Origin of the sequence: Leifsonia sp. Root4 (assembly GCF_001425085.1) — a bacterium.
Lineage (GTDB): Bacteria > Actinomycetota > Actinomycetes > Actinomycetales > Microbacteriaceae > Microterricola.
The window spans coordinates 224,579-281,984 of sequence record NZ_LMDN01000004.1; the positions used below are offsets into that span (position 1 = coordinate 224,579).

General features: G+C 69.2%; 45 protein-coding genes and 1 pseudogene (2 of these 46 cut by a window edge). 23 read left to right on the forward strand and 23 right to left on the reverse strand.

The annotated features are described in order from the left end of the window. Together ASC66_RS14380 and ASC66_RS14385 are read right to left on the reverse strand one after the other, a co-directional pair. Window positions 1–599, reverse strand: the 5' portion of a protein-coding gene (locus ASC66_RS14380; RefSeq protein WP_055840951.1) for an ABC transporter substrate-binding protein. It extends 721 nt beyond the left edge of the window; the window shows 599 of its 1,320 coding nt (coding positions 1–599); the start codon lies at window positions 597–599; the stop codon falls past the left edge of the window. 95 nt (window positions 600–694) lie between these two features. Next, a complete protein-coding gene (locus ASC66_RS14385) occupies window positions 695–1,708 on the reverse strand; it encodes a LacI family DNA-binding transcriptional regulator (protein WP_082492356.1) in 1,014 nt (337 codons plus the stop codon). Window positions 1,709–2,000: 292 nt separating this feature from the next. Between ASC66_RS14385 and ASC66_RS14390 the strand changes: the two genes are divergently transcribed. Continuing rightward, window positions 2,001–2,987, forward strand: a complete 987-nt coding sequence (locus ASC66_RS14390) for a serine hydrolase domain-containing protein (RefSeq protein WP_055840956.1) — start codon at window positions 2,001–2,003, stop codon at window positions 2,985–2,987. Between the two features lie 670 nt (window positions 2,988–3,657). Here the strand turns inward: ASC66_RS14390 and ASC66_RS14395 are convergent. From ASC66_RS14395 to ASC66_RS14405, 3 genes are all read right to left on the reverse strand, one after another. Continuing rightward, entirely contained in the window at window positions 3,658–4,569 is a 912-nt protein-coding gene (locus tag ASC66_RS14395) for an aldose epimerase family protein (RefSeq protein ID WP_055840959.1), read from the reverse strand. Between the two features lie 6 nt (window positions 4,570–4,575). Then, on the reverse strand, window positions 4,576–6,729 hold the full coding sequence (locus ASC66_RS14400) for an alpha-galactosidase (RefSeq protein ID WP_055840962.1): 2,154 nt from the start codon (window positions 6,727–6,729) through the stop codon (window positions 4,576–4,578). A 180-nt stretch (window positions 6,730–6,909) separates the two neighbouring features. Further along, window positions 6,910–9,849: a DUF5107 domain-containing protein gene (locus ASC66_RS14405; protein ID WP_055840965.1), complete on the reverse strand. Its 2,940-nt coding sequence runs from the start codon at window positions 9,847–9,849 to the stop codon at window positions 6,910–6,912. A 101-nt stretch (window positions 9,850–9,950) separates the two neighbouring features. Here ASC66_RS14405 and ASC66_RS14410 point away from each other — a divergent pair, with 101 nt between their 5' ends. Both ASC66_RS14410 and ASC66_RS14415 read left to right on the forward strand, forming a co-directional pair. Further along, window positions 9,951–10,814 carry an AraC family transcriptional regulator gene (locus tag ASC66_RS14410; RefSeq protein WP_055840969.1) on the forward strand — a complete coding sequence of 288 codons (864 nt, stop codon included), beginning with the start codon at window positions 9,951–9,953 and terminating at the stop codon, window positions 10,812–10,814. A 137-nt stretch (window positions 10,815–10,951) separates the two neighbouring features. Next, a complete protein-coding gene (locus ASC66_RS14415; protein ID WP_055840971.1) occupies window positions 10,952–11,965 on the forward strand; it encodes an NYN domain-containing protein in 1,014 nt (337 codons plus the stop codon). Window positions 11,966–12,241: 276 nt separating this feature from the next. Here ASC66_RS14415 and ASC66_RS14420 read toward each other — a convergent pair whose 3' ends face one another. Continuing rightward, window positions 12,242–13,252: an aldo/keto reductase gene (locus ASC66_RS14420; protein WP_055840976.1), complete on the reverse strand. Its 1,011-nt coding sequence runs from the start codon at window positions 13,250–13,252 to the stop codon at window positions 12,242–12,244. 202 nt (window positions 13,253–13,454) lie between these two features. Between ASC66_RS14420 and ASC66_RS14425 the strand changes: the two genes are divergently transcribed. The 3 genes and pseudogenes from ASC66_RS14425 to ASC66_RS14435 all read left to right on the forward strand — a co-directional run bounded on the left by ASC66_RS14425 (window position 13,455) and on the right by ASC66_RS14435 (window position 16,312). Then, the gene (locus ASC66_RS14425; RefSeq protein ID WP_055840979.1) at window positions 13,455–14,183 is read left to right on the forward strand and encodes a FadR/GntR family transcriptional regulator; all 729 of its coding nucleotides are present in this window, start codon (window positions 13,455–13,457) and stop codon (window positions 14,181–14,183) included. Further along, a pseudogene (locus ASC66_RS14430) lies at window positions 14,177–15,418 on the forward strand (alpha-hydroxy acid oxidase); the annotation flags it as partial. The gene ASC66_RS14425 and the pseudogene ASC66_RS14430, both read left to right, overlap by 7 nt. Window positions 15,419–15,901: 483 nt before the next feature. Continuing rightward, entirely contained in the window at window positions 15,902–16,312 is a 411-nt protein-coding gene (locus ASC66_RS14435; RefSeq protein WP_235496937.1) for a DUF2510 domain-containing protein, read from the forward strand. An 83-nt stretch (window positions 16,313–16,395) separates the two neighbouring features. Here ASC66_RS14435 and ASC66_RS14440 read toward each other — a convergent pair whose 3' ends face one another. Beyond that, complete coding sequence (locus ASC66_RS14440; protein WP_055840984.1) at window positions 16,396–17,694, reverse strand: CoA transferase; 1,299 nt, start codon at window positions 17,692–17,694, stop codon at window positions 16,396–16,398. 150 nt (window positions 17,695–17,844) lie between these two features. Then, window positions 17,845–20,097 (reverse strand): glycoside hydrolase family 3 C-terminal domain-containing protein, encoded by a 2,253-nt coding sequence (locus tag ASC66_RS14445; protein ID WP_055840986.1) that lies wholly within the window; start codon window positions 20,095–20,097, stop codon window positions 17,845–17,847. A gap of 81 nt (window positions 20,098–20,178) precedes the next feature. Between ASC66_RS14445 and ASC66_RS14450 the strand changes: the two genes are divergently transcribed. Together ASC66_RS14450 and ASC66_RS14455 are read left to right on the forward strand one after the other, a co-directional pair. Then, complete coding sequence (locus ASC66_RS14450) at window positions 20,179–20,781, forward strand: TetR/AcrR family transcriptional regulator (RefSeq protein WP_055840989.1); 603 nt, start codon at window positions 20,179–20,181, stop codon at window positions 20,779–20,781. After that, entirely contained in the window at window positions 20,778–22,010 is a 1,233-nt protein-coding gene (locus ASC66_RS14455) for an ROK family protein (RefSeq protein ID WP_082492357.1), read from the forward strand. Before ASC66_RS14450 ends, ASC66_RS14455 begins: the two co-directional genes overlap by 4 nt. A 44-nt stretch (window positions 22,011–22,054) precedes the next feature. Here the strand turns inward: ASC66_RS14455 and ASC66_RS14460 are convergent, their stop codons facing one another. Continuing rightward, window positions 22,055–22,765 carry a phosphatase PAP2 family protein gene (locus tag ASC66_RS14460; RefSeq protein WP_162243516.1) on the reverse strand — a complete coding sequence of 237 codons (711 nt, stop codon included), beginning with the start codon at window positions 22,763–22,765 and terminating at the stop codon, window positions 22,055–22,057. A 218-nt stretch (window positions 22,766–22,983) separates the two neighbouring features. Here ASC66_RS14460 and ASC66_RS14465 point away from each other — a divergent pair, with 218 nt between their 5' ends. The 4 genes from ASC66_RS14465 (at window position 22,984) to ASC66_RS14480 (ending at window position 28,217) form a co-directional block, all read left to right on the forward strand. Then, window positions 22,984–24,273 (forward strand): MFS transporter, encoded by a 1,290-nt coding sequence (locus ASC66_RS14465; protein ID WP_055840999.1) that lies wholly within the window; start codon window positions 22,984–22,986, stop codon window positions 24,271–24,273. Window positions 24,274–24,283: 10 nt separating this feature from the next. Next, the gene (locus ASC66_RS14470; RefSeq protein WP_235496938.1) at window positions 24,284–25,840 is read left to right on the forward strand and encodes a carboxylesterase/lipase family protein; all 1,557 of its coding nucleotides are present in this window, start codon (window positions 24,284–24,286) and stop codon (window positions 25,838–25,840) included. A gap of 114 nt (window positions 25,841–25,954) precedes the next feature. After that, window positions 25,955–27,478: a carboxylesterase/lipase family protein gene (locus ASC66_RS14475; protein WP_055841002.1), complete on the forward strand. Its 1,524-nt coding sequence runs from the start codon at window positions 25,955–25,957 to the stop codon at window positions 27,476–27,478. A gap of 127 nt (window positions 27,479–27,605) precedes the next feature. Then, window positions 27,606–28,217, forward strand: a complete 612-nt coding sequence (locus ASC66_RS14480) for a phosphoribosylanthranilate isomerase (RefSeq protein WP_055841004.1) — start codon at window positions 27,606–27,608, stop codon at window positions 28,215–28,217. Between the two features lie 99 nt (window positions 28,218–28,316). On the opposite strand, the gene ASC66_RS14485 is transcribed toward ASC66_RS14480, so the two are convergent. The 3 genes from ASC66_RS14485 to ddaH all read right to left on the reverse strand — a co-directional run bounded on the left by ASC66_RS14485 (window position 28,317) and on the right by ddaH (window position 31,986). Next, complete coding sequence (locus ASC66_RS14485) at window positions 28,317–29,816, reverse strand: peptide MFS transporter (protein WP_055841008.1); 1,500 nt, start codon at window positions 29,814–29,816, stop codon at window positions 28,317–28,319. 152 nt (window positions 29,817–29,968) lie between these two features. After that, a complete protein-coding gene (gene rocD / locus ASC66_RS14490) occupies window positions 29,969–31,204 on the reverse strand; it encodes an ornithine--oxo-acid transaminase (RefSeq protein ID WP_055841011.1) in 1,236 nt (411 codons plus the stop codon). Continuing rightward, window positions 31,201–31,986, reverse strand: coding sequence for a dimethylargininase (gene ddaH, locus ASC66_RS14495; protein ID WP_082492408.1), 786 nt, complete (start codon window positions 31,984–31,986; stop codon window positions 31,201–31,203). Before ddaH ends, rocD begins: the two co-directional genes overlap by 4 nt. Before the next feature lie 342 nt (window positions 31,987–32,328). Here ddaH and ASC66_RS14500 point away from each other — a divergent pair, with 342 nt between their 5' ends. Then, the gene (locus ASC66_RS14500; protein ID WP_055841017.1) at window positions 32,329–32,766 is read left to right on the forward strand and encodes an Lrp/AsnC family transcriptional regulator; all 438 of its coding nucleotides are present in this window, start codon (window positions 32,329–32,331) and stop codon (window positions 32,764–32,766) included. Between the two features lie 7 nt (window positions 32,767–32,773). Next, entirely contained in the window at window positions 32,774–33,136 is a 363-nt protein-coding gene (locus ASC66_RS14505) for a GntR family transcriptional regulator (protein WP_055841020.1), read from the forward strand. A gap of 167 nt (window positions 33,137–33,303) precedes the next feature. Here the strand turns inward: ASC66_RS14505 and ASC66_RS14510 are convergent, their stop codons facing one another. Next, window positions 33,304–37,029, reverse strand: coding sequence for a proline dehydrogenase family protein (locus ASC66_RS14510; RefSeq protein WP_082492409.1), 3,726 nt, complete (start codon window positions 37,027–37,029; stop codon window positions 33,304–33,306). Between the two features lie 181 nt (window positions 37,030–37,210). On the opposite strand from ASC66_RS14510, the gene ASC66_RS14515 reads away from it, so the two are divergent. Next, window positions 37,211–38,176: a LysR substrate-binding domain-containing protein gene (locus ASC66_RS14515; RefSeq protein ID WP_055841022.1), complete on the forward strand. Its 966-nt coding sequence runs from the start codon at window positions 37,211–37,213 to the stop codon at window positions 38,174–38,176. Window positions 38,177–38,257: 81 nt separating this feature from the next. Here ASC66_RS14515 and ASC66_RS14520 read toward each other — a convergent pair whose 3' ends face one another. Beyond that, a complete protein-coding gene (locus ASC66_RS14520; RefSeq protein WP_055841026.1) occupies window positions 38,258–38,662 on the reverse strand; it encodes a phage holin family protein in 405 nt (134 codons plus the stop codon). A 79-nt stretch (window positions 38,663–38,741) separates the two neighbouring features. Further along, window positions 38,742–40,268 (reverse strand): SLC13 family permease, encoded by a 1,527-nt coding sequence (locus ASC66_RS14525; protein ID WP_353612531.1) that lies wholly within the window; start codon window positions 40,266–40,268, stop codon window positions 38,742–38,744. A 161-nt stretch (window positions 40,269–40,429) separates the two neighbouring features. Here ASC66_RS14525 and ASC66_RS14530 point away from each other — a divergent pair, with 161 nt between their 5' ends. Both ASC66_RS14530 and ASC66_RS14535 read left to right on the forward strand, forming a co-directional pair. Further along, entirely contained in the window at window positions 40,430–40,852 is a 423-nt protein-coding gene (locus tag ASC66_RS14530; protein WP_082492410.1) for an META domain-containing protein, read from the forward strand. 144 nt (window positions 40,853–40,996) lie between these two features. Continuing rightward, window positions 40,997–42,622, forward strand: coding sequence for a phytoene desaturase family protein (locus tag ASC66_RS14535; RefSeq protein WP_055841031.1), 1,626 nt, complete (start codon window positions 40,997–40,999; stop codon window positions 42,620–42,622). Window positions 42,623–42,867: 245 nt separating this feature from the next. Here ASC66_RS14535 and ASC66_RS14540 read toward each other — a convergent pair whose 3' ends face one another. Beyond that, entirely contained in the window at window positions 42,868–44,421 is a 1,554-nt protein-coding gene (locus ASC66_RS14540) for a leucyl aminopeptidase (RefSeq protein ID WP_055841035.1), read from the reverse strand. A gap of 253 nt (window positions 44,422–44,674) precedes the next feature. Here ASC66_RS14540 and ASC66_RS14545 point away from each other — a divergent pair, with 253 nt between their 5' ends. From ASC66_RS14545 to ASC66_RS14565, 5 genes are all read left to right on the forward strand, one after another. After that, on the forward strand, window positions 44,675–45,181 hold the full coding sequence (locus tag ASC66_RS14545) for an SRPBCC domain-containing protein (RefSeq protein ID WP_157509816.1): 507 nt from the start codon (window positions 44,675–44,677) through the stop codon (window positions 45,179–45,181). A gap of 127 nt (window positions 45,182–45,308) precedes the next feature. Further along, window positions 45,309–46,502, forward strand: coding sequence for an AI-2E family transporter (locus ASC66_RS14550; RefSeq protein WP_055841041.1), 1,194 nt, complete (start codon window positions 45,309–45,311; stop codon window positions 46,500–46,502). Window positions 46,503–46,784: 282 nt separating this feature from the next. Next, window positions 46,785–48,101 carry an MFS transporter gene (locus tag ASC66_RS14555; RefSeq protein ID WP_055841044.1) on the forward strand — a complete coding sequence of 439 codons (1,317 nt, stop codon included), beginning with the start codon at window positions 46,785–46,787 and terminating at the stop codon, window positions 48,099–48,101. A 93-nt stretch (window positions 48,102–48,194) separates the two neighbouring features. Then, window positions 48,195–49,151, forward strand: coding sequence for a nucleoside hydrolase (locus ASC66_RS14560; protein ID WP_055841047.1), 957 nt, complete (start codon window positions 48,195–48,197; stop codon window positions 49,149–49,151). A gap of 114 nt (window positions 49,152–49,265) precedes the next feature. Further along, window positions 49,266–49,685, forward strand: coding sequence for a cytidine/deoxycytidylate deaminase family protein (locus ASC66_RS14565; protein ID WP_055841050.1), 420 nt, complete (start codon window positions 49,266–49,268; stop codon window positions 49,683–49,685). Between the two features lie 107 nt (window positions 49,686–49,792). Here the strand turns inward: ASC66_RS14565 and ASC66_RS14570 are convergent, their stop codons facing one another. After that, window positions 49,793–52,051 carry a heavy metal translocating P-type ATPase gene (locus ASC66_RS14570; RefSeq protein WP_055841053.1) on the reverse strand — a complete coding sequence of 753 codons (2,259 nt, stop codon included), beginning with the start codon at window positions 52,049–52,051 and terminating at the stop codon, window positions 49,793–49,795. Between the two features lie 111 nt (window positions 52,052–52,162). Here ASC66_RS14570 and ASC66_RS18625 point away from each other — a divergent pair, with 111 nt between their 5' ends. Beyond that, complete coding sequence (locus ASC66_RS18625; RefSeq protein WP_353612534.1) at window positions 52,163–52,531, forward strand: FCD domain-containing protein; 369 nt, start codon at window positions 52,163–52,165, stop codon at window positions 52,529–52,531. On the opposite strand, the gene ASC66_RS14575 is transcribed toward ASC66_RS18625, so the two are convergent. The 6 genes from ASC66_RS14575 to ASC66_RS14600 all read right to left on the reverse strand — a co-directional run. Continuing rightward, window positions 52,473–53,459, reverse strand: coding sequence for a nucleoside hydrolase (locus ASC66_RS14575; RefSeq protein ID WP_082492360.1), 987 nt, complete (start codon window positions 53,457–53,459; stop codon window positions 52,473–52,475). The genes ASC66_RS18625 and ASC66_RS14575 overlap by 59 nt on opposite strands. 104 nt (window positions 53,460–53,563) lie before the next feature. Beyond that, window positions 53,564–54,241: a substrate-binding domain-containing protein gene (locus tag ASC66_RS14580; RefSeq protein ID WP_055841058.1), complete on the reverse strand. Its 678-nt coding sequence runs from the start codon at window positions 54,239–54,241 to the stop codon at window positions 53,564–53,566. Next, complete coding sequence (locus tag ASC66_RS14585; protein ID WP_055841061.1) at window positions 54,238–54,885, reverse strand: class II aldolase/adducin family protein; 648 nt, start codon at window positions 54,883–54,885, stop codon at window positions 54,238–54,240. Before ASC66_RS14585 ends, ASC66_RS14580 begins: the two co-directional genes overlap by 4 nt. After that, window positions 54,882–56,132 (reverse strand): 3-oxo-tetronate kinase, encoded by a 1,251-nt coding sequence (gene otnK, locus ASC66_RS14590; protein WP_055841064.1) that lies wholly within the window; start codon window positions 56,130–56,132, stop codon window positions 54,882–54,884. The genes ASC66_RS14585 and otnK overlap by 4 nt, the downstream gene beginning before the upstream one ends. Further along, window positions 56,129–56,797 (reverse strand): hypothetical protein, encoded by a 669-nt coding sequence (locus tag ASC66_RS14595; protein WP_082492411.1) that lies wholly within the window; start codon window positions 56,795–56,797, stop codon window positions 56,129–56,131. Before ASC66_RS14595 ends, otnK begins: the two co-directional genes overlap by 4 nt. Continuing rightward, window positions 56,794–57,406: the 3' portion of a hydroxypyruvate isomerase family protein gene (locus tag ASC66_RS14600; RefSeq protein WP_082492361.1), read on the reverse strand. The gene runs 194 nt beyond the window's last position; only the last 613 of its 807 coding nucleotides appear in the window; its start codon lies off the right edge, out of view; it ends in the stop codon at window positions 56,794–56,796. The genes ASC66_RS14595 and ASC66_RS14600 overlap by 4 nt, the downstream gene beginning before the upstream one ends.

Genomic DNA, 57,406 nt, shown 5'->3' on the forward strand with positions numbered 1-57,406 from the left:
ATCAGCCACGCGGCCTGGTTCGCAGCGAAAGCGGCGATGTAGCGGTCGGGGCCGGAGGCGCGGATGACCTTGGCCGCCTCGTAGTACTCCTCCCATGTGGCGGGGGCCGTCAGGCCGAGTTCAGCGAACACATCCGCGCGGTAGAACTGGCCAATCGGGCCACTCGCCTGCGGAATGCCGTAGACCTTGCCGTCGAAGACGCTGGTCTCCCACTGCCATTCGGTGAAGTCGCCTGCGGCGTCGCCGGCGTACTCGGTGATGTCCTCGAGCGCGTCGTTGAGCAGGAAGGTGCTGAACTCGTCGTAGCCGATCTGTGCGACATCCGCCGGGTTGCCGGCCTTGACCGCGGAGAGCATCTTGGCGTAGCCGCCATCGGGGCCGGCCGCGATCGGCTCCACCGTGACGTGGATGTCGTCGTGGGCCTCGTTGAACGCGTCGACTGCGGTGTCAATGTTCGGCACCCAGGTCTGGAAGGTGAGTTCGACGGGCGCGTCGGCTCCGGCAGTCTCGGAAGACGCGCAGGCCGCGAGCGGCATGATGACCGCCAATGACAGTGCTGCTGCGGTTGCGACGCGTGCACGTCTGGTGCGCTGCGACATGGATGCTCCTTTGCATTGAGGAAAAGTGGTGAATCGTTTCATGAATCGATTCACGCAAGGATAAACACGCTCGGCCCCAGATGTCAAAGCAGGCGTCAAACGGCCAGGCCCCGCGTGGATTCGCGGACGACGAGTCGGGGAAAGAGCTCAACCGAGCGATGCACATGTGCAGCGCCCGCTGCCTGCTCCGTCAGTTCGTCGATGAGCAGCTGCGCCCCGACGTAACCCATGTGCTCAGTCGGCTGATTGATCGAGGAGATCGGGATGATGGATGCCGCGGCGAAGTCGATGTCGTCGTAGCCGAGCACGGCGATATCCTCTGGGATCCGAAGCGCGCGCCCGATGACCTGCAACAGGCCGATCGCGACCACGTCGTTGCCGGCGAAGACGGCATCCGGGCGCTCCTCGGGGGCCATCGCGAGAATCTGCCGGCCGACGTCCTGTCCGATGCCGATCGAGAGCGTGGTGTGGTGCTGCACTCGCAGTTCCGCACCGGGCACGCGCGCGACCGCCTCCCGAGAACCCTCGGCGCGTTCGTGCATCTGTGGGATGGCATCCGGCCCGAGAACGAGGAGGATTCGACGCCGTCCGAGCTCGAGCAGGTGCTCGGCACCGATGCGGCCCCCGGCCCGGTCGTCAACGAAGACGGAGCAGTGCTGCTCTGAACGACGGTCGACAAGCACGACCTGTGTGCCTTGCGCGAGCAAGCGTTCGGTGTTCGGGGCGCTCCGGGCGGGCGTGACGAGTACGCCAGCGACGCGGTGCTCCTCGAAGACTCCCAGATAGCGGGTCTCGCCGGAGACGTCGTCGGCGCTCGTCGCAAAGAGCAGCGCGTACCCCGCCTCGGCAGCCGCGGCGGATGCCCCTGTCGCCAGGGTGGTGAAGAAAGGATTGGCGATGTCGGTGAAGACGAATCCGAGCGCTCGGATCTGGCCCGTCCTGAGGGAGCGCGCCGTGCTGTTGGGGACGTAACCGAGTCGATCAATGACGGCCCGCACCCGGTCGGCGATCTCGCCGTTGACGCTGGGTGACCCGTTCAGAACATTCGAGACCGTCCCCGTTGAGACACCCGACTCGCGGGCGACATCCCGCAGCCTCACCATTGACATTCTGTGCTCCCGTAGCTGGCGCCTGGCGCCTGACCCACCGGGCAGGAGAGCCCGGCGCGGCCGTCCTGCAAAGATACCCGAGTGCGCCGGGCGCCACCGAACTCCGAGTCGTGTGCTGAGGTTGGCACCGAGTCCCGCACGCCTCACCGATCGTGGCGTGCTGTTTCGGCGCTGCGAGCCACGTGCCCCGTTGTGCGGTAGAAACAACTACGGCGTATCGCGGCAACTGGCGCGCGGCGCCGGCGCACAGCGAATCTGCGCATCATCAGCACACCCGTCAGCAGGAGGCCCCATGAGCAGCTACGACCACGCCATCGACTGGGTGCGCCGCGAGACGGACTCCGGCGCCCTGCCCGCTGCGGTGCTCGGCATCGCGACGGCCGACGGGGTGCAGGAACTCGTGGCCTTCGGCGCGAGCGGTGAGCGCGCGGCATCCGTCGGCGACCACTTCCCACTGTTCTCGGTCACGAAGCCGATCGTCGCGATGACCGCGCTCCGGGCCGTCGAACGCGGGCGGCTCGCGCTCACCGACCCGCTCAGTGCGGCCGTCCCCGGCTTCGGTGCCCAGCGGTCAGATACCGTCGAATTGCGCCACCTGCTCAGCCATAGTTCCGGCATCGGTGACCCGTCGCTCGGCTCGCCTCTCGGCCTGCGGGCTGATCTGCTCGCCGACGGCTCCGAGTTCGGGGCCGGCGCCGCCGTGCGTTACTCCTCGCTCGCCTTCGAGGGCATCGCTGCGATGATCGAGCACGCGACAGCAACGCCATGGCAGCACGCGGTCACCGAGCTGGTGACGGATGCCGGCGCGGATGGCTTCACCTTCGATGCCGACTGCGAGCCGCATCCTGTCTTCGGGGCAGCAGACGTCGGGCTCGACTACGCAGCCATGCAGAAGCTGCAACACCCGGGAGCCGGCGCATACGCGCGCGCCGAGGACCTACTGGCGATCGGACGTGCACTGCTGGCCGACGACGGCACGCTGCTGCACCCGGCGAGCGTGGCGGCACTGCAGCGCTCGCGAACCGACGGCCTGCCGGTGTTCTCCCCCGCGCCCGGTCGCCCGGGCGAGGCCTGGGGTCTCGGCTTCAAGCTGCGGCAGAACAGCCCCGGGCTGCTCGCCGGCGACGGCTACGGCCACAGCGGCTGGGCCGGCGCCGAATTCTGGGTGTACCCGGAGCAGGGCGTCTGCTTCACCCTGCTCACGAACGTGATGGAGCCCGCTCGTTTCGGCGTGAACATCGACCGGCTGCACAACGCGGTCGTCGCCGGCACCCGCTGAGACGCCTCGGCCACAGTCGCAGAACGTCGACGGCCTGCAGTTTCGGCTGAGCCGCTCAGGGCTTCGCGTGCGTCGCTGCTCCTTCGTCGCTGCGCCGCTCGCTCGAGCCACCGTGCATTCTCACGTTGGCTCGAGGGAGCAGCCGAGGAACGAGGCCGCCCCCGAAGCCCTGACACGCGCCGACACACCCGCTGGTCGAGTAGGCCGTCCACGGCCGTATCGAGACCGAGGCCCGCGCAAAAACTCGAGCCCGTGAGGCCTCGATACGCTCGTTCCTCGCTACTCGACCAGCAAACCGGCATCGGGTCGCCGCACGTCGGCGGGCTGCCGTTTCGGCTGAGCCGCTCAGGGCTTCGCGTGCGTCGCTGCTCCTTCGTCGCTGCGCCGCTCGCTCGAGCCAGCGTGCAGGCGGCGGTCGCTCGAGACTGCGTGCAGTGTGCCACCGTGCACGGAGCGGCCGTCGTGCGTTCTCACGTTGGCTCGAGGGAGCAGCCGAGGAACGAGGCCGCCCCCGAAGCCCCGACACACCCCGAAACCCCGCTGGTCGAGTAGGCCGTCTACGGCCGTATCGAGACCGAGGCCCGTGCGAAAACCTGCACCAGCATCGGTCACAGTTCCAGAGGTTGCCGTGGACCGGGCTGCCGCCTTTCGCGACGCTACGCGTCGCGCGCTACAGCGCCTGAATGCCCCAGCCGAGCCGCCACGTCTCACCGGGCGCGAGCCAGCGCAGGCCCTCGCCGCTGCGGAGCGCGTTCGGCGGCGCCGTCATCGGCTCGATCGCGATGGCGGTGGTGTGCCCGGCATCCGTCGGGAAGTCGGGCGTGACGTAGATCTGCACGTAGCCGAAGTCGGGGTCGGCCCAGAGCCGCACTCCGCGGCCGTCCGGCGCGGTGAGCTCGGCGTGCAGCCGGCCACCCCGGCGCTCCAGCTCGGTGAAGCAGGCGTGTGACACGATCTCGGCGACGCGCGGGCCGTCACCCAGCGACTCGCTGCGGCCCTGCACGGCCCGCCGCTGGCCCGGGAAGTGCCGCTCGTCCAGCGGCAGGATCGCCCCCGCCGGCAGCGTGAACTGCAGCTCACCGACCGGCCACTCGCCCACCCGGAGATACGGGTGCACACCGAGTGCGACCGGCGCGGGCACGTCGCCGCTGTTCCGGATGCGGTGCGTCGCGGCGATCCCGTCGGGGCGAAGCTCGTAGCGCAGCTCGGTCTGCAGCTCGAAGGGGTAGCCCGCGTGCCCGCTGACGGGGGCGGCGAGCGTGAGCCACGACTCCCCGCGCTCGAGCAGCGAGTAGTCGTGCTCGGCCAACAGCCCGTGGATCGCGTTCCCGGCCGCCGGCTCGGTGGCATCGAGCTCAAGCTGCTGCCCTGCATGCACCCAGCTCGCACCCTCGACCCGGTTCGGCCACGGCACGAGCACGGTCCCGGCCGAGAGCGGCGGCGTCGGGTCGAGGGTCGAGCGGATGAGCTCAAGCCCGTTGACACTGAGCGCGCGCAGGCTGGCGCCCCTGGCGGAGACGACCGCGCGCACGATCGCGCCGTCGCCTCCATCCGGGCCGCCACCGGCGGTCAGCTCGTGCACGGCGGGCTAGGCGTCGACCGCGGTCACGTGGAACAGCACGGAGGTGTCGGGATCGAGCGATGGCGCCTCGACGCCGACGGTGCCGAGAACGCGCCCGGGCAGCGTGACACCGCCGAGGATCCACGGCGGAACCACGGCGCCCTCCGGCAGCGGAGTGCCGGGGAACACCGCGCTCACCCGGTAGCTGCGCTCGGCGTCGAGCCCCGGCAGCGTCACGCGGCCGGGCGGCCAGTTCGCCGGCCGCTCGGTGACGCTGAAGGCATAGAGCGCCTCGGCGCCGTCCCTCGCGACGACACCCTGGAGCCGGGTCGCGGCGTTCGGCAGATCGGCGTGCACGACGCGGCCGCTGTGCAGCAGGCCGCGGTGCTCGCGGTGGAAGGCGACCCAGCTGCCGAGCACGGCGAGCGTCGCGTCATCCGCCTCGAGCAGGTTCACCTCCAGGCCGAGGTGGCCCCAGAGCGCCTTCTCCGCGCGGTAGTCGAGCGGGTGGATGCGGTGGGTGGTGTGCGATTCGGCCGCGCCGATGTGGGTGCCCTGGTACTCCGGCGGAACCATCAGCCCGGTCCAGCGCTGGATCTCGAGCCGCTCGTGCGGGTCGTTGCAGTCGCTCGGCCAGACGCGGTCGGTGTGCGCGAGCACGCCGAGGTCGATGCGGCCGCCGCCGCTGGCGCACGACTCGATCTCGAGGCCGGGGAAAGCCTCCTTGAGCTCGGCCATGAGGCGGTACGCCTGCAGCGTCTGCACGCGCGCACCGGGCCGGCCGCTCGGGGAGTGCCCGGCATCCAGCAGATAGCGGTTGTGATCCCACTTGATGTACGCGATGTCGAGCGCGCCGACCAGCGCGAACATGCCGTCGCGCACGTGCTCGTAGGCACCCTCGTGGCCGAGGTCGAGCACGTGCTGGTAGCGCGACGGGATGCCGGTACCGTGCCCGGCGTCGAAGACCCACTCCGGGTGGGCACGGGCCAGCTCGGAGTCGAGGTTGATCATCTCGGGCTCGAACCAGAGGCCGAAGTCCATCCCGAGCTCACGCACGCGCTTCGCCAGCGGCTCCAGTCCCTGCGGCCAGACCGCGGGGTCAACCGTCCAGTCGCCGAGCGATGTCCGGTCGTTGCGGCGACCGAGGAACCAGCCGTCGTCGACAACGAAGCGCTCGACGCCGAGAGCGGCGCCACGCTCGGCGAGGGCGCTCAACGTTTCGAAGTCGTGCTGGAAGTAGACGGCCTCCCAGGTGTTCAGGATGACGGGGCGCGGCGTCGATGGGTGCTGCGGCCAGGCCCGGATCGTCTCGTGGAAGCGGCCGGCCAGCTCGTCGAGGCCGTTGCCCCACGAGCCGTAGAGCCACGGGCTCGTGTACCGCTCACCGGCTGCGAGTGTGACCTCGCCGGGCAGGATGATCTCGCCGGCGGAGAGGTGCTGCACGCCGCTCGGCATGCGCTCGGCGGCGAGCACCTGGTTGCCGCTCCAGCCCAGGTGCACGGCCCACACCGCGCCGCTCTGGAAGCCGAAGCCTGCCTCGCCTGCTGCCAGCAGCATGGTGTGCTCGAGGCCGGGCTTGCCGCCGCGGGATTCCCGCAGCCAGGCACCGATGTGGAACGGCCGCCGTTGCGGCACCTTCTCGAGCGACCAGCGGCCGGTGAAGTCGAGCACCTCGGTCGCGGTCACCGGGACGGGGAACGCCAACTCGAGACCGTCGACGCGGTAGCTCTCGCCGCGCTCGTTGACGAGGGTTGCCCGCTGGCGCGCGAGGCCGCTGGCCATCACCTCGATCTCGATCGAGAGGCTGAGGCCGTACTCGGCGTCCACCGCGTCGGAGCGCAGGGCCTGGCCGCCGTCCCGCGCCTCGACACTGGTGGTCGCCGCGCCGAATTTCGGCGCCCAGCGCGTGCCGTCGCTGCTGCCGCTGAGGCCGGGCCGGCCCAGCCAGCCCTCAGCCAGCTGCGGCAGCACCGGGACGGGCTGCGGGTAGCTCACGGCGCTGTCGCCGACGGCCGGCAACGCGGACAGCACGATCGCGTCGAGCTGGGCAGCATCGAGCTCCCCGAGGTCGGCGCCCCAGTGCACGATGCGCGGAAGCCTGCCGGCGTCCACCAGCGCGATGATGCTGGTTCCGCCCGCCCGGAGCTGTACAACCGAGCCGTTCACTGCCGTCACTGCCATCCTGGTGCGTCCTCTACTTTGAGCATCCGCTCATCCTATGGTTCCCGCGACCTCAGCAACCATGTCACTTCTCATGGTCGGGCATGGACGAAACGATTGCTGAACGTGGACGTTTCGCGGATCGGCGCGGCGCCGACCGTGGATACCGTCGCCGCGCCGTCGATTGCGGCCGCCCGCCGCCTACAGATCCTCGATGCGCGTGAAGAGCAGAAGCTCCGGCAGCGAGGTGGCGAAGTAGTCGATCCGGCCGTCTTCGCGCACCGGCTGGGGCACGTCGATGAGCATGCGCACCTCGCCCAGCGAGGCGGGTGGATCACCGAGCGGCAGGCCGAGCGCCGCGCGGGCATCGTCCCAGGCGCCGAGCGCCTGGCCCTCTCCGCCCTCCCACGGCTGGAACGGCCGGGATTCGAGCAACTCAACGGCCTCTGCCGGTCGGCCGAGCTCCGTCAGCAGCCTCGCGTATTCGACGGCGAGGTCGTCGCGCGCGGTTGCGGTGAGCGGGATGCGGCTGAGCCGTTCCTCCGCGGGAACGCCGATGCGCTTCAACAGCTGGTCCGACTCGAACCACAGCCGGGCATCGGCCGGGCGCAGCGCGATGGCGCGCTCGTAGTAGTCGCGGGCGGTCTCGGCGTCACCGAGCAGGTTGTAGCGGGCGATAGCCGCATTGCGCAGCACCGTTGCGTCGGTGCTGCCGAGCTCGAGCGCCCGCTCCCACAGGGCCAGGGCCGGCTCGTGGCGGCGCTGGTGGTAGAGGAACATGCCGAGCAACGACAGCGCCTGCAGATCGTGCGGGTCGCTCGCGATTGCCTCCCGCAGCACGTCGTGCTGGTCGAGCGTGCTGGGGAAGCTGCGGGCGGCGGGCACGGAGCTCGCCTCGGCGCGAGCGGCGGCCGCGGCATCCGGGCGGCCCAGCCGGTCGAGGACGGAGGCCTTCGCGTAGAGCGCGATCGGAGCGGCGTTGCCCGCCGTCGTGCTGGGCAGTTCGGCTGCCAGTGTGAACGCGGCCACGGCGCCGTCGAGCTCGCCGAAGCCGGCCAGATCGAAGCCGATGTCGAGCTGCGTCGCGGCATCCCGGCTCGTCTGCGCATCGTCGAGCGCCGGATCGAGGGTCCTGGCCAGCTGGTCCAGCGGGTCGAGCGCGCGGGTCTCCGCCAGCAGCGCGTCGGCCGCCGTCGTGTCGCCGCTGCGGCGCAGCAGCACCGTCAGCAGGGCGCGCGAGCGCAGGTCGTCGGCGTCGAGTCGCACCGCCGCGGTGGCGTGCTGCAACGCGCGGGCGTCGTTGCCGACGACGGCATCCAGACGCGCCATCTCGAACTCCGAGCTCTGGCGCCACTTCTGGTCCCACGCGGCCTTGGCGAAGGCGCTGTACGCCTCGTCCAGCTGGCCGAGACGGCGCAGAATGCTGCCGAGCCGGTACGAGAGCTCACCGGATTCCGGGTTGAGATTGCGCGAGCGGGCGCGCTCGAGGCCGCGCTGCACGTACTCGAGAGCGGTCTCGTAGTCTGCGGTCTTGTAGCTCTGCGTTGCCATGGCGAGGTTGCTGCGGATGTCGCCGGGGTCGCGGCGCAGCGCCTCGCGCCAGTAGCTCAGCGCGGAGCGGGTGGGGTGGCGGTACTGATCGAGGTGAACGCCCGTGTAGTACAGCTCGTCGATCGAGTCGATCTCCTCCGGCATCGGCGGCTCCGTGGCCAGATCCGGCTCCGGCTGCTGCACGTGCGGCCGCGGGGTCCAGCTGAGCACCCCGACGACGTCGAGGGTGAGCTCCGTGGCATCTACGGCGCCTGGCAGGGCCAGCTCGATGGTGAACGGCGCCTCGGGCGCGAGGTCGAGCGTCCATGCCTCGACCGGCTCAGTGCCGCGCCGCAGCTCGATGCGCTGGCCGGGGCGGATGCCGGTGCTCGCCACACCGAGCTTCACCCGCGTCTCCTGCTCGGAGCTCGCGGTGATGGAGAGGTGCACGGCGGCCTCGAGGTTGGCCTGGTGCACGACGCCGATGCGCTGGATCGGGTACCAGTACTGCGAGAAGGCCTTCGTCTCGCCCGGGGCGATGAAGGTGAAGTCGGGCTGGTTGTCGGTGAACACGCCGGCCATCAGCTCGATGTACGGGCCGTCATCCTCGGTCAGGTGCGCGTCCCAGGTGCGGCCGAACTCCGAATTGCCCCACGTCCACTGCTTCTTGCCCGGCGCGATGTGGCGGTCGGCCCAGTGCACGAACCCGGCCTCGACGTCGTGGTCGTAGCCGCCGAAGAAGTCGTCCTGCGTTCCGGTGACCATGTAACTCGTCGGCACGGGGATGTTCTTGTAGAAGTCGAGGCGGTCGCCGCCGGTGGCCGCGTGCTCGGTGTAGTCGAAGCCGTAGTACGGGCGGTCGGCGGCCGGGAACGCGGTCACGGCGCGACGGGCGTGGTCGGCGACCCACTGCACATCGGTCGGGAAGAAGGACTGGTAGTTGTCGTGCACCCGCGCCGCGACGTTCGCCCACCAGAGGAAGGTCTCGGTCTCGCTCGTGCGGTTGTGCAGCCGGGCGACGAGTTCGATCAGCGCGCTGTCCGGGCGAATCCGGATGCCGTGCATGCCCTTCATCCGGGAGAACGGGTCGTGGTCGGAGCACCAGACGGTGACGGAGCCGTCGTCGCCGTGCTCGATCTCGATGTCCACCGGCAGGTACGTCGCCGGGCGGTGGTGCTGCGGCCAGTTGAACTCGACACCGCCGCTGATCCACGGGCCTGCGAGGCCGACGAGCGCCGGCTTGATCACGTTGTTGCGGTAGAAGAAGTCGTAGTCGGCACTCTTGTCGTAGCCGATGTGGATCCGGCCACCGAGCTCGGGCAGGATCACGAGGCGGAGCCAACGGTTCTCCAGGTGCACGGCATCCCAGGAGCGCAGCGTCGGCTCGGTCTCGATCTTGTCGGTGAACGGGATCGGGTACACCCGCCCGCTCGAGCCCTGGTAGACGCGGTGCTCGAAGAACATCGGGTAGCGATCGGGCTCAGCGGTGTCATAGCTCGTGATGTCGAGGTTCTCGCGCCACGCGATGGCGGCACCCGCCGCCAGTTCACCGGCGAGGGATGCAGGTGCGTCGGGAAGTTGAATGCTGGGAGGAGTCGTCGGGGTGTTCACCTGCTCAACGCTATGGAGCCCACAGCGGCTGTTGAAGTGAGGATTCACCGCAAAACATGGACAAAACACCGAGAACGCCGCCGGAATGAGAGAGTGGAGCCATGGCAAGACCCGATGGTTTCCCCCGGCAGCGCATCGCGATCGTTCCCCGCCCGCTCGTGGCGGAGGCCGACCAGCGCCCGATCACCCGCCGCCTCCAGGTGACGGATGCCGGCTGGTTCCCACATGCGCGCGGGCACGAGCGTTCGCGCCCCGGCGGCGCCGCGGAATCCGTGATCATGCTGTGCGTCGCCGGCTCGGGCTGGGTGGAGTTGGATGGCGCCAGGCACACCGTGCAGGCCCCCGCGATCGTCGCCCTGCCGGCAGGCGCGGCCCACCGCTACGGCGCGAGCGACGACAAACCATGGACGATCTGGTGGTTGCACGTACGCGGCAGCGACGCCGACGAGCTCGTCGCCGCCTGCGTCGACTCCGAACGGTCACCGGTCGCCGTGCTCCGCGAGGTCGACCGCACAACGCAGCTGACCGAACACATCGTGGCAATCCTGGAGAAGGACCCGTCACCGCCGCGACTGGTGCGCGCCGCCGGTCTGGCGTGGAATCTGCTGACGACCCTGGTGTCTGACCTCTCGGTGTCTGACAGCAACGACCCGCTGCAGCGGGCGATGAGTTACCTCGCGCACCGACTCGAGCGCCCCGTGAGCGTTCCGGAGCTCGCCCGCGAGGCCCGGGTCTCCCCCTCCCACCTCGGCGCCCTCTTCCGTGCGGCAACCGGCGGCGGGCCGCTCGCCCACCACATCACACTGCGGATGGCCCGCGCCAGGCAGCTCCTCGACGGCACCGACCTCTCGGTGTCTGAGGTGGCGCGGGAGACCGGCTACTCCGACCCGCTCTATTTCTCGCGGCAATTCCGCCAGGCCCACGGCGAGAGCCCGAGCGCCTACCGCGAGCTGCGCAAGGGCTGACGAGGCTCCCGGGATGGGCCTCGGCCCGCCCCACGGTCGCGCCACGGGCCCTCTCGGCGGCAGAATAGAGGTGGTGCCGCCCGGGCACGCCGAATCCTCGGCCCCCGTGGACGGCGAGCGCCGCCGAGGGGCATCACATGAACTCATCCGCCGAGACCCGGGTCGGGGTCTACATCGACTTCGACAACATCGTGATCTCCCGATACAACCAGCTGCACACCCGCGGCCAGTTCCAGAAGGATCACGCGCGCGATGTCGTGCCAGGCACCGGCGGCACCTCCCCCGAGGTCGCGGCCCGTCTCGATGAGGCCACCGTCGACCTCGGCGCGATCCTCGACTTCGCCTCCTCATTCGGCACGATCGGCGTGAGCCGTGCATACGCCGACTGGTCGGTTCCAATCAACGCGAGCTACCGCCGCCAGCTGATCGACCGCGCCGTCGACCTGGTGCAGCTGTTCCCCGTTGTCGCGTCGATGAAGAACGGCGCCGACATCCGCCTCGCCGTCGATGTCGTCGAAGACCTGTTCAGGCTCTCCGACCTCACCCACGTGGTGATCGTCGCCGGCGACTCCGACTACATCGCGCTGGCCCAGCGCGCCAAGCTGCTCGGCCGCTACGTCGTCGGGATCGGCGTCGCCGGCGGCACGAGCAAGGCACTCGCCGCGGCCTGCGACGAGTTCGCCGACTACGACGCTCTGCCCGGAACGGTGCGGAGCGCCGCCCAGGCCCGCCCCAAGCGCAAGAGCGATGGGGCGGATGTCGCGGCCGTTTCGGCACCCGCCGGGCAGGATGCCGACGCCACAGCTGATGCCGGCGATGACACCGGAGCGGTGGCGAAGCGCGGCAGCAAGCCGAAGTCCGCTCGTCAGGCGAAGGCGGCCCACGAGGCAGCCGGCGATCTGCTCGCCCGCGCGCTCGAACTCGGCGCGGCCAAGTACGACGAGGACTGGCAGGCCAGCGGCAACGTGAAGAACCAGATGCTGCGCATGGACCCGACCTTCCAGGAGCGCGCACTCGGCTTCTCCTCCTTCACCGACTTCGTCAAGTCGATGGAGCCGCGGGTCGAGATCGACGAGACCCACCCGTCGCGTCGGATCCGGCTCCGCCCGATCGGAACGCAGCTGATGTTCTCGGCGCTGCCCGAGTCCTGAGCGCCGGCAGTCCGCGCTGAGCGCACCACCGATGGTTGAGCTTGTCGAAACCCCTGAGCCTGCCTCTCGCAGGTTGAGTCCGTCGAATTCCCCGCTGGTCGAGTAGGCCGTCTACGGCCGTATCGAGACCGAGGCCCGTGCGAAGACTCCTGCCTGTGAGGTTTCGATACGCTCGTTCCTCGCTACTCAACCAGCAAACCGTGCAGGACCCCCCTTATGGTTGGGCCTTTCGAAACCCTGGCGGGATTTCGACAAGCTCAATCAGCGGGAGGCACGTCAGGCGGAGGCCTCCGTCAGCAGTGCGAGCTCCGCTGCGCTCAGCTGCAGCGTGGCCGAGGCGATGAGGGCGGGCAGCTGCTCAACGCTGCGGGCGCTGGCGATCGGCGCCACGACGGTCGGCTGCTGACGGAGCCAGGCCAGCGCGACGCTGGCGACGGATGCCGCGTGCACCGCGGCGATGGAGTCGAGCGCCGCGAGAACCCGGCGGCCGCGCTCATCGAGGTACGCGCGGGCCGCTTCGGCGCGCGGGCTCTCGGGGGCCGCCGCAGCAGCCGCAGCCGACGCGGCGGCGGCCGCCCCGGCATCCGGCGCATCGCGGTACTTGCCGCTCAGGAAACCCTTCGCCAGTGCGAAGTAGGGGAAGACCGCGAGACCCTCGCGCTCTGCGCGCTCGCGCAGACCGTGCTCGAAGCCGCGCTCGACGAGGTTGTAGTGCGGCTGCAGAGCGACGGCCCGGTGCAGCCCGTTCTCTGCCGTCACGCGGAACCACTCGTCGATGCGCTCCGGCGAGTAGTTGGAGAGCGCGATGTAGCGGACCTTGCCTGCGTCGACGAGCTCGGAGAGGGCGCCGACGGTGTCGGCGAGCGGAACACTCTCGTCGTCGAAGTGCGCGTAGTAGAGGTCGATGCGGTCGGTGCCGAGACGGGCGAGCGAGGCATCCGCCGCCGCTCGGATGTTGTCGGGTGCCAGCCCGCTGAATGAGGGGTGCGTGCTCACCTTGCTGGCGATCACGAGGTCATCGCGGTTGCCGCGCGAGGCCGCCCAGCGGCCGATGACGCTCTCGCTCTCGCCGCCGCTGTGCCCCGGCGCCCAGTGCGAGTAGCCGTCGGCGGTGTCGATGAAGTTGCCGCCGCCGGCGACGAAGGCGTCGAGCACCTCGAAGGAGGCGGTCTCGTCGGCCGTCCAGCCGAAGACGTTGCCGCCGAGCGCGAGCGGGAAGATCGAGAGATCGGAATCGCCGACGGGCACCCGGGTGGCCGTGTCGGTCTCGATGGCGGGAACGGTCATGTGCTGTCTCCTCTGCTCGCGGTGGGCGAATGCCCCGGCCCGAAGGCCCTCTAACCCCAACGAGCATGGCTCATGGCTATTCCGCGAACGGCCAGGATGTCGCCGCGTGACAGCATCGCTCGTGTTACACTGTGGTCAGACCACAGTGGTCCGACCACATTGCACCCGCACACGCACCAGCCGACTCGCCGCAGAGGACACCATGCCCGTAGAGCCACGCGCCTGGGAGCTTGTGCTGCGCCACATCGAGCGGGAGCTGCTCGACGGCGGCCTGCAGCCCGGCGACCACCTGCCGCCGGAGCGCACGCTCGCCGCCGATCTCGGCGTCGGCCGCTCCAGCGTGCGCGAGGCCGTTCGCGTGCTCGAGGGCTTCGGGCTCATCCGCACGCAGACGGGCAGCGGCCCGAGCGCCGGGGCGATCATCGTCGCGACCCCGCAGGGCGGCATGTCGGCACTGATGCGCCTGCAGGTAGCGGCCCAGGGCTTCCCGGTCGCCGACATCGTCAAGACCCGTCTGCTGCTCGAGACGCAGATCGCGGCCGGGTTGGCCGAGGCATCCCCCGCACCCTCGCTCGACGCCGCGACCACGCTGCTCGCCGCGATGGACGACGACGCCCTGAATCCGGCCGAGTTCCTCGCCCTCGACGCCCAGTTCCACGTGGCGCTGGCCGAGGCCTCCGGCAACCAGGTGGTGACGGCGATGATGGCCGGGCTGCGCGACGCCGTCGAGAGCTACGCCCTGGCTGGCCTGTCGGCCGTTGCCGATCAGGGGCTCATGCTCGAGCGGCTGCGCGCCGAGCACCACGGCATCGTCGAGGCCATCGCGGCCGGGGATGCCGCGGCCGCCGGCATCCGCATTCACGCCCACATCGCCGGCTACTACGCCGAGACCCACAGCCCATCAACGCTCAAGGAGACACCGACATGGTGAAACGCCAGTTCCCCAACCCGATCGAGCTCGCCGAACTGATGAAGTTCAAGAAGCCGACGATGAACGCCACCGATCGCCGCCTAGAGAAGGCGCTCACGATCGCCGATCTGCGCACCATCGCCCAGCGGCGCACGCCGAAGGCGCCGTTCGACTACACCGAGGGCTCCGCTGAGGGCGAGATCTCGCTGAAGCGCGCCCGTCAGGCATTCGAGGACGTCGAGTTCCACCCGTCGATCCTGCGCAACGTTCCCGTCGTCGACACCACCACCACGGTGCTCGGCGGCCAGAGCAGCATGCCGTTCGGCATCGCGCCGACCGGCTTCACCCGCATGATGCAGACGGAGGGCGAGACGGCGGGCGCCGGCGCTGCCGGAGCGGCCGGCATCCCGTTCACCCTCTCCACGCTCGGCACGACCTCGATCGAGGACGTCAAGGCGGCCAACCCCACCGGGCGCAACTGGTTCCAGCTCTACGTGATGAAGGACCGCGAGGTCTCATACAACCTCGTGCGTCGCGCGGCAGAGGCAGGCTTCGACACCCTGTTCTTCACGGTCGACACCCCCGTCGCCGGTGCCCGCCACCGCGACAAGCGCAACGGCTTCTCGATCCCGCCGCAGCTCACGCCTGGCACCGTCATCAACGCGCTCCCCCGCCCGGCCTGGTGGATCAACTTCCTCACCACCCCGAAGCTCGAATTCGCCTCGCTCTCCTCGACCGGCGGCACCGTCGGCGAGCTGCTGAACGACGCCATGGACCCGACCATCTCCTTCGACGACCTCGCGATCATCCGCTCGATGTGGCCGGGCAAGCTCGTCGTCAAGGGCGTGCAGACCGTGGATGACGCGAAGCTCCTCGCCGATCTCGGCGTCGACGGCGTCGTGCTCTCCAACCACGGCGGCCGCCAGCTCGACCGCGCGCCGATCCCCTTCCACCTGCTGCCGTCCGTCGCCCGCGAGGTCGGCAACGACATGGAGGTGCAGATCGACACCGGCATCATGAACGGTGCCGACATCGTGGCCTCCATCGCCCTCGGCGCCGACTTCACGCTCATCGGCCGCGCCTACCTCTACGGCCTCATGGCCGGTGGACGCCGCGGCGTCGACAAGACGATCTCGATCCTGAGGACCGAGATCGAGCGCACCATGAAGCTGCTCGAGGTCTCCACCCTCGACGAGCTCGGCCCGCAGCACGTGACGCAGCTCGCCCGCCTGGCACCGATTCCGCGTACCGTCGCGGATGCCGCGGCCGCCACGGCCGAATCGAAGCCGCGCACGGTGCGGACGCCGAAGGCAGCACCGGCCGCGAAGACTGCTCCAGCAGCGAAGGCCCCCACGAAGACCGCCCCGGCCAAGGCTGCCACCAAGACAGCTCCGACGTCCGCCCCCGCACAGGCCGTCCCGGCGGTGAAGGCCGTCCCCGCTGCCAAGGCAGCGCCGGCCAAGAAAGCCGCCTCGGCCAAGGCAGCGGCTCCGAAGGCCGCTGCGGCCAAGAAGGCACCCGCGAAGACCGCAGCGGCGAAGACTGCGGCCGCGACCACGAAGACGCCCGCGACCCGCTCAGCGGCATCCGCAGCCCCAGCGGCCTCCGCGGAGTAGCACCCGCTTCGGAGGACACCGCGCGATCGGGAGGATGGAATCAGGGATTCCGTCCTCCCGATCGCGCTAACTCCTCCGCATCAGGCCTAGCTGTCCACGCGAGCTACTGCCATGATCGGTTTCGTGCAGCCTCTCCCTCCGCCATCGGGGCCCGCCGTGGTCGCGGCCGCGCCACCCGGTTGGTACCCAGACCCCGTGGCATCCGACATGCTGCGCTGGTGGGATGGCAGCGCTTGGTCCGACACGGATTTCATGCTCGCGAGGCCCGTCGTCCCGATGACTGTGAGGACTCTGGTCGCGATCAGCCCCGTCGGCCGCATCGGATCGGTGGGCAACGTTGTTTTCAGCGCGCTGCTGATGTTCGGCCTTCTGTCGAGCACAACGGCCAGTCAGGGAGCCTTCGCGCCGATGAGTCTCGTCATCGGAAGCCTGCTCGCGCTCGTCTTCATCACGATCGCCGTGCTCATCCGCGTCTTCACAGTCCCCGAGCGGATCCTCGCGTGGTGGGAGCGTGTCAACAACCCAGCATCGTGAGCAGGTGACGGCTGACCGCAAAGCCGCGGGGATCTCGATACGGCCGCAGGCGGCCTACTCGATCAGCGGGGTGCGGGGTGGCGCTAGAGCCAGGCGGGGGCCGAGCTGCCGAGCGGGACGACCGCTCCCTGCTCGCGCCCCGGCAGCTCGAGGATCGCGCAGGCTCGGCGCAGCTCGCCGTAAGCGCTCGGCACCGTCTCGAGCTCGCCAGTGAGCTCTGCGGCATCCGCTGGCAGCGGCTCGTCGGCATGCTCGGCCACGCCGAGCCCGATCAGAGCCTGCGCCGTGGCCGCGAGCGATGCCCGCATCGTGGCCGGGTTCCCCTCGGCGAGCGCCGCGCAGATCCCGCCGGCGAGCATGTAACCCGTGGCGTGATCGAGTGCCTGCGCCCGCAATGCGCCTGGCTTCAGGGCGCTGCCCTCGACGACCGCGATTCCGGACGCCGCCTGCACCAGTGAGTCGAATCCACGGCGCTCCGCCCACACGCTCCCTGTCGGGTAGGCGCTGAGCGAGGCGATCACGAGCTGCGGATGCCGCGCGCGCAGGCTCGACTCATCGAGCCCGAAGCGGTCGAGACTGCCCGGCCGATAGCCGAGCACCACAACGTCGGCGGCGGCCAACAGTCCCTCCACTGTCTCCAGCCCGTTCCCGGCCCCCAGGTCGAGCGTGATCGAACGTTTGCCCGCCCCCGTGTCGATGTGCTGCATCGCGATCTCGGCCGGCTCGATGGGGTCGACCTTGAGCACATCGGCGCCGAGCAACGCCAGCGCCCGCGTGCACGTCGGACCGGCGATCACCCGCGAGAGGTCGAGCACCCGCGGCGCGCGACCCGCCGCACGACTGACCCCGTCTCCGCCGGACCGCTCCCACTCCAGCAGCGGAGCCGGTGCGATCAGCTCCGCGAACTCCTCGGGCCGGCGCACCCGCACGCAGAGAGCGTCTGCCGCGACGGCACGCTCCTCGGCATCCACCGCAGCAAGCCCGGCCAGCGCAGCCGCGAACTCCTCGCGGCTCGCCGTCTCCGGCAACCCGAAGGCTGCGCACAGCCGACGAGTGTGGTGCGGGTAGTTCGCGTGCGTGCGCACCCAGCCATCGGCCGTGGGGAAGAAGCCGCTGAGCGGGGCCCACGCGGCGGCCGGCTCCCCGTCGATGCTGAGGTAGCTGTAGCTGCTGAAGTTGACGCCGACACGGCGCGGGCTCACGGCAATCCGCGGCATCCCGAGCAGACGAGCGGCCTGGCCGGCGAAGAACGCCACACTGTCGACGGCCAACTCCCCGGCGCGCAGTCGCCCGGTCAGCCCCGTCTCACCCGGGTCCACACCCACTCGTTCGACCCCGCCACCCCCGACGGCGGCCTCCAGACGCTCCAGCACAGTGCCCATGCGGCGAGCATACGCCCGCGTGAGAGCCGCCCCTTCCGCTGCACCCGCAACGCGGCGGGAGGCGATCAGCGCGAAGGGAGGCCCGAATCCGAGATTCTGGCCTCCCTTCGGAGCTCTTGCCTCCCTACAGCTGGTGCGGGAGGCGCTGGGCTAGCGCCCGGCGTTGGCGGCGTCCATCAGCTGCCCGATGCCATCGACGTCGAAGCCGAGGCTGGCGAAGGTCTTCAGGCGGCTGACCGGCAGCGAGCCGATCATCTTGAAGATCTCCTCTGCGCCTGCCCCCGCCGCCGCATCGCCGCCACCGAAGCTGGCCGCGAGACCCTGCATCAGCATCGGTCCGGCGATCGGGTCGGCCATCATCTCGCCGAGCGAGGTGTCAGGGCCGAGCGGCAGCAGCACGGCGTCGCCCTCAACCGTGACGGTGCCCGATTCGCGGATGTCGCGGCTCGACGCGCCGACGGCGACGGTGTACTCGCCGCTCTCGAGGATCCACTTGTCGATGCGGGTGTCCCAGTACGTGAGGTCCTCGCGACGGGCCGTGATGCTCACGGTGCGGCTCTCGCCGGCCGCGAGTGCCACGGAGGCGAATCCCTTGAGCTCCTGCGGCGCACGCTGCACGCTGGAGGCCGCCACACCCGTGTAGAGCTGCACGATCTCGCGACCGTCGCGGCTGCCCGTGTTGGTCACGGTGACCGTCGCGGTGATGCCGGACTCGTCCGCCGAGATTTCGAGGCCGGAGTAGGCGAACGTCGTGTACGAGAGGCCGTGGCCGAACGGGTACTGCACGGCAATCTTGCGGGCGTCGTACCAGCGGTAGCCGACGAACAGCCCCTCGCCGTAACGGACGTGGCCGTTCTCGCCCGGGAACTCGAGGAAGGCGGGGCTGTCTTCCAGGCGTACCGGGAAGGTCTCGGAGAGACGGGCGGAGGGGTTGACGACGCCGTAGAGCACGTCGGCGGTCGCGCCGCCACCGGCCTGGCCGAGCAGCCAACCCTCGAGGATCGCGGGGACGCGGGCCTCGAAGTCACCGAGGCGCACGACGCCACCGTTCGAGAGCACGACGACGGTGCGCGGGTTGACCGCGAGCACTGCGTCGAGCAGCTCCAGCTGCACGGCGGGGAGCTCGATGTGCTCGCGGTCGAAGCCCTCAGACTCCTCCGCGGCCGGGATGCCGAGGAACACCACGGCGACGTCGGCGGCAGCGGCAGCTGCCACGGCCTCGTCACGGAGTGCCGCTGCCTCGGAGTTGTCACCGTCGAGCGTGAAGCCGGCAGCGAAGTTCGACTGCTCTGCGAGCGCGCCGATCTCTTCGAGCGCGGTGTCGAGCTTGGTCGGGTTGATCATCGAGCTGCCAGCGCCCTGGTAGCGGGGTGTGCGGGCGAACTCGCCGATGATCGCGACGGATGCCGCCGGCGCCAGAGGCAGCAGTTCGGACTCGTTCTTCAGCAGCACGATACTGCGGGCGGCGGCCTCGCGGGCGAGGGCGTGGTGGGCGTCGACGTCGTAGCTCGCGTCGGCGTCCGCGCCGGCCTGGGCCTTCAGCGCGAGTTCGACGGTGCGGAGGGCGGCGAGGTCGAGCACGGCCTCGTCGAGCTCGCCCGCACGCACGGCGGCGACGAGCTCGGCGTCTGTGCGACCGTCGCTGGACGGCATCTCGAGGTCGAGACCCGCTGCGACGCCCGCGACGCGCTCGTTGACGGCACCCCAGTCGGAGACGACGACGCCGGTGAAGCCCCACTCGTCGCGCAGAACCGTGTTCAGAAGCCACGGGTTCTCCGAGGTGTAGACGCCGTTGAGCTTGTTGTACGAGCACATGACTGTCCACGGCTGCTCGTCTTCGACGACGCGCTGGAAGCCGCGGAGGTAGATCTCGCGGAGCGGCCGCGGGTCGACGTCGGAGCTGGACCGCATGCGGTCGTGTTCCTGGTTGTTGGCCGCGAAGTGCTTGAGCGAGGTGCCGACGCCCTGGCTCTGCAGGCCGCGGACGAGGGCGGAGCCGAGGATGCCGGAGACGATCGGGTCCTCGGAGAGGTACTCGAAGTTGCGCCCACAGAGCGGGGAGCGCTTGATGTTGATGCCGGGGCCGAGGAGCACGGCGACGCCCTCGGTCTTGGCCTCCTCGCCGAGTGCGACGCCGACACGCTCGAGGAGTTCGGTGTCAAAGCTCGCGCCGAGGCCGACGGCGGGCGGGAAGCAGGTGGCAGGGATGCTATCGGCGAGGCCGAGGTGGTCGGCGCTCTCGCGCTGCAGGCGCACGCCGTGGGGGCCGTCGGTCAGCACGATGCTCGGAACCCCGGCTCGTTCAACCGCCTTGGTGGTCCAGAAGTTGGCGCCGCTGGTGAGCGAGGCCTTTTCTTCCAGCGTGAGTGATGCCACGATTTCTGCGGCTGATTTCTGGGTCATTCCGTGCTCCTCTTCGGTGAGATTGTGAAAACCTTACACCACTCGGTTTTCAATTCCAAGGAAGTTCCGTACGATTCAGCTATGGCACGCAGAGGCTCGTACGCAAAAGGGGTCGCCAAGCGCGAGGAAATTCTGACCGAGGCGCTTCAGGTGATCGCGCAAAACGGCTACAGCCGCGCCTCCGTGCGGGAATTGGCCGACGCGGTCGGGCTGAGCCAGGCCGGCCTGTTGCACTACTTCAGCTCGAAGGAAGAGCTCTTCACCGCCGTACTGCAGAAGCGCGACGAGGTGGATGCCGCCGTCTACCTCGACGGCAACGACCTTGAAGCCCTCTCCGGGCTCGCCGCGGTGATGCGCCACAACACCGAGGTTCCCGGCCTCGCCCAGCTCTACTCGCGCCTCTCGGCCGAGGCGACCGATCCGGCCCACCCCGCCCACGACTTCTTCGTGCAGCGCACGGCGCAGTTCCGCGCGATGTTCGCCGACAATGTGCGCGCCCGCCAGCAACTGGGCACGCTTCCGGCGCACCTCGATCCGGACAAGGTGGCGACGATCATGATCGCCCTCGCCGACGGGCTGCAGACGCAGTGGACGCTCGACCCCAGCATCGACATGGCCGAGCACATCGACTACCTTGCCGGCCTGCTGAGCCTCAGCGCTTCGGGCACCCCGGCGGCGGAATGACACCGCTGCCCCGGGACGGCTCACGGGTGTCCAGCGACATCCGCCGCCACAATCTCGGCCTGCTCACCAGGCAGCTGGCCAGCGCGGGGCCGCAGTCGCGCACCAGGCTCGCCGAGGCGACCGGGCTCACCAAGGGCGCCATCACCGCGCTCACCGCCGCGCTGGTCAAGGCCGGCGTGCTGAAGGAGGGGGCCGAGGGCGCCTCGCCCTCGCGGAGCGGAACGGGCCGCAAGCGCACCCTCTTGCGGTTGGCTGCCGACGATGTGGCCCTCCTGGTGATCCAGCTCGATGCCGACAGCGCGACGGCCCTGCTCACCACCGTGGCCGGCGACGAGCTGTTTCGCATGGAGCGACAGCACGGCAGACCGATGGGGCGACCCGGCCCGATCATCGATGTGCTGGCCGACACACTTCGTCAGGCGCTCGACGAGGCCGCTCGCATCTCTCGCCGCGTGCTCGGCACCGTGGTCGTCGTGTTCGCGCCGGTCAGCGGGGATCCGGCCATCGTGCTGGCCGACACCGACCTCGGCTGGGGGCCCGTCGACCTGCTCGGCGAGCTGCGCGCCCGCGAGCCGCGCCTCGCCGCGGACGCGCGCCTCTGCCCGGACGCGACGCTGGCCGCGCAGGCCGAGCGATCGCTGCTGGACGGGATCGACGACATGCTCTACATCAAGAGCAACTCCGGGATCGGCGGGGCCGCGATCTCCGGCGGTCGCCTCATCGTTGGGCCACGGAGCATGGCCGGCGCATTCGGACACCTCGCCGTCGTCCCCGATGGAGAGCTCTGCCTGTGCGGCCAACACGGGTGCCTGGTCACCGTTGCCGGGCCCGAGGTCGTGTTGCGGGATGCCGGTCTCGATGCGCTCCTGCAGAGCGATGGCCTCTCGGCTGCGCTCGCGGAGTTCGTGCGCCGGATGCGGGCAGGCGACGAGCAGGCCATCGCGGCCTGGGAGCCGGCAGCGCGGTGGGTGGCCAAGACCCTCAGCCTTCTGAGCATCGTCTTCGACCCGGACGTGATCGTGCTGGGCGGCTACTGGGCCGAGCTCGCCGACACCGTCGATCCACTCTTCCAGCGGCTCGGCCCTCCCGTCGCCCTCGCCGCGGGCTGGACGCCGCCGGCGATCCTGGCCGGCACGCTCGGTGCCGACGCCGCCCTCCACGGCGCCGTCTGGCACGCGCGTGACCGACTGCTCGCCGACCCGATGCAGCTGTCGGCCCGCCGCGACTAGCGCGACGGGCCGACAGGCAGAGCTGGGCGGCTGGGCGGCTGGCCTCAGCTCGCCTCGACCGACGTCGGGGCGCGGCCGAACAGCGGCTTGCCATAGTCCTTCTGGAGCAGGGTGGAGAAGGCCCACCACAGCACGAGCGTCGCCGAGGCTCCGCCGACGACGCCGATGACGGCATCCGAGAACCAGTGCGCGTTGATGAAGGTGCGCTGCCAGATCATGCCGAGCACGAGGACCGTTCCGACGATCCACCAACCGAAACGCTTCGAGGCCGGCAGGATCGCGGCGACGGCGACGAGCAGGATGCCGGCACTGACCGCGTGGCCGGAGGGAAGCGAACCGTGGTCGACCTGGAACAGCGGGCCGAACAGGCCGACCGCGATGTCGTCGGCCGGGCGCGGCCGGTCGACGAGGTTCTTGGTGAGCTGCGACACGCCGAAATTGCCGACGAGCTCGGCGGTGAGGAAGAAGACGGCTGAGCGCCAGCGGCGGATGATGAACAACCACGCCGGGATCAGGATCAGGGTCAGTACGGCACCGGGGATCTGACCGAAGTGCTGGAAGAACATCGGGAACGGCCCTTCGGCCGGCTCGACACTGGATGCACCGATCAACCGGCGCCAGGCGTCATCCATGCCCTGAGTGAATGGGCTCGTCGGGTTCGCCGCGACGCTGGCCGCGAAGATCACGAACACGGCGAGCCCCGCCAAACCGATCCAGAGGAGAATCCGCGGCCGCGTGGCCTTTGTCGTTTGCACTTCGGACACCGTTGTCATTTCCGCCCTTTCAAGACGTGCGTCATTGCGATTGGGGGAAACCATACATGACTCGGTTTTCAGGATGGAACAACGCGCCGCGATTCAAGTTCAACGCTTGAACTATTGACGCCGTGGCCTCATACTGATTACCAAACGTCGTTTGGTTTTGACCACGTTGCCCCCTTACGCACCACCCTTTCTCAACGAAGAGGAGAATTGTGTCCACTCACACCCCAGGTTCAGACGTCGACAGCGACGGCCGTACCGAACTCACCTCCACCGGCCTGCGCAGCCCGCTCGCCACCAAGGCGCTGCTGCCATCGATCGCTGTCACCTCGGTATTCCTGTTCGCGACCTACGCGGCACTCACCGGCATCCTGCTGCCCGCCCAGGTGGCGCTGCTCGACGAGGACAACAAGATCGCGAACCTCGCGATCGTGAGCACGGTCTCGTTCATCTTCACCCTCTTCGCCCAGCCGATCGTCGGCGCGTTCAGTGACCGCACGCGCTCGCGCCTCGGCCGCCGCGCACCGTGGATGCTGATCGGCGCCGCCGTCGCGATGATCTTCCTGCTCGGGCTCGGCGGCATGCAGAACGTGGTCTGGATCACGGTGTTCTGGGTCGTCATCCAGGTCTCGCTGAACGCGCTGCAGGGCCCGATGTCGGCGATCGTGCCCGACCGATTCCCGCGCTCCCGTCGCGGGATGGCCTCGGCCATGGTCGGCGTCGGCACCATGATCGGTGCGGCAGTCGGAACCGTGGTCGCCGGCCAGTTCATCAACAACATCGGCCTCGGCTACACGGTCTTCGGTGCCGGCGTGCTGCTCGTCACCGTGCTGTTCGTGCTGATCAACCGCGACAGCTCGAGCGTCGGCGGTGTGATCGAACCGTGGAGCTGGAAGAACTTCTTCGCCGGCTTCTGGATCAGCCCCACGGCGAACCCGGACTTCGCCTGGGCCTTCGCCGCGCGCTTCTTCTTCATCCTCGGCTACTTCGTCATCGCCGCATACAACCTGTACATCCTCACCGACTACCTGAAGCTGCCGCTCGCTGAGGCTGCGGCCACCGCCGGCCTGCTCGCCGTCGTCGGCGTCGTCCCCACGCTGCTCTCGATCGTTGTGGCCGGCTGGTGGAGCGACAAGGTCGGCCGCCGCAAGGTGTTCATCTACGCCGCGACCGTGTTCATGGTCATCGGCCTCTCGATGCCACTGTTGATGCCGAGCGTCACCGGCATGCTCATCATGGGCATCATCAACGGCTTCGGCTTCGGTCTCTACATGGCGTGCGACACGGCGCTCATGACCGAGGTGCTCCCGGGCGACGGCGTCGCCGCGGGCAAGGACCTCGGAATCCTCAACGTCGCAACGAACATCCCGCAGGCAATGAGCCCGGCCGTTGCCGCCATCATCATCGGCAGCTTCGGCGGGTTCCCCGCACTGTTCGTGTTCGCCATGATCGCGGTCGTGATCGCCGCGCTCGTGCTCGTGCCCATCAAGAGCGTTCGTTAGGAGAACAGCCGTGACCATCGCCACCCCTCCCCCTGTTCCGACCGGAATCGTCCAGACCAACGCCGGCGCCGTCCGCGGCTTCTGGCGTGAGGCACCGGATGCCGCAGGCTCCCGCTCCGCGGCATTCCTCGGCATCCCGTTCGCCGAGCCGCCGATCGGCGAGCACCGCTTCGCGGCGCCGGTCCCGCACCGGGCATGGGAGGGTGTGCGCGATGCGATCGAGTTCGGCGCCACCCCGCACCGCGAGGTACAAGGCGAAATCACCCTGATCCCCGAGCCGGCGTTCCCCGGTGAGTCGACGCTCAACGTCAACGTCTTCACGCCGAGCCCCGGCGAGGCAACGGCCCTGCCCGTGCTCGTCTACATCCACGGCGGCGGCTACGTCTCCGGTTCGCCGTCCAGCCCCTGGTACGACGGCGCCCCGTTCAACCGCGACGGCGTCGTGTTGGTGTCCGTGTCGTACCGCCTCGGCTTCGACGGCTTCGGCTTCATCGAAGACGCCCCGATGAACCGCGGCGTGCTCGACTGGATGCTCGCCCTCGAGTGGGTGCAGGAGAACATCGCGGCCTTCGGCGGCGACCCCGCCCGGGTCACCATCGCCGGGCAATCCGCCGGCGGCGGCGCGGTGCTCACACTGCTCGGCGTGCCGAGCGCGCAGCACCTCTTCCAGGGTGTCTACTCAATCTCCGGCGTGCCCACCTCGACGACGCTCGATGCGGCAGAGGCCGTTGGACGCACGATCGCCGAGCTCGGCGGGGTCGCACCGACCCGGGCCGGTCTGTCCACCCTTCCAGAGGCGCGCATCCTCGAGCTGCAGGCCCAGGCGTCCCCCATGAACATGGGCGGCGGCGAGGACGGCGGCGAGCCCGACCCCGTTGCCGGGCTCGTTGCCTTGGTCAACGGTGGCCTCGTGCTCGGCCCCGTCGTCGACGGCGACATCATCCCGCTGCCGAGCCGTGACGCGTTCGCGGCCGGCATCGGTGCAGACAAGGCCGTCATCCTCGGTGCAACCGACCAGGAGTTCAACATGGTCCTCGCCGGCGCCAGGGAATCGCTGGCGACTGTGCCTGCTGCCGCGCTGCTCGGCCAGCTGGTGAGCTCCCCCGAGATCCTCGAGGCCTACCTCGCCGAGCACCACGGCCTCGACACGGCGGACACCGTCGGTCAGTACCTCACCGACGTCATGTTCCGCGCCCCGGCCATGGACGTGGCCGAGGTGCGGGCTTCCCATGCCGAGGCCAACGCCGGTGCACCCACCTGGATCTACCGTTTCTCCTGGGCGTCACCGACGATGGGCAGCTCCTGCCACTGCGTCGACGTGCCGTTCTTCTTCGACCAGCTGGGCGCAGAGCGCGTCGAGGGCATCGCCGGCGCCGAGCCGTCGCAGACCCTGGCCGACGAGGTGCACGGCGGGGCCCTCGGCCTGATCCGCGGCTCCGACGCCGGCTGGCCGGCCTGGAACAACCTCGACCGGCAGGCACGCGTCTTCAACGCCCCGGCGTCGTCAGTTGAGACCAATGCCTTCGCCGATGTGCGGATGCTGCTGCCGCAGACCGCCGCGGTCTGACACCCACCCCACCAGAAACGCAGGAGGAGAGCATCGCCGGGCCGATCCGCGGCCTGCGGTGGCTCTCCTCCTGCATTTCGTGCACACTTCACTGAACGAGCTAAGGATTTCGACATGAGTCTCCCCATCGAACTCGACACGAGCGTCGCCCCCGAGGTGCGCACAACGGCCGGCGTCGTGCGCGGGCGCTGGCGCCCGACATCCGGTGCGGCATCCGCCGCCTTCCTCGGCATTCCCTTCGCCGAGGCTCCCGTCGGCGAGCTGCGCTTCGCCGCGCCGGTTCCGCACGCACCGTGGGAGGGCGTCCGTGATGCCCTCGATTTCGGCGCCACCCCGCAGCGTGAGACGCTCGCCGAGATCACGCTCATTCCTGAGCCCTCGATCCCCGGCGAGTCGACGCTGAACGTCAACGTGTTCACCCCGACACCCGGCGGCGACGCGGCCCTGCCCGTGCTCGTCTACATCCACGGCGGCGGCTTCACAGCCGGCTCCCCCGCGAGCCCCTGGTACGACGGAGCATCGTTCAATCGCGATGGCGTCGTCACCGTGTCGATCTCGTACCGACTCGGCTTCGACGGATTCGGCCTGATCGACGGCGCACCAGACAATCGCGGAGTGCTGGACTGGCTGCTCGCACTGGAGTGGGTGCAGCAGAACATCGGCGCATTCGGCGGCGATGCGTCTCGCGTCACGATCGTCGGCCAGTCGGCCGGCGGCGGCGCCGTGCTCACCCTGCTCGGCATGCAGAGCGCCCAGCACCTCTTCCACGGCGTCTACTGCATCTCCGGCGCGGTCGGTGACGTCAGCCGCGAGCGCGCAACGACCCTCTCGCTACGTCTGGCCGAACTCGCCGGCGTCGAGCCGACGCGGGCCGGATTCGCCACGCTCAGCGAGGAGCGCATTCTCGAACTCCAGCAGAAGGCGCAGGAGCCGGCCAGCGGACCGATCTCGCCGATGGACGGCATCAAGATCCTCGCGACGGAGGGCCTCGCCCTCGCGCCCATGGTCGACGGCATCGTGATCACCCGGCCGACGATGGACTCGATCCGCCAGGGCGTCGGTGCGGACAAACCGCTCGTGCTCGGCGCGACCGACGACGAGTTCTCGATGGCACTCGACGACGCGAAGGGCAAGCTGCGCTTCGTGCCGAAGGGCCTGCTGCTCGGCAAGGCCGGCCTCAGCAAGCCCGTGCGCAAGGCCTACCTCGCCGCGAACCCGAACGTCACGAAGCGCGGAACGGCCGCGACCTTCGGCCACTACCTGACCGACATCATGTTCCGCACCTTCGTGCTGCGCCTCGTCGCCGCACGCGATGCCGGCGCGGCGCCGGCCGATCTCGGCCGCACCTGGGTCTATCGCTTCTCGTGGGAGTCGCCCACCTACCACTACGCCATGCACTGCATCGACGTGCCGTTCTTCTTCGACTGCCTCGGCAGCGAGAAGATCGCCGCCATCGCCGGGGACAATCCGCCGCAGGCGCTGGCCGATGAGGTGCACGCCGAGGCCGTCGCCTTCGTGACGACCGGTGACCCGGGTTGGCCCGCCTACACCCAGCGGGACGGGTTCACGCGGGTCTTCGACGTGCCGTCATCCGTGATCCCCGACGGCTACGTGAACGTGCGACCGCTGCTCGGCTGAGCCTTCCGAACCTCGGCTGAGCGACGCCCTACACGTTCGCTCAGCCGAGCCACTCACAATCTCACACGCGGCCGTGGCGGCGCAAAGCTGACGGTACCCCCAGCCTGGGGCATGCCAAGCTGGGGGCATGTTCGTCAAGATCTGTGGGCTCAGCGAGCCCCTCACCCTGGCCGCAGCTCTCGAGGCCGGTGCGGATGCCGTCGGCTTCGTGTTCGCGGCAGGCAGCCCGCGCACGGTCGACGCGGCCACGGTGCGCGAGCTCGTGCAGGCGGTTCCGGCCTCGGTGCGCACCGTCGGCGTCTTCCGCAGGCAGCCGCTCGACGAGGTCATGCACACGGCCCGTGCCGCAGGCGTCAGCACTGTTCAGCTGCATGGCGGCGAGCCGGTGGCCGACCTGGACGGACTCCGCGAGCAGGGCTTCGACACCATCCGGGCCCTCTCACTCGACGAGTATCTGAGCGCCCTGGCGAATGATCCGAGCGGGCTCAACCGGCACAGGCTGCTCATCGACGCGCCGGTCCCCGGCGCCGGTGAGCCCTTTGACACCAGCGCGCTCCTCGCCCAGCCGCCGCACGGCCAGTGGTTGCTCGCCGGCGGCCTGCACCAGGGCAACGTCGCGGCGCTGATCGCCGAGACTCGGCCGGGCGGCGTCGATGTCTCCAGCGGCGTCGAGAGCAGCCGGGGTGTGAAAGACGCCGCGCTGATCACCGCATTCATCACGGCGGCCCGCTCGGCCTGAGCCGCGCCGGCGCCGCGTGCCGGCCCGCAAAAAGTGCAACGGCCCGGTGAATTCACCGGGCCGTTGCACTGAAACCGGGCCCACCGGCTGCGGTCGGGACTAGCGCACGCCGGCCATGAGCCGCAGCACCGGCTTCGTGAACAGCGCGAGCAGGGCGCCCAGCAGGATCGCGATGCCACCGAGGATGCCGAAGTAGGCGACCTCGTTCTCGCTCGAATACAGTCCGGCCAGCTGGCCGGAGATGGCAGTTCCGAGCGCGACCGAGAGGAAGAACAGCGCGACCATCTGGGTCGTGAACGCCTGCGGGGCGAGCTTGGTCGCAACCGAGAGCCCGACCGGCGAGAGCAGCAGCTCGGCAATCGTGAAGACGAGCAGGATGCCGACGATCGCCAGCAACGGCGTGCTGTTGGCCGCTCCGCCGGCAAACGGCAGGAACAGCAGGAAGCCGACACCCATGATCGCGGTGCCGAGCGCGAATTTGACCGGCGTCGACGGCTGGCGGGTGCCGAGCTTGGTCCAGATCGCGGCGAAGACGCCGGAGAGCACAATGATGAAGACCGGGTTGATCGACTGCACCCACGAGATCGGCATCGTCCAGCCGAACAGGGTGCGGTTCAGCTGTTCGTCGGAGTAGATCGTGAGCACCGTGAACTGCTGCTGGTAGAGCGACCAGAAGGCGACGCTGGCGATGAACAGCGGGATGAAACCGAAGACGCGCGAGCGCTCCGTGGCGGAGATCTTCTTGCTGGAGAGGATCACCGAGAAGTAGGCGATCGCCGCGGCGATGGTGAGCATGATCACGATCAGGGCCAGATTCTCGGCCCGGATGATGCCGAGCAGCACGAGGGCGAACACGAGCAGCACGGCGGCGACCGCGATGCCGATGACGAGCGGCCGGCGCTCGCGCGGCAGCGGGTTCGGCACGTGGTGCACGATCTCCGGCAGGCGCTTGCGCCCGAAGGAGTACTGGGTGAGGCCGATCGCCATTCCGACCGCGGCGATGCCGAAGCCCCAGTGGAATCCGAGCGTGCTCTGCAACAGCCCGGTGATGATCGGCCCGAGGAAACCGCCGAGGTTGATGCCGAGGTAGAAGATCGAGAAGCCGGCGTCGCGGCGCGGATCGTCGGTCGAGTACAGCGTGCCGACGACGCTCGTGGCGTTCGCCTTGAGCCCGCCGGAACCGATAGCGACCATGATGAGGCCGACGATCACGCCGCTGAAGCCGGGCAGCAGGGCGAGTGCGAGGTGACCACACATGATCACGATCGCGCTGACGAAGAGCACGCGCTCCGAGCCGAACACGCGATCGGCGAGCCAGGCGCCGAGGATCGTGGAGAGGTAGACGGCGCCACCGTAGGCGCCGACGATGCCTGCCGCCGTGGCCTGCGGCATCCCGAGCCCACCCTCGCTGACCGCGAAGTACAGGTAGATCAGCAGGATTCCCTGCATGCCGTAGAAGCTGAACCGCTCCCACATCTCCACGCCGAACACGGTCGCCAGGGGGCGCGGTTGGCCGAAGAAGCTGTGATCTTCGGATGCGGCTGTCGCGGCGTTCGCGGCAGATGCGGGTGTCACGCTGCCCTCAGGCTCGGTACTCATGCCTTAAGTGTGACACTCCCTCATGATGCAGGCACCATCGCGCCCGCCGTCGAGCGCGTGCGCTCTGCGCCATTTCGTGCGCCTCCGCGCCACATGATGTGGCACGGAGGCGCAGAAAGTGGCGCAGAGCGCGGAGGACGAAGCCGAGCTGGCTAGCCGGCGAGCTCGGTCAGCACGGCGCGCAGCTGCTCGACGGCCCAGTCCAGATCGGCGGCCTCGACCACGATCGGCGGGGCGAGGCGGATGGTTGAGCCGTGCGTGTCCTTGGCGAGCACACCGCGTTCCATCAACGCTTCGCAGACGGCGCGGCCGCTGGCCAGCTCCGGGTCGATGTCGATGCCGGCCCAGAGGCCTGCACCGCGCACGGCGACAACGCCGTGCCCGATGAGCTCAGCGAGATCGGCGCGCAGCCGCTCGCCGAGAACGCGGGCGCGCTCCTGCATCTCGCCGGTGGCGAGGATGCGCACGACGGCGAGGCCGACGGCCGCGGCCAGCGGGTTGCCGCCGAAGGTCGACCCGTGCTGGCCCGGCTGGATCACGCCGAGGATGTCGCTGTTGCCGACCACCGCCGAGACGGGGATGATGCCGCCGCCGAGCGCCTTGCCGAGCAGGTAGAGATCGGGGACGACGCCGACGAGGTCGCAGGCGAATGTCGCACCGGTGCGGCCGAGGCCGGACTGGATCTCGTCCGCGATGAAGAGCACGTTGCGGCGGCTGGTGATCTCGCGCACGGCCGGCAGGAAGTCGGCGGGCGGCACGACGATGCCGGACTCTCCCTGAATCGGTTCGATCAGCACGGCGACGGTGTTCTCGTCGATCGCGGCCTCGATCGCTGCCGCGTCGCCGTATGGCACGGTGCGGAAGCCGGGGGTGAACGGACCGAAGTCGGCGCGGGCGTCCTCGTCATCGCTGAAGCTGATGATCGTGGTGGTGCGCCCGTGGAAGTTGCCAGCCATCACGATGATGTTGGCGGCATCCGGTGCGACGCCCTTGACCCGGTAGCCCCAGGCGCGGGCAACCTTGATGCCGGACTCGACGGCCTCTGCGCCCGTGTTCATCGGCAGGACCATGTCCTTGCCAGCGAGCGTCGCGAGCTCGGTGACGAACGGTCCGAGCTGGTCGTTGTGGAACGCCCGGCTGGTGAGCGTGATGCGGCCGAGCTGGGCGCGGGCGGCGTCCAGCAGCACGGGGTTGGAGTGGCCGAAGTTCACGGCCGAGTACGCCGCGAGGCAGTCGAGGTAGCGGCGGCCGTCGACGTCGGTGACCCAGGCGCCGTCTCCGGATGCCACCACAACGGGCAGCGGGTGGTAGTTGTGTGCGGCGTGCTCCTCTTCGAGCACGATGGCCGCGAACTGACGCGGGGTCGTTGAGGTGGTTGAGAGAGTCATCGGCGCAGCTCCAGGGTGCAGCACTTGACGCCGCCGCCGCCGAGCAGCAGCTCGGAGAGGTCGACGCCAATGGGGTTGTAGCCGTGCTCGATCAGCTGGCGCTCGAAGTCCTTGGCGCGGCTGGCGATCACGACATTGAGGCCGTCACTGTACGAGTTCAGGCCGAGGATGGCGGCATCCGTCTCGTTGACGATGATGGCGTCGGGGTAGCGCTCCTGCAGGAGCGCGAGGCTCGGTGCGTCGAAGGCGCTCGGCAGGTAGGCGATGTGCTCCTGGCCCGGCGTGCTGTCGAGCACGGCGAGGGCGGTGTCGAGGTGGTAGAAGCTCGGGTTGATCAGGGTGAGGGTGATGACCTCACGGTTGTAGACGCGGCCGAGTTCCTCGTGCGAGCGGGAGTCGCTGCGGAATCCCGTTCCCGCGAGGATCGTCTCGCCGACGAGCAGGAAGTCGCCCTCGCCCTCGTTGATCTCTTCCGGCACGGCGACGGTGAAGCCGTTGTCGCCGAACCACTTCATGTACGCGGGGCCCTCGGGCTGGCGCTCCGGGTGGGTGAAGCTGGCGCCGTAGGCGATGCCGTCGATGACCATGCCGCCGTTGGCCGCGTAGACCATGTCCGGCAGGCCCTCGATGGGGTCGATCAGCTGCACGTCGAAGCCGAGGCTGATGTAGACGTCGTAGAGGCTCTGCCACTGGCGTACGGCGAGGCTGGTGTCTGTGGGCAGCGCCGGGTCCATCCACGGGTTGATGCGGTAGACGACGGTGAAGTGCTCCGGCTTGCACATGAGCACGGAGCGGGCGATCGCCTTGCGCTGCGTGCCCGGCACCCGTGTGGCGGGCTGGGTGGCCGGCGAGCCGGTCTGGATCGTAGGGGTGGTTGTACTGGGCACGAGAGCCTCCTTGGTCAACGATGGAGTGGTCCCACGGATCACCAAACGGCCGCCGCGAGGTCACTGTCTTGCAGATGGCGGACCAGGTCGCTCGTTGAGCCTGAAGTGATCGTTCGTCGACCGCTTCAGACGCCACCCTCAGTCTCACACGGCGTGAAGCTGCGATACTCGCCGACCCGCGCCGGAATTCGGCGTCCTCACCGGGGCTAACGCAAGGATCCGGCGTAGACTCGCAGCATGGACAATCTGGATCGCGGCATTCTCGACCTCCTCCGCCAGAACGCCCGCGCGGGCTATGGCGACATCGGCTCGGTGGTCGGCCTCTCGGCATCCGCAGTGAAGCGGCGCGTCGACCGCCTGGTGGCCGACGGCACGATCCGCGGCTTCACCATCCAGGTCGATCCGGCCGTCGACGGCATGAGCACCGAGGCCTACGTCGAGCTGTTCTGCCGGGGAACCGTCGCCCCCGACGAGCTACGCCGCATCCTCTCCGCCGTGCCGGAGGTGGTGGATGCCGGCACCGTCACGGGCAGCGCCGACGCCATCGTGCACCTGCGCTCCCGCGACATCCCGAGCCTCGAAGACGCGCTCGAGCGTCTGCGCATCGCGCCCAACGTCGACCACACCCGCAGCGCGATCGTGCTCTCGCGCCTCGTGCAGCGCGGCAGCGACTAGGCCCGCAATGGCACTCGCGCTCAGCATCGACAAGACCTCGACGACGCCACCATTCGAGCAGCTGCGGATGCAGCTGCTCGCCGCCGTGCAGGACGGACGATTGCCGGCAGGCACCCGCCTGCCGACTGTGCGCGGCCTCGCCACCGAGCTCGGCCTCGCCGTCAACACGGTGGCCGGAAGCTACAGGGCACTCGAGAAGGACGGTGTGATCGAGACGCGGGGGCGCGCCGGCAGCTTCGTCGCCGAGACGGGCGATCCGACAGCGACCCAGCTGCAGCTCGCCGCACACGCCTTCGCGGAGCGAGCCGCCCAGCTCGGCGTCGCGCCCGCCGCGGCGCTCAAGGCGGCGCGCGCGGCGCTCGACCAATAGCGCCACCCCGCTTGCGACCGCCGTTGGTTGAGCCTGTCGAAACCCGCCGAGATTTCGCCAGGCTCAATCCGCTTCGCGATTTCAGCAAGCTCAATCAACGGGACTCCGTTGGTTGAGCCTGTCGAAACCCGCCGAGATTTCGCCAGGCTCAATCAGCGGGGAACCGCTTAGATCACGCCCTCCGAGAGGGTGCTCGGGTTGCCGAAGCGGTGCGCCGTGATCGAGATCGCCTGCTCGCGCAGGAACGGCAGCAGCTCGATGCGACCCGCCTGGGTGACCTCGTGGTCGTAGATCGCGACGTCGGGGCTGCCGCCGAGCGCAGCCGACAGAGCCGCGGAGGCTCCCCCACCGATGGCATCGACGATGCGAACCCGCGAGGTGGCGATGCCGCCGGATGCCGCGCGCTGCAGCCATGCGGCGTCCGACTCCGTCTTCACGACGATGTCACGCGACTCCAGCTGCGCCTGCACGGCGGCCGGCAGCGCGATGGCGCTGGAGACCTCGAAGCGCGAACGGGAGAGCACGCCGGCAGCGATCACGCGCAGGGCGTGGCCGAGGCTGGCCGCCTCTGACACCCGCACCGTGACGGGCAGGTGACGGTAGCGGAACACATTGCGCTCCAGGCCGAGGGCGGAGACGTCCTTCGCGGTGCCGAATTCCTCGGCCCAGGCGATGGCGTCACTGAGCGCGCTGCGGCGCAGCACGTCGAACTCCTCGTAGCCGAGCGAGGACTGCGACGCCTCGATCACGGCGGTGACCCGCTCGTCGAGCCCGCGCAGGTGCAGGGTCTGGCTGTGCGCGCCCGGGTTGTTGACCCAGCCGCCGAGGCCGATCAGGTAGTTCGGCCCGCCGGCCTTGGTGCCGGCGCCGACCGAGGAGCGCTTCCAGCCACCGAAGGGCTGGCGCTGCACGATCGCTCCGGTCGTACCACGGTTGACGTAGAGGTTTCCCGCCTCGACGGTGTCGAGCCAGAGTGCGAGCTCCTCGGGGTCGAGGGAGTGCAGCCCGGCGGTCAGACCGTAGTCCACCGCGTTCTGGAAGCGGATCGCCTCCTCGAGGTTGCGCGCGTGCATGACACCGAGCACCGGTCCGAAGAACTCCGTGAGGTGGAAGTACGAGCCGGGGGCGACACCGGTGCGAATGCCGGGCGACCACAGCTTGCCACTGGCGTCGAGCTGCTTCGGCTCGACCAGCCAGCTCTCGCCGGCACCGAGCTCGGTGAGGGCGTGCAGCAGCTTGCCGGACGCCGGCTCGATGATCGGGCCCATCTGCGTCTCCGGGTTGGCCGGGTAGCCGACGTTCAGCGAGCTTGCGGCATCCACCAGCTGGCTCTCGAAGCGCTTGGAGTGGGCAACGGAGCCGACGAGGATCACGAGGCTGGCGGCCGAGCACTTCTGTCCGGCGTGGCCGAATGCGCTCTTGATGACATCGGATGCCGCGAGGTCGAGGTCGGCGCTCGGCGTGACGATCACGGCGTTCTTGCCGCTGGTCTCGGCCAGCAGCGGCAGCTCGGGGCGGAAGGAGCGGAACAGCTGCGCGGTCTCGTATCCACCGGTCAGGATCACGCGGTCGACGGCGGGGTGCGAGACGAGCTGGCGGCCGAGCTCGTGCCTGGCCTCTCCAGCGAAGTCGACGAGGGCGAGCAGCTCGCGCGGAACGCCGGCCTGCCAGAGCGCCTCGACCATGATCGCGCCGGAGCGCCGGGCCAGCTTGGCCGGCTTGATGATGACGCCAGAGCCGGCGGCGAGCGCCGAGAGCACGGATCCGGCCGGGATGGCGACGGGGAAGTTCCACGGCGGGGTGACGACGGTGAGCTTGGACGGCACGAAGCGCGCCCCCTGCACGGCGTCGAGATCCTTCGCGCGCTCCGCGTAGTAGTGGGCGAAGTCGATCGCCTCGCTGATCTCGGGGTCGGCCTCAGCGATGGTCTTGCCGGTCTCTGCGGCCATGACCTCGATCAGGCGACCACGGTTGGCGGCGAGGGCGATGCCGGCGCGGTGCAGCACCTCAGCGCGCTCTGCTCCGCTGCGGCGACCCCACTCGACGCCGGTGTGGGCGACGGTGTCGATCACGCGCTCGAGCACGGCGGCGTCACTGATCGAGGCGGCCTCGATCACGTCGACGCCAATCTGCGACCCGTCGACGCGGCCGAGGATCGCACGGCCCCAGGCCCGGTTGGCCGGCAGGGCGGGGTCGGTGTCCGGTTCATTGTGGAAACCGTGGGTTCCGGCGCCCTCCGGCGCGGCGTTGGCGGCTGCGGTGACCGCGGCGCTGACAACCGCATCGGCTGTCTGGGCCGGCTCGGGGGCGGATGCCGTCTCCTCCGGCTCGTACTCCTCGAGCGCCTCGGCCATCTCGCCGCGGCTGAGCCCGAGCACCATGGCGGTCAGGTTCGGGTCGAACGACTCCTCCTCCACCCGGGCGGGCGGGCGCAGCGCGTCGATCACGTCGATGAGCGCCGGTGCGCGCTCCGTCGAACGGTTCTGGGTGCGGTTCGGCCCCGGCACGACGGTGTCGAGCGCCTCGAGCGATGCACTGAAGCGGCGGGTCTCGCGCTGCAGCAGGGCGGCCGAGCTGTTCAGTTCGAACACCGCGGACATGAAGTTCTCCTGGCTGGCGTTCTCTTCGAGCCGGCGGATCAGGTAGGCAATGGCGACATCGAACTCGGCCGGGTTCACGACCGGCGTGTAGAGCAGCAGCTCTCCGACGTCCTTCTTGACTGCCTCGGCCTGGCCGGTTGCCATGCCGAGGAGCATCTCGAACTCGATGTTGGACTGCACACCCCGCTGGCCGGCGAGCAGCCAGGCGAACGCGACGTCGAAGAGGTTGTGACCAGCGACGCCGAGACGCACGGCATCCGTGTTCTCGTAGCTCAGCGCCCAGTTGAGCACGCGCTTGTAGTTGGTGTCGCTGTCCTGCTTGGTGGAGTAGGTGGCGAGGGGCCAATCGTGCACGGCGGCGTCGACATGCTCCATGGCGAGGTTGGCGCCCTTGACCAGGCGCACCTTGATCGGTGCGCCGCCGCGGGCACGGCGGGCCTTCGACCACTCGGTGAGACCCTGCAGGGCGTGCAGGGCGTCGGGCAGGTACGCCTGCAGCACGATGCCGGCCTCGAGGTTCAGCAGCTGCGGCTGGTCGAGGATCCGCTCGAACACCGCGATCGTCAGGTCGAGGTCGCGGTACTCCTCCATGTCGAGGTTGATGAACTTAGTGCGCCCGTTGACGGGGGCCGAGTTGGCTGCCAGCTCGTAGAGCGGGGTCAGGCGCTCGACGGTGCGCTCGACAGCCTCGTCGAACGACCACATCGAGAGCTGGCTCGAGACGGCGCTGACCTTGATCGAGACGTAGTCGACGTCGGGCCGGGCGAGCAGTGCCCGGGTGCCCTCGAGGCGGCGGTCGGCCTCCTTCTGGCCGAGTACGGCCTCGCCGAGCAGGTTGAGGTTGAGGCGGTTGCCGCCGGAGCGGAGCTTTTCGATGACGGGGCCGAGCTTCTCCGGAGAGGCGTCGACAACGAGGTGGCCGACCATCTCGCGCAGCACGCGGCGCGCGACGGGGATGACGACCCAGGGGATGACGGGGCCGAGCATTCCGCCCAGGCCGATCGCGCCGCGCATGTACCAGGGCAGGAAGCGCGGCGTCTTCGCCGCGACGGCCTGCAGGTTGTGGCCCGCGACCATCAGGTCTTCCGGCCGCATGACACCGTCGACGAAGCCGACGGTGAAGTCGAGTCCGTTCGGGTCCTTGAGCACACCGGCGAGACGCTCGGCGGCGGGATCGGCCGGGGCGTCGGCGCTGTCGGCCAGCCATTTCTTCACGAGGGCGATGGTCGCCGTCTCGAGTTCGCGGGCGTCGGGGCCCTCAGCCTGGAGTTCGGAGCTGGAGAGGTGCGGCATGGTCACGAGACTAGTTCTTTCGACAGGATGAATCACGGGGGCGCGGCGGTGCGCTTGCTGCATATCTGCTGCGGGTTTCTCCAGTGTGAGGCCGCGCAACACTTCGGTAAAGCGAATGTTTATGACTGATATCAGTTAGTAGAATCGATGGATTGCGACACCCGATCACAGGGAGAATCCGATGCTTGACGTGCGCCGCTTGCGGCTGCTCCGCGAGGTGAAACTGCGCGGCACCCTCGCGGCCGTCGCCGATGCCCTCGCCTACAGTCCGTCCTCCGTGTCGCAGCAGCTGACGCTGCTCGAGAAGGAGGTGGGCGTTCCCCTGCTCGAGAAGTCTGGGCGCCGGGTGCTGCTGACCCCGCAGGCCGAGCTGCTCGTCGCACGCGCCGCCGAGGTGCTCGACACGCTCGAGCGGGCAGAGGGCGAGCTCGCGGCATCCCTCACCACGGTGAGCGGCACCGTGCGCCTGGCCGTGTTCCAGTCGGCGGCGCACGCCGTGATCCCGCAGGCGCTGACGATCCTCGCGGCCGACTATCCAGAGCTGCGGGTGGAGATGACCGAGCGCGAACCGGATGCCGGCCTGTTCGAGGTGTCCGCCCGTGACTTCGACCTCGTCATCGCCGAGCAGTACCCCGGCCACACGCGGGAGCGCCGACCAGACCTCGACCGCGTGCACCTCGTCACCGACGTCATCCGCCTCGCCACCGGCCCGCTGGCCGCTGCGAGCTCCGGCGTCCCGTTGAAACCGGGTCTCGATACGCTCGCTGGCGCTCGCTACTCGACCGACGGTGGAATCACCACCCTCGCGGACGCGGCCACGCTGCCGTGGGTGATGGAACCGCAGGGCACGGCGGCCCGCGCCTGGGCGACGCAGCTCTGCCGCGCGGCCGGATTCGAACCCGATGTGCGCTTCGAGACGGCCGACCTGATGGCGCACATCCGCCTGATCCGCTCTGGCAATGCCGTGGGCCTGCTGCCCGACCTCGTCTGGGCCGGCGAGAGCCCGTCGGTGCGGCTGCTGGAGCTGCCAGGCGCCCCGCACCGCGACGTCTTCACCTCGGCCAGGCGATCCAGCGCCGAGCGCCCGGGCGTCTCTGCCGTGCGCGAGGCCCTAGCCCGTGCCGTCGCGGAGCTCTCCCCGGCCTGACCCCCCACCGAGGCTGCAGGTTCGGGCGCTAAGAAGCCCCATAACCACCGAACTTGCGGTCTCGGCGGGATGCGTGGCGACTCAGACGGGGAGGACCGTGGTGTTGCGCTTCTTGTCGACGGCCTTCTTCAGGAAGATCATCGGCAGGAAGAAGGTCGCCACGGCGGTGACCAGCCAGACGAGGACGGGCGCGACGATCCACGCGCGCCAGCCCTCGATCTCGAGTCCGCCGGGGAACAGCGATGCGACGAAGAGCGCGACGAAGGTGGAGACAAGACCGATGCCGCCGAGGAATGCCGGCGCATTGCGGGCGGCCATCTTGAACAGGAAGGGGCTGACCACGCTCTGGATGATCGCGAACACCAGCACCGCAACGGTCGCACCGCTCCAGCTGAGCGTGACCTCCGGCACCAGCCACATCGCCACGAGCAGTCCGATGGCGGCGGAGGCGATGAAGATGGCGGTGCGAATGAGGAAGCGGATCATGTGCTCATCGTAGGGCCGGCGCCGCGGCAGCCGGGGTACACGATCTCACCGAGTCGTGGCCGGGCCAGCGGCCGCCGACTCAGAACTGCCAGATCAGCGGCACATAGAAGGTCGCGATGGCGAGGAAGAGCAGGAGCAGCGGCAGGCCGAGCTTCCAATAGTCGGTGAACCGGTAGCCGCCGGGGCCCATCACCATCATGTTCGCCGGGGTCGCGATCGGGGTGAGGAAGGAGGCCGCCCCCGCCACCGTCAGGCCCATGAGGAACGGCAGCACCGAGACGCCCATCGTCGCGGCCACCGAGACGGCGACCGGGATGACGATGAGCACCGTGGCCGTGTTGCTGATGAGCTGACCGAGAACCACCGTGATGAGACAGAGCGCGAAGAGCGCCAGCTGCGGGCCGGAGTCGCCGACGACGCTGAGCAGGCCATCGGCGATGAGGTCGGCGGCGCCCGTCTGCATGAACGCGGTCGAGAGCGGGATCATGCCCGCCACGAGCACGACGGTGGTCCACGAGATGCTGCGGTAGGCCTGCGGCACCGACACGGTGCGGGTGATCACCATGGCCAGCGCCGCCACGATGCCGGCGATCGCGGCCGGCACCAGCCCGGTCGCCAGCAGCACGACCATGCCGGCCAGGATGCCGATCGCCCAGCCCGCGCGGGGGCCGAGCGGCACGGTGCGGCGCAGCAGATCGGGCGAGTCGACGACGAGCACATCGGGGTCGGCCGTGTGCTCGTCGAGCGCGGCCCAACTGCCCTCGAGCAGCAGGGTGTCGCCGGCGGCCAGCGTCGCATCCGGGCCCTCCAGCTCCTCGCCCTTGCGCTGCACGGCCAGGATCACCAGATCACCGCTCGGCGTACACATGCCGGGGAAGACCTTCAGGCCGATGAGGGTGGAGCGCGGCGGGATGACGACCTCCGCGACGCCGCCGCTGGCGTCGATCAACTCGGCGGGCGGGGTGGTCAGCTCGTACTGGGTGCGCAGCACCCTGGCGTGATCGCTCAGATCGCGCGGCATCAGGCTCGCTGTGCGCTCGGGCACGAGCTTGTTGCCGAAGGCCATCGTGATCAGCAGGGTGCCGATGACGAGTGGCACCCCGGCCAGGCCGAACTCGAAGAAGCCGAACGCCCGCTCGCCGGCATCGACCGCCGCCTCGGAGACGATGATGTTGACCGGCGTTCCGGTGAGGGCGAGCATCGATCCGGCGTGAGCGGCGAAGGCGAGCGGCAGCAACATCCGCGACGGTGCGAGCCCGGCGCGCACGGCGACGACCACGACGACGGGCAGCAGCGCCGCCACGGCGCCGTTCACGCTGATCAGCGCGGTGAGCACGGCCACCAGCAGCATCACGAGCACGAGTAGCTTGCGCGGGTTCTTGCCCGCGGCTCCGATCACCCTCTGGCCGGCCCACGTCGTGACGCCCGTGGCATCCAGGCCCTCGCTCACGACGAAGAGCGACGCGATGAAGAGCACGGTCGGGTCGCCGAATCCGGCGAGCGCCTGCTGCAGCGTGAGCACACCGGTCGCCCACAGTGCGACGGCGACGGCGAGCGCGATGACGCCGACGGGGATGCGATTCGACATGAAGGCTACGACAGACACCAAGAGGATGATGAGCGTTATCGCGATGGGATCCACAGCTTGACCCTAATGCGGTGCCTAACGTTTCGATGCCATTTCTCGCGCCGGCGCCGCGCGGCGCGCTACCGTGGAGCCCATCGGGCCCCGAGCGGGCCACAACCAGGCGCGAACGGATGGTCACGATGAAGAGATTTCCCCTCGGAACACTGTTGGGCTCGCCGCGACGCCACCGCGTCGCAGCATCGATCGCGATCGCCGCTGCGGCCGGTCTCGCACTGAGCGGATGCCAGGTCTACGGCGTTGATGCGCCGGCTGGGCCGAACCCCGTCGGCTTCTGGGGCACAGAAGACACCGCCGGACTCCCCTTCCTCGCCTTCACCGAGGACGGCAAGGTGGCCGGCTCGGATGGCTGCAACCAGCTCACCGGCGAGTGGGAGGTCGAGGGCTCGACCATCGACTTCAGCGACATGGCCTCGACGCTCATGGCCTGCGAGGGCGTCGACACCTGGCTGTCCGCACTCGACGCCGCGACGATCTCCGGGGAAACGATGACGATCCTGGACGACAACGACAAGGAGATCGGCACGCTGGAGTTCGTCGAGTAGCGGCGTCGCGGATGCCGCGGCCCGCGGCATCCGCCCTGCGCCAGTTTCTGTTGCGCTGCGCCACACGATGTGGCGCGGGCCCACACCTCGTGGCGTAGTCGGGGGCGGGCGTTGGGTGCCGTGCGCCGCGGATAGGCTCGGCTCATGACTGAAGCTACTCACGACGTTGTGATTGTCGGCGGCGGGCACAACGGCCTCGTCGCCGCCGCCTACCTGGCCAAGGCCGGCAAGAGCGTGCTCCTGCTCGAACGCGATGACCACCTCGGCGGCGCGGCCGTCTCGGCCGAGGCCTTCAGCGGCGTCGATGCCCGGCTCTCGCGCTACTCCTACCTGGTGAGCCTGCTGCCCGCCCGCATCATCGCCGAGCTCGGCCTCGACATCCGCCTGGCCCAGCGGCGCTACAGCTCGTACACGCCGGATCCGGCGGACACGACGACGGGGCTCCTCGTCGACAACTCGAACCGCCGCTCCACCCGCGCCTCCTTCGCCCGGGTCGGAGCCGACGGCGACTTCTCGGCCTGGAACGACTTCTACGCCGACACCGCCCGCGTGGCCGCCGCACTCTTCCCGAGCGTCTGCGAGCCGTTGCCGACCCGCAGCGAGGCCCGCCGGCTGCTCGGCGACGACGCGCTCTGGACCAGCTTCTTCGAGCAGCCGCTCGGCCAGGTCATCACCGAGCGTTTCGACAGTGACCTCGTGCGCGGCGTCGTGGCCACCGACGGCCTGATCGGAACCTTCACCTCCGTCGACGACGCATCGCTCGACGCGAACCGCTGCTTCCTCTACCACGTGATCGGCAACGAAACCGGAGACTGGCACGTGCCGATCGGCGGCATGGGTGCCGTCTCGGGAGAGATCGAGCGCGCGGCGAGGCTTGCCGGCGCCCGCATCGTGACCGGCTCAGAGGTCACGAGCATCGGCGCAGACGGCGAGGTGCGCTACCGGCGCGGCCTCCACGAGCGGCGTGTGGTCGGCGGCACCGTGCTCGCCAACGTCGCGCCATTCGTGCTCGACCAGCTGCTCGCGGCCGGTGGTGCGGCGAGCGCCGGCATCGGCCTCGCCGCCGGCACCGCCGCGGGTGCGGTCGGGGATGCCGTCGCCGCCCGCCCGGAGGGTGCGCAGGTCAAGGTCAACCTGATGCTCAGCCGGCTGCCGAAACTGCGCGATGCCACGGTGACGCCGGAGGCGGCCTTCGGCGGCACCTTCCACATCAACGAGCGCTACAGCCAGCTCGAGGGGGCGTACGCCGAGGCCTCCCGCGGCGTGATTCCCGAGGTGCTGCCGTGCGAGATCTACTGCCACACGCTGGCCGACCCCTCGATCCTCGGGCCGGAGCTGGCGGCATCCGGAGCCCACACCCTCACCGTCTTCGCGCTGCACGCCCCCGACCGCTGGCTGACCGAGGCCAACAACGACGCCACGCGGGAGCGGCTGCAGGCAGCGGTGCTCGCCTCGCTGAACTCGGTGCTCGCCGAGCCGATCGAAGACGTGGTGATGCGGGATGCCGCCGGCGAACTGTGCATCGAAACGAAGACGACCCTCGACCTCGAGCACGCGCTGAATATGCCCGGCGGCAACATCTTCCACGGCTCGCTGTCGTGGCCGTTCCTCGAGGACGACGCCCCGCGGGACACCGCGGCCGAGCGCTGGGGCGTCGCTACGGCGCACCCGCGCGTGCTGATCTGTGGCTCCGGCGCTGTGCGCGGCGGCGCCGTCAGCGGACTCGGCGGGCACAACGCGGCCATGGCGGTGCTGGAGGAGTCGGTCTAAGGCTCCTGCGGCGCACGACCGCAGGGGTCTGGGGATCGGCTCCTCAGCTCAAACAATGAATGACAGAAGCCGGGCCATCCGATTCGCTGATTGGTTACGGCGTCTTGTTCGGGCCCGGCTTCTGTCATTCATAACTCGACACCCCGCCGAACCCCAGACCCCCGCTGACGGGAGCGGGAGAGCGCCCGGCGCGCCTCCTTGTGAGGGGTTTCGACAAGCTCAACCAACGGGGGCGGGGCGGCGGGCTATGCGACGGGGGTGAAGCGCTGCGCGAACTCGGTGAGCAGGCGCGCGCCGTACCCGGTCGCTCCCTGCGAACGCCAGGCGTCGTCGGAATCACTCTGCATCGTCCCGGCGATGTCGAGGTGAGCCCACGGCAGGCCGTCGACGAACTCGTTGAGGAACAGCGCGGCGGTCGTGGCTCCGGCGAAGCGCCCACCGATGTTGCCGAGGTCGGCGATGTCGGAATCGAGCTGCTTGCGGTACTTCTTCTCAAGCGGCAGCTGCCAGGCCGGCTCGTCGACGACGGATGCCGCGGCGCGCAGCTGGTCGACGATGGCCTGGTTGTTGCCGAGCACGGCGGCCGTCGCCTGGCCGAGGGCCATCAGGGCGGACCCGGTGAGGGTGGCGATGTCGACGATCGCGTCCGGCTTCTCCTCCACGGCGAGCGCGAGGGCGTCCATCATGACGAGTCGGCCCTCCGCATCCGTGTTCTTCACCTCGACGGTGGTGCCGTTGCGCGCGGTGAGCACGTCGCCGAGCTTGGTCGCGGTGCCAGAGGGCATGTTGTCCGTGCACATCAGGAAGCCGGTCACAGCGGTGCCGACGCCGAGATCGCGGAACGCCGTGAAGGCGCCGAGCACGGCGGCGGCGCCACCCATGTCCATCTTCATGAGCAGGTGCATGGGGTCGGAGGGCTTGAGGCTGATTCCGCCGGAGTCGTACATGATGCCCTTGCCGACGAGGGCGAGGTGGCCGGCCTCGGCCGGTGCACCCTCCTGCCCCGCAGACGTCGGCACGTAACGGAGCTTGACCATGCGCGGCTCCTCGGCGCTGCCGGCGTTGACGCCGAGCAGTCCGCCGCAGCCGAGCTCGATCAGGGCCTGCTTGTCGAAGACCTCGACGGCGAAGCCGTGCTCGCGCCCCAGTTCGACGGCGAGCCCGGCGATGTCCGTTGCGGTGAGGTGACCGGGCGGCGTGTTGCAGAGGTCGCGGGTCACGTTGCCGGCACGGGCGCCGATCTGGGCACGGCGGACGGCGGCATCCGCTCCGTCCACTCCGGCCGTGCCGAGCAACTCGAGCGTGGCCAGCGCGGTGCCCTTGGGCTTCGCCTTGAGCGCGTTGTAGCGGTAGCGGGCCAGCAGCACGCCCTCGGTGACGGCGTCGATGCCGGCGGCGTCCAGTGCGGGGATGCCCGAGAGGTCCAGGCCGATGCCGGCGTGCGCGGATGCGGCGCGGGCAAAGGCCGCCGCGGCATCGCGAATGGCGGCGTGTGCGGCATCCGCGGTCTCGCCCTCGGCGGAGGCAGCGGGAGCACCGAGTCCGACGGCGACGACGAGGCCGCCGGATGCCGCGAGCACCGTCTGCGTCTGGCCGGCCTTCGCCTCGAAGCCCAGCTTCGCCAGCGCGGCGCGGTCGAGGCCGAGCGCGTCCGGCACGTCGCCCTCGGTGCCGACGAAGTGGCCGGTCACATCGAGGTCGGCCGAGAAGGTGTCGACGAGGCGCACCACGGCCGGCGCGGCCTGTGACGGCAGAGCACTGAAGTCGCTCGGAATGAGCTTGTGATCACGGACAGACATGGTTCCCCTTCACTCGAGCGCGAGCGCCAGGTGCCGGGTTGCGCTCGGGCTGCTCGGGTCGGGTCTTCTGGCGATGCTAGCGCAGAACGCTGTCGCGCGAACGGGGAGCGAGCACGCCAGACGAGCCGTTTGCCGCCCCATCGATATTGCTTGCCCTCGGCCGGCACTTCGGGGGTAGCCTGAAGAAAAGAATGACCCGTACGGGCATTGTCGGCCCCTGCGGATCTTGGCGCTGAACCCTGCGGAGGCCGTCATGTCACCCCAACCCACCGGACGATTCGCCCACCGCCCCGACGGGCTGTATCTGCTTCTCGACAGGCTGTTCGTCGCACCGATCGAGGACGTCTGGTTCAGCCTGACGAATCCACATCAGATGGAGAAGTGGATCGGCACATACACGGGTCAGCCGGCGACCGGCGGGGTCAAGTTCCGCATGACGAGCGAGCCGGACTCCGAGTGGGAGTACGTCACGATTCTTGAGTGCTTGCCGCCGCACCGCTTCCTGGTGGAGTCCAGAGAGGGTCTCGAGAAGATGCGGGTGTTCTGCCACCTCACCGAGGCGGGCGGCATGACCACGCTGACCCTGGGCCAGCGGCTGCACGAGGCGAAGGATGCCGCGACGATGGGTCCCGGCTGGGACTACTACCTCGACCGGCTCATCGCCTCCCGCTCCGGCCATGCGCTGCCGGAGTGGGAACACTACTACCCGGCGCACTCCGGTTACTACAAGGAGCTGGTGATCCCGGCGAAGAGTGCATGAGCCGCTGAGCGCCCCGCGTGAAGCGGTGACGTGCGGCGCGTGTGCGCGGCATCCGGAGGGCCACCCGCAATACTGAGGACAGCCAATCGGCTGCCACGGGGCGGCCGGTGACCAGGAAGGGCCCTCCATGCCTCGCGGATCTCTCGTTCATCGCGCACACACCGAACAGGGTCGTGCGGCCGCACGGGATGCCGCTCCCAGCAAGGCGCCGTCGGCGCACACCGCCCACCTCGGCGCGGGTATCGTTCCCCGCGGGCTGCGCCACCGCGAGAAGCCGAGCATGTTCCAGACCCGTCCGCTGATGTGGGGCTTCACCGTGACGATCGGCGTGCTCATCGCGCTGGTGCTCGCGCTCACGCTGTACAACCTCGGCTCCGTGCTGATCTCGGTCTTCGCCGCCCTCTTCATCAGCCTCGGGCTCGACCCGCTGATCCGCTGGTTCCAGAAGCTCGGCATGCCGCGGCCGTGGGCACTGGTCACCGTGATCGCACTCATCGTGGCGATGCTGGCGACGATCCTGCTGATCATCATTCCGCTGATCATCGAGCAGGTGCAACAGATCGTGACGACGGTGCCGCAGCAGGTCGCAGCGCTGGAGAAGAGCGGGTGGTTCACCCAGCTCGACGAGAACACCGGCGGCCTCGTCGGAGCGGTCGTCGACTGGGTGCAGACGACGATCGCCGACCCCAAGTTCTGGGCGACCGTCGGCGGCGGCGCACTCCAGGTCGGGTTCGCCGTGACGAACGCACTGAGCTCCGGCTTCTTCGTCGCAATCCTCACCATCTGGTTCGTCGCGACGCTCGACACGATGAAGACGGCCGCCTACTCGCTCGTTGCGGCATCCAAGCGGGAGGTCTTTTCCGGCTACTCCAACCGCATCATGGACTCGGTCGGCCGCTACCTCAGCGGCATGGTCATCCTCGCCTTCATCAACGCGGTGTTCAGCGTCATCCTGCTCACCCTGGTGGGGGTGCATTACGCCTTCATCATCGGCGTCGCGGTCTTCTTCATCACGCTGATCCCCTTGATCGGAACCGTGATCACCACGGCGTTCATGACCGTGATCGCTCTCTTCGTCTCGCCGACGGCCGCGCTCATCACGCTGCTCTCGATGCTGGTCTACATGCAGGTCGAGGCATACATCCTGACGCCACGGGTCATGAGCAAGGCCGTGCAGGTTCCGGGCTCGATCGTGCTGATCTCGGCCCTGGCCGGTGGCACGCTCGCCGGGCTCGGCGGCGCCCTCGTGGCCATCCCGATCTCGGCCGGCATCATCCTGCTCATCCGCGAGGTGCTGATCCCGGCGAAGGCCCGCAGCTAGTTGAAAGACCGTGGACCGATTGCTTGATCACATCATCTACCGGCTCTTCGCGATTGAGGATGTAGCGCGGGCCTGAATCCACCCGATCCCAGGCCTGGTAGCCGGCAGCGGCGTCATTTTCTGGCGAAACTGCGTGGAATTTCGCCGTCGTCACCCCGTATCAAAATCCGAATGCCCAAACGGTTCGCGCTATACTATAGTGATCTGAGACCTGCCGCCCGAACCGAGGCGTTCGCAGAAATAGAGGACTATCCCCCGGGAGAGTTGAGCAAGGGAGCTCCAATGATCACACAAGACGTCGCGGCGCCCTCGTCAGCACAGCTGACAGGCAACGCCACCAAAACCGAGCGTAAGAACCTTCGCGCGCTCAGCTGGGGCCACGCCCTCGAATGGTACGACTGGGCGATCTTCGGTCTGCTCTCGTCGTACCTTGGGGCCCACTTCTTCCCCGCAGACAGCGCACTCGCATCGACACTGAATGCGCTCGCCGTCTTCGCCGTTGGATTCATTGCTCGCCCCGTTGGCGGCATCGTCTTCGGATCTATGGCCGACCGTGTCGGCCGCCGCAAGATCATGATCTTCGCCATCGCAGCCGTTTCCTTCGGCAGCTTCGTCATCGGCGTCCTGCCGGGGTATGAGACCATCGGTGTTGCCGCGCCGATCGTGGTCGTCGCCATGCGTTTGCTGCAGGGTCTGTCTGCCGGCGTCGAGGCACCTCTCGGCACCGCCTACGCACTCGAACTGGTTCCGAACCGCCCCGGTTATGTCTCTGGCTTCTTCGGATTCTTCAACAACCTCGGAAACCTGCTCGCACCACTGTCGATCTTCTTCCTCACACAGCTGCTCACGGGTGAAAACCTCGAAGAGTGGGGCTGGCGCATTCCGTTCATCATCGGCGGTCTGTTCGGTCTCATCGTGCTGTGGCTGCGCACCACGCTGCCTGAGACGCTCGACATCGACGGCGCACGCGAAGCAAAGGCCCAGAAGAAGCAGCTCCCCTCAGTATGGGGCGACGTACGCAAGTACTGGCTCAGCGTTCTGGCCACCGTCTTCATCGTCGGTGCCATCCAGGCCTACAACTACACGTGGATCGCTGGCCTGCCCAACCTCGCGCGCGCTGCTTTCCAGGAAGACCCAGCCGCTGTTTTCGCTATCACCACCGGCTTCGGAGTCTTCATGACCCTTGGCGCACTGTTCCTCAGCAAGGTTCTTGACCGCTTCGCGATGTCGAAGGTCTTCGTCGTTGCTCGCGTCCTGGCAATTCCGACGATCTTCCTGTCATTGCTGTACACACAGCCCGGCATCGGAACCTTCGCAGGGGTCATGTTCGGTGGCGCGATCGTGTTGCTTCTCAACATGACGATCTTCGTCACGGTCTCCAACTCGCTGCTGCCCCAACACATCCGCGGCACGGGCCTCGGCCTCGGTTACGGCTTCGGAGTTGCGCTCTTCGGCGGCACCGCTTCGTTCCTGCTGCTGTGGCTGCAGGGCGAGGGCATGTTCTGGATGTTCCCGGTATACATCGCCGCCCTGTGCGCAATCAGCGTGGTTCTGTACCTCGTAGCCAAGAAGCGCAACGGCATCTTCGTCGGTAAGTAGTCCGACTCTCTGCACGGTACCGGCAACGTCGGCAACGGTGCCGGTATCGCAGAGGTTCTCCACTGACACAGGCACCATAGAAAGAACGGAACCATGGAACGCTTCATCATTGACACTGACCCCGGCATCGACGACGCCGGCGCACTGTTCTGGGCACTCGCAACGGACAAGTTCCACGTCGAGGCACTCACCACCGTCTTCGGGAACGTGAACGTTCAGAAGGCAACCGCCAACGCACGTAAGATCACACACCTGTCGGGTCGCCCCGACATGCCGATTTGGGTTGGCGCTCCCCGCCCTCTCGTAGGTGAGCCGAACTTCGCCGAGCACATTCACCGTCCCAGCGGCGTTGGGTACTGGGAATACCCCGATCCGGCCCCCGGCACTGATGGCCCCACCGAGGCCGTGCAGAAGATGATCGACCTCGTCATGTCAAACCCGGGCGAGATCAGCATCATGGCGCTCGCACCGCTCACGAACGTCGCTCTCGCGATCTCGTTGGAGCCGAAGTTTGCTGAGAACGTCCGTCGCATCATTTACATGGGTGGAGCAGCTCTCACGTGGGGCAACGCCTCTCCTGTTGCCAGCGCGAACATCTTCAACGATCCTGAAGCTGCCGAAATCGTCGTGCAATCTGGTGCCAAGCTCACACAGGTCGGTCTTGACGTGTGCCGCAAGTTCTCGGTCACCCCTGACCGGGTCGAGAAGCTGTGGACATCAGGTTCACCCATGGGCCGCGCCCTGTGCGACATGATCGGCTACCCCGACCGCCACCAGGACACCACTGAGATGCCCGAGTGGAAACTAGAAGGCATGCACCTGAACGATGTTCCATGCGTTGCCTACGCCATCAACCCGGACTGGTTCCAGGCGCGTCATCTGCGCGTCGATGTTGAGCTAGACGGCAAGCACACCCGCGGACAGACAGTCGTGCAGATGGTCGACCGTTGGGGCGGTGTCCCCAACGTTGATGTGTTGCTGGACATTGACGCGGCAGCCGTGGCAGACGCGCTCGTCGAGTCTGTCACCGCTTTCGGAACCAGGAACTAGTGCGACGGACTGCTGCACGCTCTGAGCGCGGCCAGCAGTGAAAGCCTTCGGCCGTGTGTATTGGACACGGTCGAAGGCTTCGTCTTTGTCCCGTGTAATCGGAAAGGTACGACTATGACTCAAGAACTCCTCCCCACAGACACGGAACTCATCGAGGCCGCCGCGGCCCTCCTGTCACGCGTGCACGATCCTGGCGCCGTTCGGGTTGCCGCCGCTGCACGCGGCATCTCGGGAGCCGTGTATCTCGGCGTGAGTCTCGCCACCCCGCGCGTCAAAGTGTGTGCTGAAAGCAGCGCGGTCGCCAACGCGAAAATCGGCGGCGACGAAGCCATCACCACGATCGTTTCTGTCGGGCTCGGGGTTGACGATGTTCCGCACGTCATCAACCCGTGCGGGGTGTGCCGTGAACTGATCCCGAAGTTTGGTCAGGATCTGCGTGTCCTCGTCGACACGGGGGACGGTGTCGTCGCCGCAGTGGCCCCCGTCGAACTCCTGCCTTTGCCGTGGATCCGCGCTCGCTCCTACGACGACTAAAGAAGCACTGAGACGGGGCGGCGCAGGGGTGACCTCGGGTTTCGCCGCCTGCTCGTCTCGCGCGGTTGGCTTCGGTCGCTGGCGCTCCCTCGAGCCAACCGGAGTGATCAGGCGGCGGGGGCGAGGCGGGCAGGGTCGAGGCTGACCCGGCGCAGCAACTGGGCGTTCAGCGCCACCACGATCGTCGAGAGCGACATCAGCACGGCGCCGGCTGCCGGCGAGAGCACGAAGCCGACCCCGGCCAGCACCCCGGCGGCCAGCGGCACCGAGACGATGTTGTAGCCGGCCGCCCAGACCAGGTTCTGCACCATCTTGCGGTAGCTCGCGTGCGAGAGCTCGATGATCGAGAGCACGGCGCGCGGGTCGCTGCTGGCCAGCACGACACCGGCGGACTCGACGGCCACGTCGGTTCCGGCGCCGATCGCGATGCCGACGTCGGCGCGGGCCAAGGCGGGGGCATCGTTCACGCCGTCGCCGACCATGGCGACCCGGAGCCCGCGGCCCTGCAGCTCGGCGACGTGGGCGGCCTTGTCGCCGGGCAGCACCTCGGCGAACACCTCGTCGATCGCGAGGTCGGCGCCGACGGCGTCGGCCACCTGCCGGGCATCGCCGGTGATCATGGCAACCCGGATGCCGCGCTTGTGCAGCGCCGTGATGGCCGCGCGCGACTCGGCCCGCACCTCGTCTTGCAGGGCGAGGCCGCCGAGCACGGCGGCGCGAGCATCGGGGGCCTGGGCATCGGGGTCCTGGGCGACGGATGCCGCGCGCACCAGGTAGAGCACCGAGGCGCCGCGGGACTTCCACTCGGCGACGGTTGCCCGCAGCTCGGCGGGCGGCTCCAGATGCTCCTCCTCCAGCAGGCGCGGGCCGCCGACGGCGTACTCGACGCCGTCGACGCGGGCGCGCACGCCGACGCCGGTGGCGGAGCGGAAGTCGCTCACCTGCCCGAACCCGTCCGTGCCGGGCGCGGCTGCGAGCGCCGCCGCGACGATGGCGCGGGCGACGGGGTGCTCGCTGGACTGCTCGGCCGCGGCGGCCAGCCGCAGCAGGTCGTCGCGCTGCTGGCCGTCGACGACGGCGACATCCGTCACCGCGTGCTCGCCTCGGGTCAGGGTGCCGGTCTTGTCGAACAGCACGACGTCGATGTTGCGCATGCGCTCGAGGGCGAGGCGGTCCTTGACCAGCACGCCGGCACGGGCCGCGCGCTCGGTCGAGATCGCGATGACCAGCGGGATGGCGAGGCCGAGGGCGTGCGGGCACGCGATCACGAGCACGGTCACGGTGCGGGTGATGGCGTCATCCGGGCTGCCGAGGATGATCCAGACGATGAAGGTGATGATGCCGGCGGCGGCGGCGAAGTAGAACAGCAGGGCGGCCGCGCGGTCGGCGAGCGCCTGCGCGCGTGAGCCGGATGCCTGCGCCTCGGCGACGAGTCGCTGGATGCCGGCGAGCGCGGTCTGCTCGCCGACGGCGGTCACCCGCACGCGGATGGCGTTGTCGGTGGCGACGGTTCCGGCCACGATGGTGTCGCCGACGCCGCGCGGCACGGCGGCGGACTCCCCTGTGATCATCGACTCGTCGAGCTCGGCAGCGCCATCGACGATGGTGCCGTCGGCGGGCACGCGGGCCCCGGAGCGCACCAGCACGACGTCGCCGGGAGCGAGGTCGCCGATCGACACCTCGCTGATGTCGCTGCCGGTGACGGCCCCGCCCTCGCCCGCGCCGGCACCGTTGACCCGCTCGGCGGTGTCTGGCAGCAGGGCGGCCAGGGCGTCGAGGGCCCCGGACGCCGCACCGAGCGCGCGCATCTCGATCCAGTGCCCGAGCAACATGATGACGATGAGCAGCGCGAGCTCCCACCAGAAGTCGAGGTCGAGGCCCCAGCCGAGGCTCGTCGCCCACGAGGCGATGAAGGCGACGGAGATGGCCATCGCGATGAGAGTCATCATGCCGGGCTGGCGGTTCTTCAGCTCGCGCACCGCGCCCTGGAGGAAGGGCAGCCCGCCGTAGAAGAAGATCACGGTGCCAAGCACGGGGGCGATCCAGGTGGAGCCGGGGAACTCGGGCAGGTGGTAGCCGAGTAGGTGCGCGACCATCGGGCTGAAGAAGACGACCGGGATGGACAGCACGAGGCTCCACCAGAACTTGTCGCGGAACATCGCGACGCTGTGGCCGGCGTGCTCGCCGTGGCTGTGCACGGCGTGGTCGTCGTGTGCCTCATGACCGGCGTGGCCCGGGTGCTCGTCGTGCGTGGCGTGCTCGTGCGATCCCGTCTCGTGCCCCGTCATGTCGTGACCCGCGTGGCCGGCGTGGCCCGGGTGCGTGTCGTGCGCGTCATCCGCCCCGTGTTGCGTCTCGTTCTGCATGCCGCACTCCCTCCGTCAGACACTCCAACCATATACCCCATAGGGGTATTCCCGGCCTGCCTCTGCGCCAGCTTCCGCCCTCTGCACCAGCCCGGGTGACGCAGAGGGCGCCTGAGCGGACAAGCCGGGAGGACGCACGCGCCGGAGGCGGCAGAGGAGCACCGCGCGATGTACGACGCCATCCGCAGCGGAGATGAGACCGCCGCGGCTGAGCTCATGCGATCCCACATCGAGACGGCGGGGCAGCGCACGCTCGCTCGCCGACGCGCAGAAAAGCCGCGCTGCCGGCCCACAACGCCGAGAAGCGGTGCGGGCCGACAACGCGGCTGGTGTTCAGGGGGGACGCTTGTGACCGTAGTCAAGCCGTTTGTCGCGTCTGCGGTAGTCCGTAGTCGAGCCGGCTTCTGTCCGGTGGTGGCGCTCAGCGCCAGGGAAGCGGGCGCCGCAGCGTCTCGTCGATCATCTCGAGGACTCCGTTGAAGTCCATGTCGAAGATCACGCGGTGCTGGGGGCGGGTCTCGCCCTTCTCCGGGTGCACGCCGGCAAGGAATCGCTCGCCCGTCGCGGGGTCCTCGAAGGTCTGCAGCGGACGCTGAACGGCGCCGGCGACCAGATCGGGGCGAAGCAGAGTCGCCACCGCGAGGCTGTCGTTGATGCCCATGACGCGTGCGTCATCCCGGCCATACGAGCGGGAGTAGAAGCTGGCGTAGTCGTGGCTGATCGCGGTGATCAGCTCGGCCGGCGCGTAGCCGGTCGACGCGGCGATGTCGAGGAAGAAGTTCTCGGGCACGAGCGCCTGACGCGTCACGTACGGGCCGCACCAGGTCACGTTGCCCGGCCGGCTCGCAACCTCCTGTGCTGCGTCGATGTCGAAGGAGACGTTGGGGTCGCGGGAGACGCGGAATCGGCGATCGGCCCACGGCTCGGTGTCGTTGTAGAGCGCCGGCCCGAGGGTTCCGACGATCGTCACGCTCTTCAGGCGCTCCAGCAGCAGCGGGTCCGTCTGGAGGGCCGTGGCCAGGTTGGTCTGCGGGCCCAGGGCGAGGTAGTCGATCTCCCCCTCGTTCTCGTTGACGAGGTCGAGCAGCACCTGGATGCCGTTCGGCTCGGTGGGCACCGAGGTCTCCGGACGCAGGCCGGTGTTGCCGAAGCCGTCGTCGCCGTGCACGCCGGAGGACAGCTTGAGCTCCTGCTTCAGCGGCACATCGCAGCCACGGTAGACCGGCACGTCCTGGCGCCCGCAGGTGTCAAGCACGTAGCGCGCGTTGTCGGCCGCGCGGTCGCCGTGGCAGTTGCCGAACACGCTCAGCACGGCCAGGATCTCGACGTCCGGGTCGGCGGCCAGAAGCATCAGCGCCAGCGCGTCGTCAACACCGGTGTCGGTGTCCACTACAACTTTTCTCTTCATGACATTCCTTCGTTCTGTTCGCGTTTGTTCTGGTTGCGCGGCGTTCAGTCGCGCGGATTCCACTGCTGTCGGTCGCGGCGACGAAGCGTGACGACCGCGGGGACTCAGGGGGCGCTCAGCCCGACCGCCGCGAACGCCTCGCTCGCGCGGGTGCTCGTCAGGTAGGACGCGAATGCGGCGGCCGCCTCCGGGGCGCCGTGGCGCACGCCGATCGCGAAGCGCGCATAGGACTGGAGCTCGTGCGGGATCGGCTCGACGACGTGCGGGCCGGCCACGGAGCGCAGCTCGCTGACCTGCTGGATCGCGACATCCGCCCGCCCGTCGACGACGGCTTCCGCCGTGAGCCCCGCGGTGAAGCGGACGGCACGCTCGTCCAGGCGCTCAAGCAGCTCGCGCTGTCGCATCACCTCGGCGAAGTGCAGTCCGCTCGCGCCGGAGAGGGAGTAGGCGACCGCCCTGGAGCCGAGCAGGTAGTCGAGGAATGCCTGCGCGGAGCCGTCGACGGGGCCTGGCGCCTCCGGCATCCGTGCGAATCCGACCGCCGACACGGCGATCTCGGCCACGGCGTCACCGTCGAGGATCCCCTGCTCCGCGAGGTTCCGAACGGAGCCGGCGACCCCGAGGACCATGTCGGGACGCTCGCCGGCGCCGATGCGCTCGAGCAACACGGAGGTCGGCTCGAAGGTGACGGCGACGCGGCTGCCGCTCGCAGCCTCGAATTCGGGGATGAGCGATTCGACGAGCGGTTGCTGAACCACGAGTCCGCTGTACAGGGTGATCATGCTGCTGGGGTCCTTTCGGCGGTGGGCGCGGCCAGAGCGGCCAGTCTCTCCGCGGTGAGCGGAGAGGTCGGGTGCCCCTGAGTGATGAAGTAGATCTGGGCGGTGTGCTCGAGTTCCTCGAGCGCGTCGAGTGCCGAGTCGAGGTCGACTCCGGCGACGACGGGCCCGTGGTTGCGCAGCAGCAGCGCATGGCCGGCACGGGCGGCATCCTCGACAGCGGCGGTGGCGGCCGGGTCGCCCGGAGCGAAGTAGGGAAGCACCCGGAGCTCGCCGACCCGCATGCCGTAGTACGCGGTCAGCGGCGGGAGCGGGTGCTCCGGGTCCAGCCCGTCCAGACACGAGAGGGCGGCCGAGTAGAGGGAGTGCGTGTGCACGACGGCGTTCAGCTCGGGGCGGACGCGCAGCATCGCAACGTGCAGGAACGCCTCCTTCGTCGGCTTCGGACCTCCGAGGTGGCGCCCGTCGGCATCCAGGACCGAGAGCGCGTCTGCCTCGATCTCACCGAGGTTCACGCCGGTCGGGGTGACCAGGATCTGCTCACCATCGCGGATGGCGAGATTGCCGGTGCGGCCATGGGTCAGCCCACGCCGGTGGATCGAATGCGCGACGCGCTCGATCTGCGCTCGCGCGTCTTCGCCGGTCATCGTGACTCCCCACTCCGCGCCACGTCGACGAACAGATCGGGGTCGCCGAAGTTCCCCGACTTGAGGATCAGGTGCAGATCGCGGTCGGCGTCGTGGATCCAGGGTGCGCCGAGTGCCGCCTCTTCGCCGACGACGGCCGTGCGCATGCCGAGGGCCTTGACGACCTCGCCAGAGGTCTCGCCCCCGGCGATCAGCATTCGGCGCAGGCCGCGTTCGGCGAGCTGCGTGGCGATCAGGCCGGCGGTCTGCTCGTACAGGGCACCGAGATCCGGAATCGCGAGGTCGCGCTCCTCGGCGGGGCTCGAGGAGTAGATCAGCGCGGAGGCGTCATCCGGTCGTTCGTCCCACCAGGCGAGTGCGCCCTCGGCGAGCGCGACCGCAGACTCCCCCGGCTCGGCCACGAGCTGGTAGGCGTCGCCGCCGCTCTCGCGGAAGCGGGCGATCTGCTCGAGGGTGCGCCGGGAGCAGCTGCCGGCGAGGATCGCCGTGCGCCCAGTCGGCGGGCCGGCCATCACCCGGTCGGAGGCACGACGGCGGAGCGCGATCGCTCCGATCAGGCCGGCAGAGCCTGCGACGAGAACGTCGCCGTCCACCGCCTCGGCGATCGCGGCCAGGTCCGTCTCGGCGACCGCGTCGACGACGAGGTGCGCGATGCCAGATGCGGCGGCGGCGGCGATCCCGGCGCGGACGGCAGCGGCGCCCGCACGGACGGTCTCCAGCGGCAGCATGCCGACCGATCCACGCACCTGCGGGGCGAGCAGTCGCGGCACGGAGGAGTCGAGCATGGGCGTGACGGGGTGCTCACGCATGTGGGTCTCGTGCAACGGAGCGTCGCCGACGAAGAGGTGTCCGCGGTAGACGGTTCGCCCGTGCAGCGGTGCGGCCGGGGTCGTCACGACGATGCCGGCGCCGAGCTCGGCCGCGAGTGCCTCGGTCACCGGGCCGATGTTGCCATCGGCGGTCGAGTCGAATGTCGAGCAGTACTTGACGTAGAAGCGATCGGCGCCGAGGCGTTGCAGCGCGGCCAGGGCGGCCAGGCTCTGTGCCACGGCGTCCGGCACGGCGATCGACCGGGTCTTCAGCCCGATCACGATGGCGTCTGCATCGGCGGCGGCGACGGCAGCGGCGTCACCCGCGTGATCTCCGAGGTCGGCGGTCAGCGAGAGCAGCGTCCTGAGGCCGGAGCGGCTGAGGGCCGCCGCGACATCGGTTGCACCGGTAACGTCGTCGGCGATGACGCCGATCATCGTCCGCGCCCGTCGGTCTCGGCCGCCAGGCGGGCCGCGGCGGCACGGGGGCCGTCGAGGGTCGGCACGCCGAAGCGCTCGGCGAGCGCACCGGCGGCGGGCGCCAGCGAGAACTGGGCGAGCACGATGAGCTCGAAGTTGGCGTCGACCGTGGCGACGGCATCCGCAAGCACCTCGCTGAGGCGCTCGGCGGGAAGCGGCTTCGATGCAGCCGGAACGACGAGCGGTCGGATCTCGGTGCTGACGCCGGCCGCAGCGAAGGCGGCAGAGAGGCGCTCTGTGCTGTCCGCGGCGGCGGACTCCAGCGAGGCGACCAGGAGCAGACGCGCCGGCCGCTGCGTCACGGCCTCTGCGAAGAGTGGCCCGTCGGCGGAGAGCACGACGACCCCGTCCGCGGCGGCGTCGCGCACGTCGGCACGCGCGCCGTACTGGGAGCAGGTCAGCAGCACGCCGTCGGCGCCACCGGCGATGGCCATGTCGATCAGCTGGTCCATGCGTGCGGCGAGCGGCTCGGTGATGCCACCCTCGCGCTGGGCGTCGGCCAGCAGGCGGTCATCGAGGAGGTTCCAGACGGTTCCGTTCGGGAACGCCTCGCTCATCGCGGCAGCGGCCGGCCCGATCGCGAGCGGTGTTGCGCTGATGAGCGCGATTCGTGCGTGGTTCATGCGCTGATCCTCTTCGTCCATGCCAGGCCTTCGTCTGTGCGCCCGATCGGTCCGTACTCGCAGCCGATCCAGCCCGCGTAGTCGCTGGCCGCGATCCGGGCGAGCACGCCCTCGTACGCGATCTCACCCGTGCCGGGTTCGCCGCGTCCGGGATTGTCGGCGATCTGGATGTGGCCGACGAGCGGGGCGAGGCGCTCGAAGCGCTCGATCACATTCCCGCGGTCGACCTGGGCGTGGTAGACGTCGAAGAGCACACCGACGGTGGCGGGGTCGACGGCCTCGGCGACCGCGGCGGCCGTCTCCATCGACTCCAGCCCGTAACGCGGCTGATCCCGCTTGTTGATGGCCTCGAGAACGATTCGGATGCCGGCGCCGCGCGCCTGCTCCGCGGCCCAGCCGATGTTCGCAACGTAGTTCGCGAAGGCGAGCTCCGGCTCGGCGGCGGCCGGGCGCAGCCCCGCCATCACGTGGACAACCGGCGCGCCGAGGACCGTGGCGTACTCGAGTGCCGAGAGCACTCCCGCACGGAACTCCTCACGGGCGCCCGGCACGAATGCCGCCCCCATGATCGTTGCCGACCCGGCCGGCCCGGCCGGCGTGTTGATCAGC

What these genes read in the sequence shown, in the direction of transcription:
- ASC66_RS14385 (WP_082492356.1), bottom strand. Translation starts at nt 1,708, where the DNA reads ATGTCAATGGTGAGGCTGCGGGATGTCGCCCGCGAGTCGGGTGTCTCA.
- ASC66_RS14390 (WP_055840956.1), top strand. Translation starts at nt 2,001, where the DNA reads ATGAGCAGCTACGACCACGCCATCGACTGGGTGCGCCGCGAGACGGAC.
- ASC66_RS14400 (WP_055840962.1), bottom strand. Translation starts at nt 6,729, where the DNA reads ATGGCAGTGACGGCAGTGAACGGCTCGGTTGTACAGCTCCGGGCGGGC.
- ASC66_RS14410 (WP_055840969.1), top strand. Translation starts at nt 9,951, where the DNA reads ATGGCAAGACCCGATGGTTTCCCCCGGCAGCGCATCGCGATCGTTCCC.
- ASC66_RS14415 (WP_055840971.1), top strand. Translation starts at nt 10,952, where the DNA reads ATGAACTCATCCGCCGAGACCCGGGTCGGGGTCTACATCGACTTCGAC.
- ASC66_RS14420 (WP_055840976.1), bottom strand. Translation starts at nt 13,252, where the DNA reads ATGACCGTTCCCGCCATCGAGACCGACACGGCCACCCGGGTGCCCGTC.
- ASC66_RS14425 (WP_055840979.1), top strand. Translation starts at nt 13,455, where the DNA reads ATGCCCGTAGAGCCACGCGCCTGGGAGCTTGTGCTGCGCCACATCGAG.
- ASC66_RS14440 (WP_055840984.1), bottom strand. Translation starts at nt 17,694, where the DNA reads ATGGGCACTGTGCTGGAGCGTCTGGAGGCCGCCGTCGGGGGTGGCGGG.
- ASC66_RS14445 (WP_055840986.1), bottom strand. Translation starts at nt 20,097, where the DNA reads ATGACCCAGAAATCAGCCGCAGAAATCGTGGCATCACTCACGCTGGAA.
- ASC66_RS14450 (WP_055840989.1), top strand. Translation starts at nt 20,179, where the DNA reads ATGGCACGCAGAGGCTCGTACGCAAAAGGGGTCGCCAAGCGCGAGGAA.
- ASC66_RS14455 (WP_082492357.1), top strand. Translation starts at nt 20,778, where the DNA reads ATGACACCGCTGCCCCGGGACGGCTCACGGGTGTCCAGCGACATCCGC.
- ASC66_RS14475 (WP_055841002.1), top strand. Translation starts at nt 25,955, where the DNA reads ATGAGTCTCCCCATCGAACTCGACACGAGCGTCGCCCCCGAGGTGCGC.
- ASC66_RS14480 (WP_055841004.1), top strand. Translation starts at nt 27,606, where the DNA reads ATGTTCGTCAAGATCTGTGGGCTCAGCGAGCCCCTCACCCTGGCCGCA.
- ASC66_RS14485 (WP_055841008.1), bottom strand. Translation starts at nt 29,816, where the DNA reads ATGAGTACCGAGCCTGAGGGCAGCGTGACACCCGCATCTGCCGCGAAC.
- rocD (WP_055841011.1), bottom strand. Translation starts at nt 31,204, where the DNA reads ATGACTCTCTCAACCACCTCAACGACCCCGCGTCAGTTCGCGGCCATC.
- ddaH (WP_082492408.1), bottom strand. Translation starts at nt 31,986, where the DNA reads ATGTGCAAGCCGGAGCACTTCACCGTCGTCTACCGCATCAACCCGTGG.
- ASC66_RS14500 (WP_055841017.1), top strand. Translation starts at nt 32,329, where the DNA reads ATGGACAATCTGGATCGCGGCATTCTCGACCTCCTCCGCCAGAACGCC.
- ASC66_RS14505 (WP_055841020.1), top strand. Translation starts at nt 32,774, where the DNA reads ATGGCACTCGCGCTCAGCATCGACAAGACCTCGACGACGCCACCATTC.
- ASC66_RS14510 (WP_082492409.1), bottom strand. Translation starts at nt 37,029, where the DNA reads ATGCCGCACCTCTCCAGCTCCGAACTCCAGGCTGAGGGCCCCGACGCC.
- ASC66_RS14515 (WP_055841022.1), top strand. Translation starts at nt 37,211, where the DNA reads ATGCTTGACGTGCGCCGCTTGCGGCTGCTCCGCGAGGTGAAACTGCGC.
- ASC66_RS14520 (WP_055841026.1), bottom strand. Translation starts at nt 38,662, where the DNA reads ATGATCCGCTTCCTCATTCGCACCGCCATCTTCATCGCCTCCGCCGCC.
- ASC66_RS14530 (WP_082492410.1), top strand. Translation starts at nt 40,430, where the DNA reads ATGAAGAGATTTCCCCTCGGAACACTGTTGGGCTCGCCGCGACGCCAC.
- ASC66_RS14535 (WP_055841031.1), top strand. Translation starts at nt 40,997, where the DNA reads ATGACTGAAGCTACTCACGACGTTGTGATTGTCGGCGGCGGGCACAAC.
- ASC66_RS14540 (WP_055841035.1), bottom strand. Translation starts at nt 44,421, where the DNA reads ATGTCTGTCCGTGATCACAAGCTCATTCCGAGCGACTTCAGTGCTCTG.
- ASC66_RS14545 (WP_157509816.1), top strand. Translation starts at nt 44,675, where the DNA reads ATGTCACCCCAACCCACCGGACGATTCGCCCACCGCCCCGACGGGCTG.
- ASC66_RS14550 (WP_055841041.1), top strand. Translation starts at nt 45,309, where the DNA reads ATGCCTCGCGGATCTCTCGTTCATCGCGCACACACCGAACAGGGTCGT.
- ASC66_RS14555 (WP_055841044.1), top strand. Translation starts at nt 46,785, where the DNA reads ATGATCACACAAGACGTCGCGGCGCCCTCGTCAGCACAGCTGACAGGC.
- ASC66_RS14560 (WP_055841047.1), top strand. Translation starts at nt 48,195, where the DNA reads ATGGAACGCTTCATCATTGACACTGACCCCGGCATCGACGACGCCGGC.
- ASC66_RS14565 (WP_055841050.1), top strand. Translation starts at nt 49,266, where the DNA reads ATGACTCAAGAACTCCTCCCCACAGACACGGAACTCATCGAGGCCGCC.
- ASC66_RS14570 (WP_055841053.1), bottom strand. Translation starts at nt 52,051, where the DNA reads ATGCAGAACGAGACGCAACACGGGGCGGATGACGCGCACGACACGCAC.
- ASC66_RS14575 (WP_082492360.1), bottom strand. Translation starts at nt 53,459, where the DNA reads ATGAAGAGAAAAGTTGTAGTGGACACCGACACCGGTGTTGACGACGCG.
- ASC66_RS14580 (WP_055841058.1), bottom strand. Translation starts at nt 54,241, where the DNA reads ATGATCACCCTGTACAGCGGACTCGTGGTTCAGCAACCGCTCGTCGAA.
- ASC66_RS14585 (WP_055841061.1), bottom strand. Translation starts at nt 54,885, where the DNA reads ATGACCGGCGAAGACGCGCGAGCGCAGATCGAGCGCGTCGCGCATTCG.
- otnK (WP_055841064.1), bottom strand. Translation starts at nt 56,132, where the DNA reads ATGATCGGCGTCATCGCCGACGACGTTACCGGTGCAACCGATGTCGCG.
- ASC66_RS14595 (WP_082492411.1), bottom strand. Translation starts at nt 56,797, where the DNA reads ATGAACCACGCACGAATCGCGCTCATCAGCGCAACACCGCTCGCGATC.